Origin of the sequence: Rathayibacter sp. RFBD1, from assembly GCF_002932915.1 — a bacterium.
GTDB lineage: Bacteria > Actinomycetota > Actinomycetes > Actinomycetales > Microbacteriaceae > Rathayibacter.
Window position 1 is genome coordinate 1 of record NZ_PSWQ01000028.1, and the last position, 56,859, is coordinate 56,859.

Sequence of the window (56,859 nt, forward strand, 5' to 3'; positions counted from 1 at the left end):
GGAACAGCCAGCGGCCGAGCACTGCCGTCAGCGCGACTCCGACCGCCCCCCAGCCCCGGCCCCGCGACGTCGTCGGCATCGTCGGCCTCGTCCTCGCGATCGTCCTCGTCCTCGCGCAGATCGGGCGGACCGCGCTCACCACGGCCATCCCGGTCCTCGCGTTCCAGGGCGGCTTCGACACCACGCAGATCGGGGCGCTCTTCGCCGCCCTCGGGGTCACGATGCTCGTGCTCGCGACGGCGACCGCGATCGTCGGCGTCATCGGCGTCGCGCGGAAGGACCGCGCCCGGCTGCTCTCGGCCGTCACGCTCGGCGTCGGCGCGAGCGTCGCGATCGTCGAGCTGGGCGCGCTCGTCGTCCCTCCCCTGGTCGGCCTCTCACTCCAGTACTGACGAGGCCCGCGGAGCGGATCCCTCCATCCGCCCTCGCGAAATCCGCACGGCCCCTCGCGCTCCCCTGCGCCGCGACGGCCCTGCCGGCTCCCCGGCGATGCGCCAGGATGGGGGCATGACGACACGCGTGGACGGCCTCTTCGTCTACCCGGTGAAGGGCTTGACCCCGCAGCCGCTCCCCCGCGTCGAGCTCACCGCCGGCCGCGGCGTCCCCTTCGACCGCACGATCGCCCTCGCCCGCCCCGGCGGCGCCTACCGGCCCGGCATGCGGCACGGCATCTCCAAGCGCGAGTACTTCGTGCTCGTCGCCGAGGCGCGCCTCGCCGGCCTGACCACGCACCTCGACCCCGACAGCGGAGTGCTCACCGTCGACGTCCGCGGCCACCGGGTCCTCTCCGCCGACCTCGGCGCGGAGGACGGCCGGGCCGCACTGCGCTCCTTCGCCGCCCGCGTGCTCGACCTGCCGCCCGGCTTCGAGCCCGTGATCGCCCAGGACGCGGGGCGCCGCTACACCGATACGGCCCACAACTCCGATGTCGAGATGGAGTACGTCTCGCTGATCAACCTGGCGAGCGTCCGCGATTTCGCCGAGCGCACCGGCCGGAGCGTCGATCCGCTGCGGTTCCGCGGGAACATCCACCTCGAGGGGCTGCCCGCGTGGAGCGAGCTCGAGCTGCTCGGGCGCGAGCTCACCGCGGGCGGGCTGCGGCTGCGGATCAGGAAGGCCACCGAGCGGTGCGCCGCGACCGAGGTCGAGCCGGGCACCGGTCGGCGCGACCTGCCCGTCCCGCGCCTGCTGCACGAGACCTACGGCCACGAGCTCCTCGGCGTCTACGCGGAGGTCCTCGACGGCGGCACGCTCGGCGTGGGCGACGAGCTGGTGCTCCGTGGCTGAGCTGCGGCTCGTGGTGGCCGAGCGCGAGGCGCTCACCCCGGCCGTCACCCGCTTCGTGCTGCGGAGCGAGGACGGCGCCCCGCTGCCCGGCTACTCCGCCGGCGCGCACCTCACGCTCACGACCCCCTCCGGCGAGCGCCGCAGCTACAGCCTCGTCGAGCCGGGATCCGCGGAGCCGTCGCACTACGCGATCGCGGTGCGCCGCGAGCCCGGGGGTCGGGGCGGATCGCGGAGCCTCCACGACGACGTCCGCGTCGGCGATGTCCTCTCCTCCGCGCCGCCCGCGAACACCTTCGCCCTCCGGCCCGCCGCCCGCTACCTCCTGATCGCGGGCGGGATCGGGGTCACCCCGATCCGCGCGATGGCCGCCGAGCTCCGGGCGCAGGGATCGGCCGTGCAGGTCGTCTACCTCAGCCGCACCCCCGAGGACACCGCGTGGCTCGACGAGTTCTCCGCCGACGGCTCCCTCGTGCACCACAGTGCGATCCACGGCCGGCTCGACCTCTGGCCGCTCGTCGCCGAGCCCGACGACGACGCCCGGATCTACTGCTGCGGTCCGTCCGCGCTGATCGACGAGGTCCTCGCCCTCACGATGCACTGGCGCCCGAGCCGGATCCACGTCGAGGACTTCGCGGGCGTCGACGCCGTCGGCGACCGGGCCGTCCCCTTCGCCGCCGTCTGGGAGCCGACCGGAGCCGTCGTGGAGGTCCCGGCCGACCGCTCGCTCCTCACCGCGCTCCGCTCCTCCGGGATCGACGTCGACTCCTCCTGCGAGTCGGGCACGTGCGGCACCTGCCGCCTGCGCCTCGTCGGCGGGACGGCGGAGCACCGCGACCTGGTGCTGACCCCCGAGGAGCAGGACCGCTGGATCATGCCGTGCGTCTCGCGCTCCGCCGGCGGCGAGCTGGTCGTCGCCCCGGACTGACGGAGCGACGGGGCCGGGCCCCACGCACGCCGGCCGACATGCGTCGGCCGTCGTGTGACGCCGCGTGACGGGCGCCCGGCGCCCGGTCCCCCGCGTGCCTAGGCTCCCGGACGGGGGACCACGACCGTCACGACCGAAGGACTTCCGATGACCAGCACCTCCGTCCGCACCCAGCTCGACGAGTTCACCGTCGGCTTCGACGAGACGGTCGGCCCCGAGCTCGCCGCCGTCTTCTCCGGCGAGCGCGACGACCTCGTCGCCGCCGGCGCCCCGAGCGGAGCCGTCACCGCCGGCGACGCGCTCCCCGCCGCCTCCGTCGTGACCGTCGACGGCGACACCGTCGACCTCGCGGACGTCCTCGGCGCGGGCCCGGCCGTCCTCGTCTTCTACCGCGGAGCCTGGTGCCCGTACTGCAACATCACGCTCAAGCACTACAACGAGACCCTCGCCCCCGAGCTCGCGTCGCGCGGAGTCGCCCTCGTCGCGATCAGCCCGCAGACCCCCGACGGGTCGCGCGCGGCGGTCGCGAACGGCGACCTGGGCTTCACCGTCGTCTCCGACCCCGGCAACACGCTCGCGAGCGCTCTCGGCATCGTCACCGCCCCCAGCGGCGAGGCGCAGGAGGCGCACACCGCGCTCGGCTTCGCCGTGAAGGACAGCAACGCCGACGACACCCCGGCCGTCCCGTACCCGACCGTCCTGGTCGTCGACGTCGACCGGATCGTCCGCACGGCGGACGTGCACGTCGACTACACGACGCGCACGGAGACCGAGGAGATCCTCGCCGCCGTCGACGCGCTCTGACGCCTCCGCTCGCACCCTGAGCACGCGCGGCGGTCGAGCGCACCCCCTCGCCCGCCGCGCCGCCGCTCCCTAGGCTCGACCCGTGACAGCGGAGACGGACGTGCTCGTGGTCGGCGGCGGTCCGGTCGGACTCCTGCTCGGCGCGCTCCTGGCGCGGGCCGGAGTGGACGTGCAGGTGTGGGAGCGGCGCTCCTCGGTGCCGCGCGGCTCGCGGGCGATCGGCATCCATCCGCCGTCGCTCGACGCGTTCGCCGCGATCGGCGCCGATGCTCCCGTGCTGGCCGAGGCCACCCGGGTCCGCGAGGGCGTCGCGCGCAGCCGGGGCCGCACCCTCGGCACGCTCTCGTTCGCGCGCGCCTCCGCGACGCACCCCTACGTCGTCACCCTCGACCAGCACCGCACCGAGGCGATCCTCCGCGAGCGCCTCGAGGCGGCGGCCCCGGACGCGCTGCGCCCGGGGGTCGCGCTGACCGGCCTGCTCCGCCGCGGCTCCACCGTCGAGGCGACCGGCATCGGACCGGGCGGCGAGCCGGTCTCCGTCCGCGCCGCCTTCGTCGTGGGGGCCGACGGCGCCCGGAGCACCGTCCGCGATCTGCTCGGGATCCGCACCACCGGCCGCGACTACCCGGACCGCTACGTGATGGGCGACTTCGCCGACCCCGAGCCCGGCGGTCTCACCGGCACCGCGCTGGTCGACGTCGGCCCGGCCGGAGTGGTGGAGTCCTTCCCCCTGCCGGGCGGTCGGCGCCGGTACGTCGCCCTGAGCGGCCCCGACCGCTCCCTCGGCGCCCCCGCCTGGCGGCCCGAGGAGGCCCCCGACCAGGAGGCTGCGCGCGCCCTGGCCGCCGCTGTCCGCGACCGGACGGGCGCCGACGCCGACCCGGAGACCTGCACGATGCTCAGCGGCTTCCAGGTGCGGCGCCGCGAGGCCGAGCGGATGGGCGTCGGCCGCGTCGTGCTCATCGGCGACGCCGCGCACGAGATCAGTCCGATCGGCGGGCAGGGCATGAACCTCGGCTGGCTCGACGCCGCCGAGCTCGCCCCGCTCCTGGCCGGTGCCGTGCGCCGCGGCGAGGCCGGCCCCTGGCCCGGCTTCGCCCGGCGGCGCACCACCGCGGCCCGGCGCGCGGCGCGGCAGGCGGAGGCGAACATGGCCCTCGGACGCCCGCTCGGCTCGCTCGCGCACCGCGGCCGCGAGGCGTTCCTCCGCACCGCCCTCGCCCTGCCGACCTCGGACCTGCTCGCCCGCGTCTACGCGATGCGCTGGTCCTGAGGGCGGCCGGTCAGCCGACCAGCCGCGCGCCCGCCAGCCCGAGCTCGACCACCAGCACGAGCGAGGCCGCGATCACCAGCCGGAACAGGGTGCGCGTCGGCGGGCCGGTCAGCACCAGGCGGATGCCCGCCGCGGCGAGCACGACCACCGCGAGGGTCCCGAGCACCGCGAGCACCACGCCCGTCCCGCGCACCGGCTGGTCGCCGACGAGCTGTCCGACGAGCACGAGCAGCGCGGCGACCACCAGCGACCCGAAGGCGACGACTCCGGAGAGCCGCAGGCCGAGGCGGTGGGGGAAGCCGCGGACCCCGGTGGCCTCGTCGTCGACCAGGTCGGGGAGCACGTTCGTGCAGTGGATCGCGACGCCGAACACGGCGCCGGTCGCGATCGCCCACCAGGCGGGGAGCCGGCCGTCGCCCGCCGCGACCGCCACCACCGGCAGCAGCCCGAAGGCGACCACGAACGGAGCGACCGACCAGACCGTGCGCTTGAGCCCCGCGTCGTAGGCCCAGCCCGCGGCGACCAGCACCAGGTGCGCGACCGCGGCGACCGGTCCGAGCAGCAGCGAGAGCACCACGGCGGCCGCGGCCGTCCCCAGTGCGGCGGTGCGGACGGCGCCCACGCCGATCAGCCCCTGCGCAACCGGCTTGTCGGTGCGCCCCACCGCGCGGTCGCGGTCGGCGTCGATCCAGTCGTTCGCGAGCCCGATCGAGAGCTGCCCGAGCAGCACGGCGAGCGCCACCAGCACGACCTGCCCGAGCGGATGCCCGGACGCCGCCGCGATCACGGTCGCCAGCACGGTGACCGTCACGGTCGGCCCGGGGTGCGACGAGGCCAGCAGGAGTCGCACCCGGGACGTCATCCCGCCAGCCTACGGTCGCGGCGGCACAGCGGGGCGCCGGTCGCGCTCCCCGCCCCGGAGCGGGATCCAGCGTGGTCCGAGCGCGGCGCCCTCATCAGCCCGCGGCGGGAATGGCCCGGGATGGGGCAGGGTTGCACCACCCGGCATCCCGACTCAGGAAGAAGGCCTCGTGGACCTCGTGCACTGGCTGTTCGACGCGCAGATCGTCATCGGCGAGCAGACCGTCCTCTGGCGGGAGGTCATCGGCAACGTCTTCGGGCTCCTCAGCGCCCTCGGCGGGATGCGGCGGAAGGCCTGGGCCTGGCCCGTCGGCCTCATCGGCAACGTGCTGCTGTTCACGGTCTTCATGGGCGCCCTGTTCGGCACTCCCAACCCCGTCAACCTGCTCGGCCAGGCCGGGCGGCAGGTGATGTTCATCCTGGTCAGCGTCTACGGCTGGTACCGGTGGACCCACCGCCCCGACGACGCCGCCACCCTGATCGAGCCGCGCTGGGCGTCGTGGCGCACCCGCGGCCTGCTGGTGCTCGGGATGGTCGGCGGCACCGCGGTGCTGACCCCCGTATTCCGCGCGCTCGGCTCCTACGAGCCCGTCTGGAGCGACGCGTGGATCTTCGTCGGCTCCGTCCTCGCCACCTACGGCATGGCGAAGGGCTGGACCGAGTTCTGGCTCATCTGGGTGGCCGTCGACCTGGTCGGCGTGCCGCTGCTGTTCTCGGCCGGCTACTACGCGTCGGGGCTGATGTACGTCTTCTACGGCGCGTTCACCCTGGTCGGCTTCTTCGTCTGGATGCGGCAGGGCACCCGTCCGTCCGCCGCTCCGATCACGGTCGGCTAGCTCTAGCAGCCCGCCGCCGCCGGCGGAAGTGGCCGTGCGGGAGGCGCTGTCGGTGGTCCACTGGGAGCGGAGGCGCCCGCCTCCCCCACCCGGAACGGACGCCATGCTCTCCCTCGTCTACTCCAGCCGCACCTCCGCCGGCTTCACGGACGCCGACCTCCCCGCGCTGCTCGCCCAGTGCCGCGCGAACAACGGGCGCCTCGGCCTGACCGGCATGCTCCTGCACCGCGACGGCCGATTCCTCCAGGTGCTCGAGGGGCCGGACGCGGTCCTGCGCGAGCGGATGGCCGTCATCGCCGCCGACGAGCGCCACGCGCAGCTGCGCACCCTCCTCGAGGAGCCGATCCGGGAGCGGCTGTTCCCGGAGTGGTCGATGGCGTTCGAGTCCGCCGCCGACGCCGACGCCGCCGGGCTCCGCACCTCCTTCGACGACCTCGACGACGCCGAGGCCGAGAGCGCGACGCTCCCGGCCCTGCGCGAGCTCATCCGCTTCTTCCGCGAGCGGAGCTAGGCGGAGCTAGGCGGAGCTGGGCGGAGCGATACGGGACGCCGGGATCGCGGCCGGTCCGCCGCCGGAACCCGACGCCCGTCAGTCCTCCGCCGAGGGAGGAGCGAGCCGGTCGAGCCGCGCCAAGAGCGGGGCGAAGCCGTCGCCGAGCAGGGCGCTCAGCGGCTCGCCGAACCAGAACCGCCAGACGGCGTCGAGCTCCTCGCCGGTGATCCGTCCTCGGCGCAGGAGGATGCTCGCGATCGGGGCCGCCTCAGACGCGTACTCGTCGCGGGGAGCGCCGTCCTCGCGACCCGGCTCGAGTCCGTACGGATCGACCCCGTCGAGCTCCCGCAGGACGGCCGCCACCATCGCGTCACGGCGTTCCGCGGTCGCGCCGTCCTGATTCGTCGGTGCTCGGCGCTCCCTCGCGAGAAGGTACCGAGCCCACTCCTCGTCGTCCATTCGTCGTCTCCGATCTCTCCGGATGCCGCGCCTTCTCGAGGCCTTTCTCTTCATTCGGCGCCGGCTTGTCGAGGCACGGGGGAACCGCCTCTCCGACGGCTTGTCATCCCCCCGCGAGAAAGGCGCGGACGCCTTCCCGCGTCAGCCCCGAGGCGACGGCGAGCCGGTGCTCTCCGGCCCCGAGTCGGGCGGCTCCGCGGAGGGCCGCGGCCCTTTCTCCGCCCTCGCCGGAAGTCCCGCTCCGGAATGCCGCGAATTCCGCGGACACCTTATCGAGAGCGTCGACGACATCGCCGGACACGCTCTCCGGCGGCTCGCCGAGATCGATGCGCCAGCCTCTCCCGAACTTCTCGTCGCTGTCGTTCACACGCAGGAAAGTACCCCGGACCGCAGAGCGGCGCCTGTGATCGCCCTGCGGTCGTCTCGCCCCGAAGGACGCGCTTCCCGCACACTAGGTATTGCCAGGCCTTGCAACGCAAGGCATAGTGGTCCGCATGGCGACGGACGCGGAGAAGATCCTCACGAACCTCCGGAAGGGGGTCGTCGAGTTCTGCGTCCTGGCCGCGATCTCGGGCGAGGCGAAGTACGGACGCGACCTCGCGCTCACCCTGAGCGAGAAGGGCCTGCTCGCCGGCGAGGGCACCCTCTACCCCCTGCTCTCACGCCTGCGCGACAGCGGACTCGTCTCGACGGAGCTCACCGATCCGAGCCTCGGACGACAGCGGCGCTACTACACCCTCGCTCCCGCAGGCCGCGCGCGGCTCGAGGAGTTCCGGGCGGCCTGGGCGCCGTTCCGATCCACCGTCGACGACCTCCTGGAGACGCACTGATGACGACGCACACCACGGACACGACCGGCCGCGGCTACACCGCCCGGCTGCGCCGCGAACTGGCGGTCCTCCCGCGGCGGTCGCGACGCGAGCTGCTCGAGGACGCCTCGGAGCACGCCGTGGGCGACGAGTCGGAGCTCGCGCGCTCCTTCGGCGATCCCGTCGAGATCGCCCGCGCCGCACTCGATCAGCACGACGCCCGCACAGGCCGTCCGATGCGCCCCAGCCTTCTGCTGCCCTCGAAGCTCCTGCAGCTGGGCGCGGCGGTCCTCACCGGCCCGTTCGCCGCGATCGCGCTCCTCGACCTCCTCCTGAACGGCACCGCCCTCGGCCTGCCGAGGCTCGCGCTCTGGGCACTCATCGCGCTGCCGCCGCTCCTCGCCCGCTGGACGACGTGGTGGCGCGTCTCCCTCGCCTGCGCGGCCCTCCACGCCTGCTACCTCGCGGTCGCGGCCGTGGTCACCCTCGGCGGAGGGAACGTGCCCGCCCCGGCCGTGGCCCTCCTCCTCTCGGCGCCCGTCGCTCTGGCTCAGCTCCTGGCCCTCGGCCTCTCGGCGGTCGCCCTCCTCCGGGCCCCGCGGGTCCTCCGCGCCCGCTGACGAGGAGCGTCGGGCAGGATGAGCCGGGTGTCGATCAGCAGAACGTGGAGAGCAGCGGCGGTGATGGCGTCGATCACGTCGCTCTCGGCGTGCGCGACGGAGTACCACGGCCACGACAGCGGGATCGACGGCAGGCTGTGGCGGCAGATGGCCGCGGTCGAGGATCCTCTCAGCACGAGTGTCCACCGGTCGCTCGACGAGACGATCGGCATACTCCACGGCCTGAATCCGGAGGCTTATCCACCGCCTCTCGAGGACCCGTCCGCCTATCTCTCGGGAATCGACGTCCCCCGCTGGAACGGAGAGGCCGAGTCGGTCGATCCCTCGGTGCTCGAGGACGGCGGAGTGGTGCTCTACGACGAGGACGTCACGGACGGCGAGGCCCGCTTCTCGCTCTTCCTCGCGTCCGGTCCGATCCCCGGAGAGGAGGATGAGGGCGGCTGGTTCAGCGGTCCCAGCGAGGTCTACACCTGCTACGGACTCGTCGTCGACTTCCGAGCGCACACGCCTCCCGGTCCGGAGAGGACGGCCTTCGAGGACTGTCCCGCGGACCTCGTCGCCGTGCTCCGCTCCGATGCGGCCTTCGCCTCGGCCGAGGTCTTCGACGGCTGACCCGACCGCGGCGACCACCCGCTGCGACGACCGCGGGGCGGAGGCGCGGATCGCGTCGTTCCGGCGCGCCCGCACCAGCGGTGCCGGAACGTCCGGCCGATCCGGGAGCGGCACCCGCCCGAGCCGTCGAGGTTCCGTCGGTGTGCAGGCCCCCGCGCCGAGGGACGTAAAGTGTGCTCACACGCGCCCGCGGACGGGCGAGCCGCCCGTGAGGGCGCCCCGGTCCTGCGTCGGAGGCGCCGATCACAGAGAGCCGCGGTGCCCGATGCCGGAAGACAAGCCCGCGTCGCGGGCGCCGAGCATCTACGACGTCGCCCGCGCGGCCGGCGTCTCGCACCAGACCGTCTCCCGCGTCCTGAACGACCACCCGAGCCTCCGCGCCGAGACGAAGAAGCGCGTGCTCGAGGTCATGGCCGAGCTCGACTACCGCCCCAACCTCGCCGCACGGGCACTGGTCACCAGCCGCACCCGCACCGTCGGCGTGCTGTCCTCGCAGAGCCTGCAGTACGGTCCGGCCTCCAGCATCCAGGCCATCGAGGTGGCGGCGCGCGACGCGGGCTACCTCGTGGTCACGGCCAACGTCGACGGCACCGACGGCGCGTCGATACAGGCCGGGATCCGGCATCTGCTCAACCAGGCGGTCGAGGGCCTCGTGGTCGTCGCGCCGCAGATCCGCGTCTTCGACATCCTCTCCGGAGTCGCGCTGCGCATCCCGCACGTGACGCTGCAGACGAGCGAGGACGACCGCGACGACGCGCTCTACGTCGACCAGATGGCCGGCGCCCGCATCGCCACCGGGCACCTGATCGACCTCGGGCACACCGAGATCGTGCACCTCGCCGGCCCGCAGGACTGGATCGAGGCCGAGGCGCGGATGCGCGGCTACCTCACCGAGCTCGACCACCGCTCGATCCCGCTGCGCCCGCCGCTGCTCGGCGACTGGAGCGCCGAGCGCGGCCACCGCGTGGGCCTCGAGCTCTCGCGCTTCCTCGACTTCACCGCGGTGTTCGCGGGGAACGACCAGATGGCACTCGGACTGATGAGCGCGTTCCACGAGCGCGGGGTCCGCGTGCCGGAGGACGTCAGCGTCATCGGCTTCGACGACATCCCCGAGGCGGCGTTCTACTGGCCGCCGCTGACCAGCGTCCGCCAGGACTTCGTGGAGCTCGGACGCCGGTGCGTGGCCGCGCTGCTCAGCCTGATCGAGGGCGACCGGCCGGAGAAGGCGGCGCCGATCGCTCCGCAGCTGGTCGTCCGCGGATCCACGGCCGTCCCCCGGAGCGCGAGCGTCACCGCCTCGCGCTGACCGGCGGCCGCGACGCCCTCGCGCCGCGACCGCCCGGGATCACTCGCCGTGAGCGGCGATCGACACGTCGTTCCAGCGCTTCCAGGTCTCGAGGCGCGACTCGTAGTCCGCCGTCGCGATGCCCAGCGGCGCACGTCCGAAGAAGATCCGCAGCGGCGGCTCGTCCGCGTCCACGACCGCGAGGATCCCGAGGCGCGAGGCCCGCGGGTCGCCCTGCTGAGCGGCGGAGGGGCGTCGGCTCGCGGCCTCGCGGACCTCGTCGTACGCGGCGATCGGCTCGCTGCGCGACGCGGAGGGACCGGACCAGTCGGTCGAGTATCCGCCGGGCTCGACGAGGGTCACGTGGATCCCGAAGCCGGCGACCTCGGCGGCCAGCGACTGGGTGAAGCCCTCGAGCGCCCACTTCGACGCGTGGTACGCGCCGATCGAGGGGAACGCGCTGATGCCGCCGATGCTCGACACCTGGACGATGTGGCCCGAGCCCTGCTCGCGGAGGATCGGCAGCGCGGCCTGGGTGACCCAGAGGGCGCCGAAGACGTTGGTCTCGAGCTGCGCGCGGACCTCCTCCTCGGTGAGCTCCTCGATCATGCCGAAGTGCCCGTAGCCGGCGTTGTTGATCACGACGTCCAGCCGGCCGAACCGCTCGGCCGCGGCCTGCACGGCGGCGAAGCCGGCCGCGCGGTCGGTCACGTCGAGGGTCAGCGGGAGGAACGTGTCGGGGTACTCCTCGACGAGGGCGTCGAGGGTCTCGATCCGGCGGGCGGTGCCGGCGACCGAGTCGCCGCGCTCGAGCGCCGCCTCGGCCCACTCGCGGCCGAAGCCCTTCGAGGCGCCGGTGATGAACCAGGTCTTCGTCATGGTGTGCGTCCTTTCGACAGTGCTGGACGCAACGCCGACGGCTCCAGCTCCCTTCCGGGGCCGGGGACCCTTGACAGCACCGCTCCGAGAGCGGACGACGCGCCGCGGGTGTCCCGTTACCGAGTCGAGACGTGCGCGTTGACACGAACGGCGCCGTCGGGTCTAGCATGACGCAATGTGATCGCTCACATGGCATCACATCTCCGCCCCGATCCCGAGGGCGGCCCTGCATCCACTGCATTCAATGACGAAGGAATCACAGTGACCACAATGAAGCGCGCTCTCATCGCCGGCATCGCCGGCGGAGCGATGATCCTCTCCCTCGCCGCCTGCTCCTCCGGAACCGGTGGCGGCTCGGGCTCGGGATCCGGCGACGGCGGCCTCGTCGGCGTCGCGATGCCGACCAAGTCGTCCGAGCGCTGGATCGCTGACGGCAACAACGTCAAGTCGCAGCTCGAGGAGGCCGGCTACCAGGTCGACCTTCAGTACGCCGAGGACGACATCCCCACCCAGGTCTCGCAGCTCGAGAACATGATCACCAAGGGCGCCAAGGCCCTGATCGTCGCCTCGATCGACGGCACCACCCTCACGAGCGTGCTCGAGGAGGCCAAGGCCAACGACATCCCCGTCATCGCCTACGACCGCCTCATCCGCGACTCCGAGAACGTGGACTACTACGCCACGTTCGACAACTACAAGGTGGGCGTCCAGCAGGCCACCTCGCTCCTCGCGGGCCTCGGTCTCACCGACCTCACCGGCGCGAAGGCCGCCGACGCCCCCGCCGGCCCGTTCAACGTCGAGCTGTTCGCCGGCAGCCCCGACGACAACAACGCCACGTTCTTCTTCAACGGCGCGATGGACACCCTCCAGCCGTACATCGACGACAAGACGCTCGTCGTGAAGTCCGGCGAGACCGACTTCAACACCGTCGCCACGCTCCGCTGGGACGGCGAGGTCGCCCAGAGCCGCATGGAGGACATCCTCACCAAGACGTACTCCGACGGCTCCAAGGTCCAGGGCGTCCTCTCGCCCTACGACGGCCTCAGCCGCGGCATCATCTCGGCTCTGACCGACGCCGGCTACACCGTCGGCTCCGACTTCCCGATCATCACCGGTCAGGACGCCGAGCTCGACTCCGTCAAGGCGATCATCGCCGGCGAGCAGTACGCGACCATCTACAAGGACACCCGCGAGCTCGCCAAGGAGGCCGTGAAGATGGCCCAGGCCGTGCTCGAGGGCACCGAGCCCGAGGTCAACGACACCGACACCTACGACAACGGCAAGAAGGTCGTCCCGTCCTTCCTGCTCGAGCCGGTCATCGTCACCAAGGACCAGATCCAGTCCGTCCTCGTCGACGGCGGCTACTACACCGACGCGGAAGTGAACGGCTAGTCCTCTCTCCTCACCCGAGAAGGAACACCCCGGGAGGGCGCCCACTGGGCGCCCTCCCCCACTACGAAGGAAGGGAGGCGGCGTGACCTCGAACATCCTCGAGATGCGCGGCATCACCAAGACGTTCCCGGGCGTGAAGGCGCTCCAGGACGTCACGCTCAACGCACAGCGCGGCGAAGTCCACGCGATCTGCGGGGAGAACGGCGCCGGCAAGTCGACGCTGATGAAGGTCCTGTCGGGCGTCTACCCGCACGGCACCTACGAGGGCGACATCGTCTTCGAGGACGAGGTGATGCAGTTCTCCAGCATCCGCGACTCGGAGGCGAAGGGCATCGTCATCATCCACCAGGAGCTGGCCCTCAGCCCCTACCTCTCCATCGCGGAGAACATCTTCCTCGGCAACGAGGTGCGCGGCTTCGGCGGCCTGATCGACTGGAACAAGACCAACCAGGAGGCCGCGGCGCTGCTGGCCCGCGTGGGTCTGCGCGAGAACCCGACCACCAAGATCATGGAGATCGGAGTCGGCAAGCAGCAGCTCGTCGAGATCGCGAAGGCGCTCTCGAAGCGGGTCAAGCTGCTCATCCTCGACGAGCCCACCGCGGCCCTGAACGACGAGGACTCGGACCACCTGCTCGACCTGATCCTGCACCTCAAGGAGCAGGGCATCACGTCGATCATCATCAGCCACAAGCTGAACGAGATCAAGAAGATCGCGGACACCGTCACGGTCATCCGCGACGGCAAGACCATCGAGACGATCGCTCACGACGACGTCACCGAGGACCGCATCATCAAGGACATGGTCGGCCGCGACCTCGACCACCGCTACCCGGACCACACGCCGCACATCGGCGAGGAGATCCTGCGCGTGGTCGACTGGACGGCCCACCACCCCCAGGACCCGACCCGCGTCATGGTGGACAAGGTCAACCTGTCGGTCCACCGCGGCGAGATCGTCGGCATCGCCGGGCTCATGGGCGCCGGGCGCACCGAGTTCGCGATGAGCCTCTTCGGCCGCTCCTACGGCAGCCGCATCTCCGGCCAGGTCTTCAAGGCCGGCAAGGAGATCAAGATCCGCAACGTCTCGGAGGCGATCGCCCACGGGCTCGCCTACGCGACCGAGGACCGCAAGCACTACGGCCTCAACCTCATCGACGACATCAAGCGGAACATCTCGCTCGCGTCGCTCGACAAGGTCGCCCGCGGCGGACTCGTCGACGACAACCGCGAGTTCGAGGTCGCCAACGAGTACCGCGGCAGCATGAACATCAAGTCGCCGACCGTGCTCGCCAAGACCGGGAAGCTCTCCGGCGGCAACCAGCAGAAGGTCGTCCTGTCGAAGTGGATCTACTCCGACCCGGACGTCCTCATCCTCGACGAGCCCACCCGCGGCATCGACGTGGGTGCGAAGTACGAGATCTACACCATCATCAACCGGCTCGCGGCGCAGGGTAAGGGGATCATCGTCATCTCCTCCGAGCTGCCGGAGCTGCTCGGCATCTGCGACCGCGTCTACGCGCTGTCGGAGGGCCGGATCACGGGCGAGCTGCCCATCGCCGAGGCGACGCCCGAGGCGGTCCTCACCCTCATGACCCAGGAGAAGCAACGATGACCGATCTGCAGAACGAACCGTCCACCGCGGCCGGTGCGCAGGTGAAGCCCACCGAGAACGCCTTCACGAAGCGCCTCAGCCACGTGCTGGGCGACCTCGGCAAGAACGGCATCTTCATCGCCCTCATCGTGGTGGTGCTGCTGTTCGAGGTGATGACCGGCGGAATCCTCCTCCGCCCCCAGAACATCTCGAACCTGATCGTCCAGAACGGCTACATCCTGATCCTCGCCATCGGCATGGTGATGGTCATCGTGGCCGGGCACATCGACCTCTCGGTCGGCTCGGTCGCGGCGTTCGTCGGAGCGATCTCGGGCGTCTTCGCGGTCAACATGGGTCTCCCGTGGTGGCTGTCGATCATCCTCTCCCTCCTCATCGGCGCCCTGGTCGGAGCGTGGCAGGGCTTCTGGATCGCGTACGTCGGGATCCCGGCGTTCATCGTGACCCTGGCGGGCATGCTGATCTTCCGCGGCCTGGCGCTCGTCGTCCTCGGCAACGCGAACATCGGCTCCTTCCCGACCGAGTACCGCGCGCTGGGCAACGGCTTCCTCACCGACCTGTTCGGCGAGACCGACCTCGACCCGCTGTCGCTCGTCATCGGCGCGCTCGCGATCGTCGCCTTCGCCGTGCAGTCCGTGCGCACCCGCCGCGGCCGCCAGAAGTACGCGCAGAGCGTCGAGCCGGGCGCCTGGTTCGTCACCAAGCTCGTCCTCGTCTCCGTCGTGATCGCGGCCTTCTCCTTCGCGCTGGCCACCTTCAAGGGCATCCCGGTCACCCTGATCGTGCTCGCCGTGCTCGTCCTGATCTACGGCGTGGTCATGAACCGCTCCGTCTTCGGCCGCCACGTCTACGCGATCGGCGGCAACCTGCACGCCGCGGAGCTGTCCGGCATCAAGACCCGCAACGTCACCTTCTGGCTGTTCGTCAACATGGGCGTCCTCGCGGCGCTGGCCGGCCTCGTCTTCACCGCGCGACTCAACCTCGCCGGCCCGAAGGCGGGCGACGGCTTCGAGCTCGAGGCCATCTCGGCCGCCTTCATCGGCGGCGCGGCGGTCCAGGGCGGCGTCGGCACCATCGGCGGCGCGATCATCGGTGGCCTCATCATCGGCGTCCTGAACAACGGCATGTCGATCATGGGCATCGGCATCGAGTGGCAGCAGGCGGTCAAGGGCCTCGTGCTCCTGCTCGCGGTCGCCTTCGACGTCTACAACAAGCGCCGCTCGGGCGGACGCTAGGCCCTGCGGTCGTGCCCGACTGGTCGCGGTTCCTGCCGCTGAGCACCGGGCCCTCGGTCGACGAGACGGGCGTCAGCAATGACTGGCGCCCCCTCGTCGCCGAGAGGCTCGACCGCCTCGCCGTCCTGGCCGCCTCCCCCTCCACCACGGAGGGCGAGGCGGCCAGTGCCGTCTCCCGGGACGCCCTGCTCGGAGAGCTCGTCGTGCGGCTCTCGAGCAGCACCGGCCAGCGCCTCGCGACGCGGATGGGCGCCCGCGAGGCCTCCTCCCCTCCCCCTGCCGCCGAGATCGCCCCGGCCCTGGCCGCTCTCGCCTCCGCTCGCCGCGCCGGCGCCGGTCCCCGCTCGGTCGCCGAGCTGGTCGAGGTCGTCCGCGTCGAGCTCGCCCTCTCCCCCGAGCCGCTCGCCCTCTCCTCCCGCATCACCGGCGGGGTGGCCCTGGACCGCCTGCAGCGCGCGCCGCTCGCGATCCGCGCCGCCGTCCGCGGTCGCACCCTCGCTCCGACCGACGCGGAGTGGGAGCTCGGCTCCGGCCCCGCCCTGCGCGTGCCGGCCGACGCGATCCTCCGCTTCCTGCTCGGCCTCGGGCCCTTCCCCGCCGAGCCGACCGCCTAGGCGGCGCCGCCACCTGCCCCCGGGGGGAGGCGGCGCCGCGCCGGTCGTAGCATCGGAGGATGACGCGCTCACTGCCGAGAAGCACCCCGTCCGCCCGCTCCGTCGACGCCGAGGGAGTGCTGGCCTTCGTCGAAGGGGTCGAGGCCGCTCCCGGCGTCGAGCTGCACGGCCTGATGGTCGTGCAGGGCGGCGACGTCGTCGCCGAGGGCTGGTGGGCGCCGTACTCGGCCGAGCGGCCGCACCTCTTCTACTCGCTGAGCAAGAGCTTCACCGCGACCGCCGTCGGCCTCGCGGTCGCCGAGGGCCTGGTCGACCTGGACGCCACCGTCCTCTCGTACTTCCCCGAGCTCGACGACGAGATCACCGACCCGCGCTCGCGTGCGATCCGCGTCCGCCACGTCCTCGCGATGGCGAGCGGCCACTCCGCCGAGACGATCGACCGCGCAGAGGAGACGGATCCGGTCGACCTGGTGCGCGGCTTCCTCCTCCTCCCGCCGGAGCAAGAGCCGGGCAGCGTCTTCGCCTACAACCAGCCCTGCACCTTCGCCGCCGCCGCGATCGTGCAGCGCGTGAGCGGGCAGTCGCTGACCGACTACCTGCGCCCGCGCCTGCTCGATCCGCTCGGCATCGGCGAGGTCGCCTGGCATCGCGACGACTCGGGGCGCGAGCTCGGCTACAGCGGGCTGCACGCCACCACCGAGGCGGCAGCTGCGCTCGGACTGCTGTACCTGCAGGAGGGGCGCTGGGGCGACCGGCGGATCCTCTCGCCGGAATGGGTCGCCGAGGCGTCCCGCGCGCACGTCCCGACCCACGAGGACGGCGGACCGGACTGGCAGCAGGGCTACGGCTTCCAGTTCTGGCGGTCGCTGCACGGCTACCGCGCGGACGGCGCGTACGGGCAGTTCAGCCTGATCGTGCCCGAGCACGAGCTCGTGATCGCGCTGACCGGCCAGACCTCGGACACGCAGACGCTGCTCGCGCTCGCCTGGGAGCACCTGCTCCCCGCCGTCGGCCGAGGGTCCACGGCGGAGGCCGACGCCCGACTGGCCGACCGGCTGTCGGAGCTCGCCCTGCCCCCGCTCGAGGGCGCCTCCCCCGCGACCGGGAGCTACACGCCGGTCGGATCGTGGCCCGACGCCGTCGAGGTGACGGCCGACGAGGGCGGCTGGACGCTCGCGCTGACCGAGGGCGACGAGCGCTTCACGGTGACGCCCGGCGCAGGAGCCTGGACCGTCGACGGGCCGTTCGCGGCGAGCGCCGGACCCTCGGGCGACGGCGTCCTGGTCGACGTCGTGTTCCTCGAGACCCCGCACCGCCTGCACGTCGAGCTCGGTCCCGACCGCACCGCCCGCGTCCGCTGGGAGACGGAGCCGCTGCACGACGGCCCGCTCGCCGGGCTGCGCGCCCCGCGCTGACGGCAGGACCCGCTCCGCTCATCCGTCGCGAACGGCCCGTCCACCCCTCGACGACGGGGCATTCGCGACGGATCGAGAGGGGTCGCGCTCGGCCGTGCGGACCGCGCGCATCGGGCGGTGCTCACCGGGGGTCGACCGCAGCCGCTACTTCCCGTCGATCCGGCCGAGGGCGGCCCCGTGGTGTCGGAAGGCGTCCCGCGCGGCGCCCCAGCTCCGCGGATCGACGCCGAGCGCGGTGCGGAGATAGGCGGTGCTCAGCCGCTGCAGCGCGGCGACGCGCCCGGGGTCCGCGTCGGTCGTCTCCGCCACCGAGTCCCCGACGATCCCGCCGAGCGAGTGCTCCGCACCGTGGAGGGTCAGCAGGTCGGAGGCGCCGGGGCTGTGCGTGAAGGCGTCGGTGAACCAGTCCGGGCCGCGCCGCGACATCCGCGACTGGTCGCGGTCGCCCGCGACGACCAGGGTCGGTGTGGTCAGCTCGGCGAACGAGGGCCGCAGGAAGGGGAAGCGCTCGCGGGCGAACGGCGCGAGGTCGTCCCCGGCGAGCCCGGTCGCCGCGAGCAGGATCCCGGCGCGGACCCGCTCGTCCGAGAGGTCGGCTCCGGCGGTGCCGTCGTCGTCGAGGACGCGGGCGCCGAGGAGTGCCTGCGCGGTCTGCCCGCCCCAGGAGTGGCCGGCCACGGCGATCCGGGCGCGGTCGATCCGTCCGGCGAGGCCGGGGACGGCCGCCTCGAGGGTGTCGAGTCGGTCGAGGGAGCGGGTCAGATCGGCGATCCGCTCCGTCCAGATGCTCGGGAAGACCGGGTGGTCGAAGCCGAAGCCGTTGCGGCGGGAGTCGAGATGGGTGGGCTGGATCACGACGAAGCCGCGGGACGCCCAGAAGGCGGTCAGCGGGGCGTAGCCGTCGAGGTTCCAGCCGTTGCCGTGCGAGAACAGCACGACGGGCAGATCCGACCCCGTCGTCGGGGCCGAGACGCGGACCTCGAGCGGGACCGGGCGGCCGGGGGCGTCGAGCGCGACCGGAGCGAGGGAGACGACGGGGGCGCCGGGTCCGACGACGCGGTCGAGGGAGTCGAGGAGCGGAGTGGGCACGAGGGTCCTTCCTGGGGGCGGCGCTCTGGCACAATCGTCGGAGCACTGCTCCGGAACATTGCGGAGCGCTGCTCCGGAACGTGGTGGAGCTGCGCTCGGAGACATTACGGAGCGCCGCTCCGAAAAGCAAGGAGAACCGATGAGCGACAGTGTGCCCCGCACGCCCGGCCGACCGCGGACGAGTCGCGACGCACTGCTCGCCGCCGCGGCGACGGTGTTCGTGGCCTCCGGCGTGGACGCGCCGGTCCGCGAGATCGCGGCGGAGGCCGGCGTCGGCATGGGGACGATCTACCGGCACTTCCCGACCCGCTCGGAGCTCGTGGTCGCCGTCTACCGCCACCAGGTCGAGGCCTGCGCGGAGGCGGGCCCACGGCTGCTCGCCGACAGCGCGACCCCGGAGGCAGCCCTCAGGGCCTGGGTCGCCCACTTCGTCGACCTCCTGGTGACCAAGCACGGCCTCGCCGGTGCGCTCCAGGGCGACAGCGCCGGATCCGACGCCCTGCACGCCTACTTCGTGGAGCGGCTCGTCCCCGTCTGCGGCGACCTGCTCGAGGCGGCACGACCCGCCCGGATCCCGGCGTCGAGTCTCAGCGGCTACATGCTCCTCAAGGGCATCGGCAACCTCTGCATCGGCGCCGCCCACGATCCGGACTACGACGCCGACACCCTCGTGCAGGCCCTCGTCACCGGAGCGCTGCAGGCGGATCAGCCCTGATCGCCTCCACGGTCCGCTCGACCGCGTCCTCGACCGCCGCCCTGCGGCTCGCGTCGTCCTCGCGCTCGGACTCGTGGACGAAGACGGCCCCGCCGCGCCGGGCCCCGCAGTAGTCGATGATCCCGTGCTGGATCTGCGTCAGCAGCGCCTGCTCGTAGCCGTGCCGCTCGTACGTCCCGGCGGAGTCCCCCGCGACGAGGACGAGGTGGACGTTCAGAGCGCCGAGCCTGCGCTGCGTGCCGTGGACGGGGTCGATGTCGAAGGCCCAGCCGGCGAGGAAGACGCGGTCGATCCAGCCCTTCAGCAGCGCGGGCATCGACCACCAGTAGACGGGGAAGACGAGCACGAGGTGGTCGACGCCGTCGACCCGGCGCTGCTCACGGAGGACGTCGTCGGGAACCGGGCCGACACCGCGGTAGCGGTCCCGGTCGGCCGCGCCGAACCGCGGGTCGAAGCCCTCGGCGTCGAGGTCGGCCGTCTCCACTCCGTCGGGGCCGAGCTCCTCCCGCAGCCGCCGGGCGAGGGCGGCGGTGAGGGAGTCGCGGTCGGGGTGCGCGGTGACGAGGAGGGTGCTCACCGCTCCAGTGAACCGCACCCGCCCTGCGGCACCCCTGGCAGGATGACCCGGTGACTCCGCACCGCTCCCCCCGCCGCCCCGACGTCGTCTCCGTCGAGCTCGTCGGTGGACCGGAGCCGCTCGAGCTCGCCCTGCACGAGCACGACCCCGAGTGGTCCGCCCTGTTCGAGGAGCACCGGCGGCGCATCCTCGAGGCCGTCCCGGGCGTGCGGGTCGAGCACATCGGCTCGACCTCCGTCCCGGGCCTGCCCGCGAAGCCGATCGTCGACGTGCTGGTCGTCGTGCCCGACGTCACGGCGGAGGAGGACCACGTCGCGCCGCTGCTCGCGGCCGGCTACGTCCTGCGCACCCGCGAGCCCGGGCACCGGCTCGTCCGCACGCCCGGACGGGACGCCCACGTCCACATCTACGAGGAGGGTCATCCCGCGATCGACGCGTACCTCCTCCTGCGCGACCGGCTGCGCACCGACCCGGCCGACCGCGAGCTCTACCGCAGCACGAAGGCGTCTCTCCTCCTCCGGCGCTGGGAGGACGGGAACGACTACGCCGAGGCGAAGTCCGCCGTGATCGCGGCCATCCTCGAGCGCGCGAGATCCTCGCAGCCCTGAGATCGATATCCGGAAGAACTGCAGAGCGCTTGCACGCTTCGGAGAGCACGGGTTAGCGTCGGGAAGAGATCGATCTCCGGCCGCGGACCGCCGCGGCGACTCCCCGATGAAGAGGACTCCCGTGAGAAGAAGAATCCTGACCGCCGTCTCCGCCGCGGCCGCCGTCGCCCTCGCCCTGACCGGCTGCTCCTCCGGAGGCGGCGGTGGCGCCTCCGACGATCCGAACGCCGAGGTGCAGTTCTGGTCGTTCACCGGCATCCAGGCCAAGGACAACGTGAGCGAGTACCTCGCGAAGAAGCCCGACGCGAAGGTCAAGCTCACCGAGGTCGGATCCTCCCAGGAGACGGCCACCGCCCTCACCGCGGCCCTCGCCGGAGGGAAGGTGCCCGACCTCGTCATGATCCAGGGCGACGACCTCCCGCGCTTCGTCCAGAACAGCGCCAACTTCCTCGACCTGCGCACGCTGGGCGGCGACGACGTCGGAGCGGACTACCTGCCCTGGGCGGCGGACGCGGCGACCGCGGCGGACGGCTCCGTCGTGGGCGTGCCGACCGACGTGGGCGGCCTCAGCTTCGCCTACCGCGCGGACCTGTTCGAGCAGGCAGGCCTCCCCACCGATCCGGACGAGGTCGCCGCGCTCTGGAGCGACTGGGACGGCTTCCTCGCGACCGGCGAGAAGTACACGGCCGCGACCGGTCAGCCCTTCGTCGACAACGTGGAGACCAGCGTCTTCTACTCGACGATCAACCAGGTCACCGAGAAGTACTACTCCCCCGACGGCGAGCTCGTCTACGACACGAACCCGCAGGTGGAGGACGCCTTCGACATCGCCGTGAAGGCCCACGACGCGGGGATCAGCGCCGGCATCGCCGCCTTCTCCTCCGGCTGGGCACCCGGCCGGGCGAACGGCTCGTTCGCCGTGACCGTCGCTCCGTCCTGGATCCTCCAGGGCATCAAGACCGACGCCCCCGACACCGCGGGGAACTGGCGCGTCACCTCGGTCCCCGGAGTCGGCGGCAACTGGGGAGGCAGCGTCATCGCCATCCCGGAGCGGGCCGAGCACCCGCAGGCCGCGTGGCAGTACATCCAGACGATGATGTCGGCGGAGGGCCAGGAGGACCACTTCGCCACCTCCGGCACGTTCCCCGCCGCCACCGCCGCCCTGCAGAGCGACAGCGTCCGCGCCTACACCGATCCGTTCTTCGGCGACTCGAGGATCGGCGAGGTGATCGCGAGCTCGGTCGAGGACTTCCCCTCGTTCGTGAACGGCCCCGACACCGGAGCGATCGGCGCCGCTCTCTCGGGGGCGCTGGTCGAGCTGGAGTCGGGCAACGTCTCCTCCGCCGACGCCTTCTCGAGCGGGCTCGACAGCGCTCGCCAGGCGGTCGGCGGCTAGGCCGCACCGCACGTCCGATCGCCCTCGAGCCCTCCGGCCCGGGGGCGGTCGCGGTTCGGGCGGCATCGGATGATCGACGGTCCGCGGAGCGCGCCCTCCAACCGGGCGGAGCGTTCGCGCCGGAAGGTCGAGCAGCGAGGAACGGCCCGCGCAGCCGTCGGTATCCGGCGACCGAATGGATTCGGATGTTGACGTCATCAGAGCCTCGTGGAAGCCTGATGTTTGCGTGAACATGCGCGAAGTCCCCGGTGCAAAGGAGCACAGCATGACGTCTCGACCACGAACGGCCGCCGCGGCGGTGGCCGCGCTGCTCGTCGCAGCACTCCTGGGAACAGGAGCGCAGTCGGCCTCGGCCGCCGTGGCCACGGATCCGGACGACGGAGTGCCGCGCACCTCGACGCCCGTGACCTACACCGACTACCCGGCGGTCCAGGACCCGGGCAGCACCGCGGCCGGCTACTTCCAGCCCTACTGGTACGACACCGACGGCCGCCACATCCAGGCGCACGGCGGCCAGATCGTCACCGTCGAGGAGGGCGGTCAGCAGGTCCAGTACTGGTACGGCGAGGACCGCACGAAGGGCTACTGGAACAGCCCCGGAGTCGCGGTCTACCGCTCCACCGACGGCCACAACTGGGAGAACAAGGGCACCGCGCTGCGCAGCGTCTCGGCTCCGGCCGACCTCGAGGCCCCCTACTTCGACGCGCTCTACGACACCGTCGACGACTCCGGAGCCCCTCGCGCCGACCGCATCGCGGAGCTCGACTACCACCTCGACACGACGCAGGCCTCGCCGAACACCGCCATCTTCGAGCGCCCCAAGGTCCTCTTCAACGAGAAGACCGGCAAGTGGGTCATGTGGTGGCACTCCGACGGCCGGACCACGCCGGGCGGCAGCACCTACGCGCGCTCGATGGCGGGAGTCGCCGTCTCGGACAGCCCGACCGGGCCCTTCACGCTCCAGGGCGTCTACCGCCTCTACAACCGCACGGACTACAAGGCCTGCACCACCTCCGCCGTTCCCGGGCAGGCGCGGGACATGACCGTCTTCCAGGACGAGGACGGCACCGCGTACATCTCCTACTCCTCCGAGGAGAACTACTCGCTCTACGTGGCGAAGCTGGACGCCGACTACACCAACGTCGAGCGGACCACCACGACCGACACCCTCGACGCGAACCAGTACTCGGCCGACGGGACGTACCCCTACGTCTTCGCCGACGGTGCGGCCGGAGCACCGGTGCGCGGCACCGACTTCCAGATCGTGAAGGAGTGCGGACACCTCGAGGCGCCCGCGATCTTCGCCAACGGCGGCAAGTACTACACGATCGCCTCCGGGGCGACCGGCTGGGCGCCGAACCCGCAGACCTACTACACCGCCGACTCGATCCTCGGCGCGTGGACCCGCGGAGTCGAGAAGGGCGACGCCGACGAGAACGTCGCCTACAACGCGATCCCGGAGGGCAGCGACGGCCTGCTCTCGATCGGCGACTCCCGCAAGACCACCTTCGGCTCGCAGTCGACGAACGTCCTCACCCTCGCTCCCGGGAAGTACGTCTACATGGGCGACCGCTGGAACGAGGGCAAGTCGGACTCGACCTACGTCTGGCTCCCGATGACGGTCGGCGAGAACGGCCGCCTCGAGATGCGGAATCCGGCTCAGGAGGACCCGGCGCGCTGGGGATCCGGCTGGAACCTCTCCTACTGGGACGACAAGGGGGTCGGCGAGGGCGTCTGGTCGGTCGTGGACGCCCGTCTGCCGAAGCAGGTCCGCCGCGGCGCCGACATCGCCGCCGCGCTCCCCTCGACGGTCTCGGTCGCGAGCAACGGCTCGACCCGCGACGTCGCCGTGACCTGGGCCGCCCCCGGCCCCGCCGAGCTCGGCACGGTGCAGGTGACGGGCACGCTCGCCGCCGACGCCGGATTCTCCTCCGGCCGCCGCTTCACCCGCACGATCGAGGTGGCGGAGCCGGGCATCGCGAACCTCGCTCCCGGAGCGTCCGTCGCGGTCTCGAGCCGCACGGACCTCGCCGGCAAGCTCATCGACGGCGACGTCAAGGGCAAGGGCTGGGACGACTGGTCCTCGACCGGCTACCCGCGCGACAGCCGCCTCTCCTTCTCCTGGGGCGCGGCGCAGAACCTCGACTCGGTGACGGTCAGCACCTACAAGGACGGTGCGACCGCCACCTGGCCCTCGAGGATCGAGGTCGAGTACCAGGTGAACGGCGCATGGACGACCTCCTCGGTCGCCACCACCCTCAGCCAGGCCGCGACCGGATCCGCCCCGACGGCGATCCTCGACCTGTCCTCCCTGCCCGACACCACGGGCCTCCGCCTGCACCTCACCAGCGCGGCGAACACGTGGCAGTCGGTCTCGGAGGTGCAGATCTGGGGCACCGCGCCGCCGACGAACGTCTGCCGCGTCCCCGGAGCCGCGGTCTCGGCGTCGTTCAGCCAGACGAAGTACGCGACCCTCCCCGCGAAGAACGCCTGCGACGGCAACGTGAGCACCCCCTGGTCGACCTGGACCGACGGCACCTTCGCCGGCAGCGCCGAGTTCACGCTGACGAACACCGAGGCGCACCGCGTCGCCGGGCTCACCTTCACCAACACCGAGGGCACCCTGGCGTCGGTGAGCGTGGCCTACCGCGCCGAGGACGGCACCTGGAAGCCGACCACCGCGCAGAACGTCGCTCCGGCGGCGAACGGCACGCTGACCACGATCCCGTTCGCGGCGGTCTCGGCCACCGGCCTGAAGCTGACCTTCTCCACGCCGAGCTCGTTCCTCAAGATCGGCGAGATCGTCGTCCCCGAGGCGGCCGCCCCGGCGCTGACGGTGCCGGTGACCGTGACGTCGCGCTGCGTCGCCGGGAAGGCGGTGCTGACTGTCCTCGCCAAGAACGGCGGCACCGCTCCGATCGACGTCGCGATGGCCTCGGCCTACGGCTCGAAGACGGTCACCGCGGTGGCCGCGGGTGCGAGCGGATCGGCCGCGTTCACCACCCGCCTCGCGAGCATGCCGGGCAGCCAGGTGACGGTGACCGCCACGGCGGGCTCCGAGACCCTCGCGCAGACGGTGGCCTACCCGGCCCGCGTCTGCTGAGCGCACGGCGGCCGGTCGACCGGTCGTGACGGAGGAGGGAGTGCCCGCGGGCGCTCCCTCCTCTGCGTGTGCGGCGCATCACTCGACGCGCAGGGCGAGTGCGGGCTCGACGCGCGCGGCTCAGGGCTCCAGATGCCGAAGGACGTGCCGGGCCTGGGCGGGAGCGCCGTCACGTCGATCTCCGCGGGCGGGAAGGAACGGCCGCTCCCCCGCAGGCGCTCCCCGAGAAGGAGATCGGTCGCCTGATCGATCCGGCTCAGCGCCGCCTCGTCGAAGAGGTGGGCGCACGAGCATGGCCGAGCTCCGCTGGCGCGCTGCGCGGTACTCCACCCGGAAGCGGGGGTGCAGAGCACTTCGCGCTCCTGGTAGTAATCACAGGCGGGCGCATCGCAGAGCCCGCAGAACTGGACCGTCCGTGACCCGCACCACCCGCGCTCTCGCCGCGTTCGTCCCGACGACGACCCTCGTGCTCTCCGTGGTGTTCGCCTCCGCCGCCCTCGCGCCCGAGGCGATGACCGCCCCGGAAGCGGTGTCGACGCCGACCGCCGCCTCGCCCGCGGAGGATGCGGCGCCGACTGCGGACCCCTCCACTCCCGGTGCGGTATCCGGCGCCTCCGACCGCCGCTCCTCGAGCCCCTCCTCCGCGGATCCCGTCGAGTCCGCGCAGCCGACGACCGGCTCCTCCCCCGCAGACCGGCCCGCCACAGACCCGCCCGCCGCGGACCGGCCCGCCGACTCCCCCCCCGCCACCCCACCCGACACCGCCGATCCCCTCACCGGCGAGGACCCGGTCCGCACGCCGCCCCTGTTCCACGACCTCGACGGAGTGGACGTCGACGTCGACATCACCCCTCCCGCGCAGCCCGGCTCCCTGTCGCTCTCCGTCGCTGCCGACGCCGTCGACCTCGCCGAGTCGGGCTCCACCGTCCTCCAGCGCCGGTTCACGGGCGGGCTGCCCACGGTCACCGTCACCGACTCGCGCGTCGGCGCGCAGAACGACTGGTACGTCCTCGCCTCGGCGAGCGCCCTCACCGGCCCGAGCGCCTCGATCGGAGCCGACCACCTCGGCTGGACCCCGCGCCTGATCACCGGCACCGGCGCCGTCGCGGGCGATCCGGTCGCCTCCTCCCTCGAGGGCGGCGCGGGCCTGCAGGACGCGCTGCTGCTCGGAGCCGCCGGCGGGGCCGGCACCTGGAGCGCCGACGCCGAGCTGCGGCTGCTGGCCGAGCCGGACGTCGAGGCCGGCTCCTACCGCTCGACGATCACGCTGTCGCTGTTCGCCTAGGCGCGGACCAGCGCAACGGCCGGGGACCGCGCCCCGCGGTCACTCCTGAGCGACCGCGACCGCCACGACGAGCGCGGAGTGGACCGTCGGCTCAGAGACGGCGAAGTAGCGGCTCGAGCCCTCGATCCAGGCCTCGGTCGCGCCCTCCCTGGTGCGGAAGCGGACGGGCTCGTCGCTCGACGTCCCGCGCCCGTCGGCCTTCGCGACCGCCTGCGAGCGCAGATCGGCGAGCACCTGCTCCGCCGTCGTCGCCCCGGACGCCACGCGGTCGCGGACGCTGCGGGCGCGCACCGCGTCGATCCCGATGTCGCGTCCGGTCGCCAGCGCCGCGACCACCGCGCCGTCGCAGTGCGCGATGCTGATCCGCATCCGCTCCAGCGCCGGGTGCTCGCCGCGGAGCACCGGGCGGCCGTGCGGTCCGGAGCAGCGCTGGCAGCGCGCGTCCACGGCGACCTCGAGGGGATCGATCCCGAGCGTCTCGGCGGCCAGCTCGCGCACGAGGACCCGGCCGAGGAGGAAGCCGTCCCGGACCTCGCGCCGACTCGTCGCCTCGTAGCGCAGGCGCTCGGCGAGGGTGAGCAGGCGCAGCATCCGGTGGCGGGCGGAGTCGAGGACCTCGGGCCGCGCCCAGCGCAGCTGCACGTCGTCGGTGGCGAGGAGGGGGAGTCCGGTCATGCCCCGGACGCTACGCACGCCAGGCGACATCGGCGTGACGGGAGGGTGGCCGGAGGGAGACGGGCCGCTGTTGACTGGGAGGCGTGCAGACCTTCCTCCCCTACCCCGACTTCCACCGCAGCGTCCGCGCCCTCGACGGCAAGCGGCTCGGCAAGCAGCGCGTCGAGACGCTGCAGGTCATGCGGGCGCTGACCGTCCCGGGGTACGGCTGGCAGAACCACCCCGTCACGCGGATGTGGCGGGGCTACCGGCCGGCGCTGATGACCTACCAGCGCGAGACCTGCGCGGAGTGGACGGAGCGCGGCTTCGCCGACACGTGCCTCGTGAAGACCGAGGAGGCCCTCGCCGCCGCCCCGGAGGATCTCGCCGCCTACCTGACCGGCGACTACCCGCTCCCGCCGTGGTTCGGCGACGAGCGGCTGCACCTCTCGCACCGCTCGAAGCTCGTGGCCAAGGACGAGGACCACTACGGCCCGCTGTTCCCCGGCACGCCGCCGGGGCTCGACTACCTCTGGCCCGTCGGCGCCTGAGCTCAGGCCGCGGGCGGGCGGAGGAACGGGATCGCGATGCGCGGACGGAACACCTCGCGCTGGTTCGCCTTCACCAGTCCGCAGATGATCAGCACGAAGTGCACCAGCCAGAGCACGGCGAACAGCGTGATCGGGATGCCGATCGGGTAGAAGCCCTTCGCGAGCGGGGTGTCGGAGGCGGCGAAGAGCAGCACGACGTGCGCGCCGAGCGTCACGACCCCGATCAGGATCACTGTCAGGCCCCAGTTCGCCGCGTTCCGCGCGTTCTCGGCGGCGAGGCCGCCCTTCCTCCGGGCGGACGGGTACACGGACGCCATGACGATGCCGCCCACGATGAGGCTGAGGAACGGGATCCCGATGAACGCGAGGAAGCCGAGAGCGTACGAGAGGGCGCCCGTGGGCGGTGCGGGGACGGCCTGCGGAGGCGCGACCGGAGCGGCCTCCGGGGTCGTCGCGTCGGCCGGTCGGGGGTCGGAGGAGGGGCTCGCCATGCCGACAGCCTAGGGAACGCCGTCCCCCGGGTGGCGGTCAGGGTCTTTTCAGGCCTCTGGCCGGGCCTTCGTCTTCGGGGGCTCTCGGGTTAGTCTGTCGAGGTTGACCTGCCGCACGGAGCGTGCAGGGCGTCGGCCGCGGTCGTCGCAGCATCCGGGGGGATTCGCGAAGGAGAAGGTTTGGCGTCCGACAGAAGGACCACCGGTGGTGTGGTCAAGGCGATCGTGGGCTTCCTGGGCATGAGCGTCGTGGCCGGAGTCCTCGTGACCGCCACCGTCACCCCGGCGGTGGCGCTCGCCGGAGTCGCCGCGAACCAGTCGATCGGCGTCTTCGACGGCCTGCCCGACTACCTCGAGGTCGACAAGCTCTCCGAGAAGAGCAACATCTACGCGACCGGCTCCGACGGCCCGCAGCTGCTCGCCTCCTTCTACGTCGAGAACCGCGTCGAGGTGCCGCTCGACCGCATCGCCCAGGCCGCCAAGGACGCCGCCGTCTCGGGTGAGGACCCCCGTTTCTACGACCACGGCGGAGTCGACCTCCCCGGCACCCTCCGCGCCGTCGCGCAGACCTACGTGCTCGGCAACGACGTGCAGGGAGGATCCTCGATCACCCAGCAGTACGTGAAGAACGTCCTCGTCGAGAAGGCCGTCCGCAACATCTCGGACGACGCCGAGCGCGCGGCCGCGATCGACGAGGCCACCCGCACCTCCCCCGAGCGCAAGCTCCGCGAGATGAAGCTCGCCATCGGGCTCGAGAAGCAGTACACGAAGGACCAGATCCTCCAGGGCTACCTCAACATCGCGTTCTTCGGAGGCACCACCTACGGCCTCGAGACCGCCGCGAACTACTACTACGCGACCTCGGCCGCGGATCTCTCGATCGCCCAGGCCGCGAGCCTCATCGCGATCGTCAACAACCCGGCCGTCCTGCGGATCGACCAGCCCGACAATCCGGACAACGGCGCCGCGAACGGCTACGCCCGCAACAAGGACCGCCGCGACTACATCATCGGCAAGATGCTCGAGGAGGGGAAGATCTCGCAGGAGGACCACGACGCCGCCGTCGCCACTCCGATCGAGCCCCGCATCACCCAGCCCAGCACCGGCTGCTCGACCGCGGGCAACGCGGGCTTCTTCTGCGACTACGTCACCAACGTCCTGAAGAACAACGAGATCTTCGGCGCCGACGAGGACACCCGCTGGACCAACTTCCGCCGCGGCGGCCTCGACGTCTACACGACGCTCGACGTCGGCCTGCAGGACGCGGCCGTCGCCGCCGTCGACGCGCAGGTCCCGCAGACCTGGAACTTCGACGTCGGAGCCGTCTCGGTCAGCGTCGAGGTCGGATCCGGGCGCGTGCTCGCGATGACGCAGAACAAGAAGTACTCGCAGGATCCGGACGTCCTCACGACCGACCCGTCCTACAGCGCCGTGAACTACAGCACCGATCGGGCCAACGGCGGATCCTCCGGGATCCAGCCGGGCTCGACCTACAAGCTCTTCACCCTGGTGGAGTGGCTGAAGGAGGGCCACAGCATCAACGAGTCGGTCGACGGGACGCGCAAGTCCACCTGGGGCACCTTCACGGACTCCTGCGTCTCGGGCGGCACCGACACGAGCAACGAGACGAGCGCGAAGAACGACGAGGGCGGAACCGGCGAGGTCGGCACCCCGGTGTCCTTCACGAAGACCTCCCTCAACACCGGCTTCGTCGGCATGGCCCGTGAGCTCGACCTGTGCGGCATCCGCGACACCGCGGTCGACATGGGGGTGAAGCAGGGCAGCGGCGAGGAGCTCGAGCACAACCCGTCGTCGGTGCTCGGCACGAACTACGTCTCGCCCCTCTCGATGGCCGGCGCCTTCGCCACCATCGCCTCCGGCGGCACGACCTGCGACCCCGTCGCGATCGACCGCATCACCGACTCCGCCGGAGCCGACCAGCCGGTGCCCCCGGCGAACTGCCGCCAGTCGATCGACCGCAACGTCGCCGCCACCGCGGCCGTCGCGCTGCAGGCGACCTTCACCGGCGGAGGGACGGCCGTGGCCTCCCGCACCGGCGACGGCGTTCCGCTGATCGGCAAGACCGGCACCACCGACGACGCGAAGGCCACCTGGATGACCGGAGCGAGCACCCGCGTCGCGACCGCCGTCGGCGTGTTCAACGTGAAGGGCGACGCGAACCTGCGCCTCGGCCGCTACTCCTTCGACTCCGGATCCGCCGCCACCGCGCGCCACCGCATCTGGCCGGTCGTCATGCGCGCCGCCGACGCGACGTACGGCGGGACGGACTTCCCGGAGGCCGACGGCTCGCTGCAGGTCGTCCCGAAGGTGGACATCCCGGATGTCGTCGGGCTCTCCTCCGCCGACGCCGAGGCCAAGCTCGAGGCGGCCGGCTTCGGCGTCGTGCAGGGCGGCACGGAGGCGAGCGACGCCGCGGTCGGGACGGTCACCCGCGCCGACCCGTCGGGCTCGGCCCCGCGCGGCACCGCGATCACCGTGTTCACCAGCTCCGGCAACCAGAAGACCGTGCCGAACGTGACGGGCCAGGATCTGGAGGCCGCGAAGAACGCCTTCGGGGCCGCCGGCTTCACGAAGATCACGCTCGCCTGCGCCGAGGACCCGAAGGCGCCCGACGCCGGCCAGGTCACCGGGCAGGAGCCGGCCGGCGGCTCCCCCGTCGCTCCGGACGCCACGCTGAAGGTGACGATCACCGCGAAGAAGTGCCCCTGACCGGCGCCCGACGGCTCGCGAGAACGCGTCCGGCCCGCGAGGATCCTGGGATCCCGCGGGCCGGACGCGTTCCTGTCGGACGGCGTCCGAGCCGGGGCTACTGCCCGCGCCCCCGGATCGCGCCGACGATCGCGACGGTCGCGAAGTAGACGATGAGGGCCAGCACGCCGAACGAGGCGAGCGCCCCGCTGGCCTCGGCCCAGGGCCGTCGCTCGTCCGTCATGGTGCCGGGCATGACGATGTCGAGGGCGAACATGCCCACCGCCAGGGCGAAGCAGACGAGGCTCAGCACGAGCAGCGCCCGGACCGCCTTGCCCACGGGGTCGTAGTAGCGCGGGTTCGACATCGTGCCTCCGGTTCTCGTGCTCTCGTGTCTATCCCGCCCGGACCGCTGTGGCAAGCCGTGGGGACGCGAAGACCCCCGCCCCTCCCCCTCCGCGGGCGCCGCTCGCGACGACGGGCGGTGCCGTCGTCACGAGCGGTGTCTCGCGGAAGGAGGAGGGACGGGGGTCGGAGCGGGACCGGCTACGCGGCCAGCGGGAGGGCGGCGGCCGAGGTCACCAGCAGCTCGCCGGCGACGGCGTCGACGCGGACCGCGCCTCCGTCGGAGACCTCGCCGCTGACGAACAGGTCGGCGATCCGGTCGTCGATGGAGCGCTGGACGAGCCGGCGCAGGGGCCGGGCGCCGTACTGCGGCTCGTAGCCGTTCTCGGCGAGCCAGTCGACGGCCGCCTCCGTCACCTCGAGCGTCACCTCGCGGGGAGCGAGGCGGGAGCGCGTGGTGTCGAGGACGATGCCGACGATCTCCCGCAGCTGCTCGCGGCCGAGGCGGCGGAACAGGACGATCTCGTCGATCCGGTTGAGGAACTCGGGGCGCATCGCCTCGCGGAGACGGCCCATGACGCGATCGCGCAGGTCCTTCTCCGAGGCGAAGCCCTCGGCCGACGCGTCGCTCTGAGCGACGAAGCCGAGCGCACCCGACCGCGAGGCCAGGAACTCCGAGCCGAGGTTCGAGGTCATGATGATCACCGTGTTGCGGAAGTCGACCGTCCGCCCCTGGCCGTCGGTCAGACGCCCGTCGTCGAGCACCTGCAGCAGCAGGTTGAACACGTCGGGGTGCGCCTTCTCGATCTCGTCGAAGAGGACCACCGAGTACGGGTTCCGGCGCACGCGCTCGGTCAGCTGACCGGCCTCGTCGTAGCCGACGTACCCGGGAGGGGCGCCGACCAGCCGCGAGACCGTGTGACGCTCGCCGAACTCGCTCATGTCGAAGCGGATGACCGACTGCTCATCGGCGAAGAGGGAGCCCGCGAGGGTGCGCGCCAGCTCCGTCTTGCCGACACCGGTCGGGCCGAGGAAGAGGAACGAGCCGACCGGGCGCGAGGAGTCGCCGAGGCCTGTGCGGCTGCGGCGGACGGCCCGGGCGACCGCGGTGACCGCGTCGTCCTGGCCGACGACCCGCTGGTGCAGCTCCGTCTCGAGGTGCGCGAGGCGCTCGCGCTCCCCCTCCGTGAGCCGCGACACCGGGATGCCGGTGGCGCGGGCGATGACGGCCGCGATCTCGGTCTCGCCGACGACCGCCTCCGCGGGGGCGCTGCCGGTGGCCGCGTCGAGCTCCGCCTGCACGGCGCTGATCTCGTCGCGGACGCGGGACGCCTCCTCGTAGTGCTCGGCCGAGACGGCCGCGTTCTTGTCGGCCTCCAGGGTCGCCAGACGCTCGAGCAGAGCTCCGGTGTCGACGCCGGCTCCGAGGCGGAGACGGAGGCGCGCGCCGGCCTGGTCGATCAGGTCGATCGCCTTGTCGGGCAGCACGCGGTCGGTGAGGTACCGGGCCGAGAGCTCGACGGAGGCGCGCAGGGCCTCGTCCGTGAAGCGCACGCGGTGGTGCTCCTCGTAGGCGGGGCGCAGGCCGTGCAGGATGGCGACCGCGTCCTCGATGCCGGGCTCGCCGACGCGGACCGGCTGGAAGCGCCGCTCCAGTGCCGGGTCCTTCTCGATGGTGCGGTACTCCTTGAGCGTGGTGGCGCCGACGAGGTGCAGCTCGCCTCGGGCCAGACGCGGCTTGAGGATGTTGCCCGCGTCCATGCCGCCCTCGCCGCCGCCGCCCGCACCGACGACGGTGTGGACCTCGTCGATGAAGACGATCAGCTCGCCGGAGTGCGCCGCGATCTCGTCCATGGTGCCGGTGAGGCGCTCCTCGAAGTCGCCGCGGTAGCGGGTGCCGGCCAGCATGCCGGGGAGGTCGAGCGAGATCACGCGCTTGCCGCGCAGCTGCTCGGGGACCTCCTCCGCCACGATCGCGCGGGCCAGGCCCTCGACGATGGCGGTCTTGCCGACGCCGGCCTCGCCGACGAGCACCGGGTTGTTCTTGGTGCGGCGGCTGAGGATCTCGACGGTCTGCTCGATCTCGTCGGCGCGCCCGATGACCGGGTCGAGCCGGCCCTCGCGGGCGAGAGCGGTGAGGTCGGTGCCGAACTTGTCGAGCAGCGGAGTGTCGGAGGCGGGCTGTCCCGCCTCCTGCTGCTGCGGGGCCTCGGTCTCGCGCATGCCCTGGGTGAGGGCCTCGGCGGTGACGCCGGCGCGGGCGAGGACCTGCCCGGCGGGGGCGTCCTGGCCGAGCACGAGCGCGAAGAAGAGGTGCTCGGGCTCGATGTAGGTCGAACCGCTGGAGCGGGCGACCTGGTAGGCGTGGAACAGCGCGCGCTGCGCGCTGGGGGTGATGGTGGCCGCGTTCTGCGAGGCGTGGGCCTCGTCGGCCTGCGGGAGGCGCGCCTCCGCGGCGGTGGCGATGGCGGCGGGGTCGACGCCGATGCGGCGCACGGCCTGCGAGACGGTCTCGTCGTCGATGAGCACGCGGAGCACGTGCAGGGCGTCGAGCTCGGTCTGGCCGCGCTCGAGGGCGAAGCGTCCTGCGGACTGCAGGATGTCGCGGGTACGGGCGGTGAGAAATCGGCTGAGGTCGATCGACCGCGCCGCGCGGGCGCGCTCACCGTCGAGGTAGCGGGCGAGGAAGTCGTCGAACGAGCTCGCTCCGGCCTCGCTGTAGTTGTCGGGCACCTGTCCTCCTGAGGAAGTTGAGTCGGTTACGCTCAAGTTCAACGCAGGGGTGCCGTTCCTATTCCCGCCCCTCCCCCGCGAGATGCCGCTTCGGTCCGCGACGGGCGTACGACCGGCGTCTCGCGGGGACGGGAGAAGGCACGGACTCCGGGGAGTCCGTGCCTCTCTGCGCCGACGCGCATTTCCTCCGGGGTGGGAGCTCTAGGGGACGAGGTAGCCCGCCGCGCGGAACAGCTCGTACCACTCCGGCCGCGTGAGCGGCAGGTCGGAGCCGAGGGCCGCATCGCGCACGCGCTGCTCATTGGTCGTGCCGAGCACGACCTGCATGCCCGCCGGGTGGCGGGTGATCCAGGCGGTGGCCACGGCGATCGCCGGGACCCCGTACGTCGCTGCGAGCCGGTCGATGACGGCGTTCAGCTCGGGGTAGGCCGGGTTGTCGAGGAAGACGCCGGTGAAGAACCCCGCCTGGAAGGGCGACCAGGCCTGCACGGTGATGTCGTTCAGGCGGCAGTAGTCGAGGATGCCGGCGTCGCGCATGACGGACTGGTCCTCGCCGACCATGTTGGAGGCGACACCCTGCGCGATCAGCGGCGCATGGGTGATCGAGAGCTGCAGCTGGTTCGCCACGATCGGCTGGTTCAGCGACTTCTTCAGCAGCTCGATCTGGTACGGCGTCTGGTTCGAGACGCCGAAGTGCTTCACCTTGCCGGACGCGTGCAGCTCGTCGAACGCGCGGGCCACCTCATCGGGCTCGACGAGCGCGTCGGGCCGGTGCAGGAGCAGCACGTCGACGTAGTCGGTGCGCAGCGCCTTCAGCGAGCCCTCGACCGAGGCGATCAGGTGCTCGTACGAGAAGTCGAAGTAGGGGCCGTCCGGGACGATGCCCGCCTTGGTCTGCAGGACGACCTGCTCGCGCTCCGACGGGGTGAGCGCCATCGCCTCGGCGAAGCGCTCCTCGCAGCGGTGCAGCTCGCCGCCGTACACGTCGGCGTGGTCGAAGAAGTCGATGCCGGAGTCGCGGGCGGCGCCGACGAGGCCGCGGATCGCCTCGTCGCTCATCTCGGGGATGCGCATGAGGCCGAGGACGACGTTCGGGGAGTCGACACCGGAGGTGCCGAGGGGGACGTGCTTCACAGGGAGTGCTCCTTCGTTGGATACCTCGTCCACGGTAGGCGCCCCGCCTGGGCGCCGTCCAACAGGAGGTGCTGGTGCGATTCATCCGGTGGAGTGGTGAATCGGCGGAGGGCGTCGAGGATGCCGGACGAACGTGGTGCCGCGACCCCGATTCCGCGGCAGGGAGGGAGTCCTTCGTCGTTCGTCCTGAGATCTGAACGGCTTGTCCGCGTATCCCGACGGTGGAAGGCTGCCGCCATGACGATCGAGGTGCGCGCGGCCACCGTCTTCGACGACCTGGCGACGATGGTCGGCCCGAAGCGCCCCGACGCGAGCGTGTGCTGGTGCCTGAGCTACCGGCTCCGCTCCTCCGTCGAGAACCGGGCTCTCGCCGGTCCCGCTCGCGGCGCCCGGGTGCGGGAGCTCGTCGCGGAGGATCCTCCGCCCGGCGTCCTCGCGTACGACGGCGACCAGGTGGTCGGCTGGGCGGCGGTGCACCCCCGGGCCGACACGAGCTACGCGACGAACCGGCGCATCCCGCACGTGGACGCCCTCGACGCGTGGAGCGTGTGGTGCCTGCGCGTGCGGCCCGGCTTCCGCGGACGCGGGATCTCGCATCCGCTGCTCGAGGGCGCCGTCGAGTTCGCCCGAGCCCACGGGGCACCGGCGATCGAGGGCTACCCGGTCGACAACGCCGGCACGGAGGTCGACCGGACGATGGCGTACGTCGGCACGCGCTCGCTGTTCGAGCGCGCCGGCTTCGAGAAGGCGGCGGACACGACCTCGGTGCTCGACGGCTTCCCCCGGGTGCTGATGCGCCTGGCCCTCTGACGGCGCCCGCGACAGCCGCTCCGGCCCAGTTCCGCCGAGACGCCGCCGAACCGCCCGAGGCGCCGCCGGGAGGACGGCGCCTCGGCGACAGTGCGGTGCCTCGGCGGGCGCGGCGACCGGGCGCTCGCCCGCCGCCCGGAGACGAGGAACGGCCCCTCACCCGCGAGGGGAGGGGCCGTTCGCCGTGGAGGCCGGGACGTGGTGTCGACGCCTAGAAGTCCCAGTCCTCGTCCTCGGTGTTCACGGCCTTGCCGATCACGTAGGAGGAGCCGGAGCCCGAGAAGAAGTCGTGGTTCTCGTCCGCGTTGGGCGAGAGGGCCGACAGGATCGCGGGGTTCACGTCGGTGACCTGCTTGGGGAACATCGGCTCGTAGCCGAGGTTCATCAGCGCCTTGTTGGCGTTGTAGTGCAGGAACTTCTTGACGTCCTCGGTCAGGCCGAGCTGGTCGTAGAGGTCCTGCGTGTACTGCGCCTCGTTGTCGTAGAGCTCGTAGAGCAGCGAGAACGTGTAGTCCTTGATCTCGTCGCGCTTGGCCTGGTCGACCCGCTCGAGTCCCTTCTGGAACTTGTAGCCGATGTAGTAGCCGTGCACGGCCTCGTCGCGGATGATCAGGCGCACGAGGTCGGCCGTGTTGGTGAGCTTGGCGCGCGAGGACCAGTACATCGGCAGGTAGAAGCCCGAGTAGAAGAGGAACGACTCCAGCAGCGTGGAGGCGACCTTCCGCTTCAGCGGGTCGTCGCCGCGGTAGTAGTCCATCACGATGGACGCCTTCTTCTGCAGGTTCGGGTTCTCCATCGACCAGCGGAAGGCCTCGTCGATGTCCTGGGTGTTCGACAGGGTCGAGAACACCGAGGAGTACGACTTGGCGTGGACCGACTCCATGAACGCGATGTTCGTGTAGACGGCCTCCTCGTGAGGCGTGATCGCATCCGGGATGAGCGAGACGGCGCCGACGGTGCCCTGCACGGTGTCGAGCAGGGTGAGCCCGGTGAACACGCGCATGGTGAGCTGCTGCTCCTGGTGCGTGAGCGTGTTCCACGACTGGATGTCGTTCGACAGCGGGACCTTCTCGGGCAGCCAGAAGTTGCTCGTGAGGCGGTTCCACACCTCGACGTCCTTGTCGTCCTGGATCCGGTTCCAGTTGATCGCCTGGACGGAGTCGACGAGCTTGAGCTTCTCGGGGGGAGTCATGATTCCTTCTCGCTGCTGCGGATGGGTCGTGCGGAGGGGGGTGGGGCTGCGTGCTCTAGAGCATGCACGAGACGCACTGGTCGAGCTCGGTGCCCTCGAGTGCCAGCTGACGGATGCGGATGTAGTAGATCGTCTTGATGCCCTTGCGCCAGGCGTAGATCTGGGCGCGGTTGACGTCGCGGGTGGTCGCCGTGTCCTTGAAGAAGAGCGTGAGCGAGAGGCCCTGGTCGACGTGCTGCGTGGCCGCGGCGTAGGTGTCGATGATCTTCTCGTAGCCGATCTCGTACGCGTCCTGGTAGTACTCCAGGTTGTCGTTCGTCATGAACGGCGCCGGGTAGTAGACGCGGCCGAGCTTGCCCTCCTTGCGGATCTCGATCTTCGACGCGATCGGGTGGATCGAGGACGTCGAGTTGTTGATGTACGAGATCGAGCCGGTCGGCGGGACGGCCTGCAGGTTCTGGTTGTAGATGCCGTGCTCCATGACCGAGGCCTTGAGCGCACGCCAGTCGTCCCGGGTGGGGACCGCGATGCCCGAGTCGGCGAAGAGGCGGGAGACGCGCTCGGTGGCCGGCGCCCACTCCTTCTCCGTGTAGGTGTCGAAGAACTCGCCCGAGGCGTACTTCGAGTCGGCGAAGCCCTCGAAGGTGGTGCCGCGCTCGATGGAGAGGTTGTTGGAGGCGCGCAGGGCGTGGAACAGCACCGAGTAGAAGTAGATGTTGGTGAAGTCGATGCCCTCCTCGGATCCGTAGTGGATCCGCTCGCGGGCGAGGTAGCCGTGCAGGTTCATCTGGCCGAGGCCGATGGCGTGCGACTTGTCGTTGCCGTCCTCGATCGAGCGGACCGAGGTGATGTGCGACTGGTCGGACACCGAGGTGAGGCCGCGGATCGCGGTCTCGATGGTGCGGCCGAAGTCGGGCGAGTCCATCGTCAGCGCGATGTTCAGCGAGCCGAGGTTGCAGGAGATGTCCTTGCCGATCTGCGCGTAGGAGAGGTCCTCGTTGTAGGTCGTCGGAGTGTTGACCTGGAGGATCTCGGAGCAGAGGTTGGACATGTTGATGCGGCCCTTGATCGGGTTCGCCTGGTTCACCGTGTCCTCGAACACGATGTAGGGGTAGCCCGACTCGAACTGGATCTCGGCGATGGTCTGGAAGAACTCGCGCGCCGAGATCTTGGTCTTCTTGATGCGCGGGTCGTCGACCATCTCGCGGTACTTCTCCGAGAGGGAGATGTCGCCGAAGGGGATGCCGTAGACGCGCTCGACGTCGTAGGGCGAGAAGAGGTACATGTCCTCGTTGTTCTTCGCGAGCTCGAACGTGATGTCGGGCACGACGACGCCGAGGGAGAGCGTCTTGATGCGGATCTTCTCGTCGGCGTTCTCGCGCTTGGTGTCGAGGAAGCGGAGGATGTCGGGGTGGTGCGCCGAGAGGTACACCGCTCCCGCGCCCTGGCGCGCGCCGAGCTGGTTGGCGTAGCTGAAGCTGTCCTCGAGGAGCTTCATCACGGGGATGATGCCCGAGGACTGGTTCTCGATCTGCTTGATCGGGGCGCCGGCCTCGCGGATGTTCGAGAGCGAGAGGGCGACGCCGCCGCCGCGCTTGGAGAGCTGGAGCGCGGAGTTGATGCCGCGGGCGATCGACTCCATGTTGTCCTCGATGCGCAGCAGGAAGCAGGAGACGAGCTCGCCGCGCTGTGCCTTGCCGGTGTTGAGGAAGGTCGGGGTCGCCGGCTGGAAGCGGCCGGCGACGATCTCCTCGACGAGGGCGGTCGCGAGCGTCTCGTCGCCCTGGGCGAGGCCGAGGGCGGTCATCACGACGCGGTCCTCGAAGCGCTCGAGGTAGCGCTTCCCGTCGAACGTCTTGAGCGTGTACGAGGTGTAGTACTTGAACGCGCCGAGGAAGGTCGCGAAGCGGAACTTCTTCGAGTACGCCAGGTCGTTGAGCTGCTGGATGAACTCGAACGAGTACTGGTCGAGCACGGCCTGCTCGTAGTACTCCTTCTCGACCAGGTAGTCGAGGCGCTCCTTGAGCGTGTGGAAGAACACCGTGTTCTGGTTGACGTGCTGCAGGAAGAACTCGCGAGCGGCCTCGCGGTCCTTGTCGAACTGGATCTCTCCGTTCGGGCCGTAGAGGTTCAGCATCGCGTTGAGCGAGTGGTAGTCCATCTGTGCGGCGTCGCGGGGAGCGTCGATCACTGCTGCGTCCAAAACGTGTCCAATCCTTCGTCGACGGCGCGGACGTCGTCGGGTGTTCCGAATACTTCGAATCGATAGAGGTGCGGCACCTCGCACTTGCGGGCGATGATGTCGCCGGCGAGGCAGTACGCCTCGCCGAAGTTCGTGTTGCCGGCGCCGATGACGCCGCGGATCAGGGAGCGGTTGCACGGATCGTTGAGGAACCGGATGACCTGCTTGGGGACCGCTCCCCCGCCGTTGCCGCCGCCGTAGGTGGGGAGGACGAGCACGTACGGCTCGTGGACGTGGAGCGTGTCGAGGGCGGCTCCGTCGCGGCGGGCGTGGAGCGGGATGCGCTGCGCCGGCCGTCCGAGCTTCTCGATGAACCGGTGCGTGTTCCCCGAGCTGCTGGAGAAGTACACGAGCCCGCTCATCCTTCGGCCCCTCTCCCCGTCAGCTGCTGTTCTCGGTCCCGCCTCTGAGGCGGCTGCGCGGTGAGCCGCAAGGCGGAGGAGGAAGCCGCAGCGGCGCTACGGCGCCCGCCGACGACGTCGCAGATCGCCGTCCGTGCGCCTCAGAGGGTCGCGATCTTGTCGGGGCGGAAGCCGGACCAGTGGTCGTCGTCCGTGATGACGACCGGCGCCTGGAGGTAGCCGAGGGCCTTGACAGCCTCGAGGGCCTTCTCGTCCACGGAGAGGTCGAACACCTCGTAGTCGATGCCCTTGCTGTCGAGGGCGCGGTACGTCGCGGTGCACTGGACGCAGGAGGGCTTGGTGTAGACCGTCACAGCCATGGGTGTCGCCTTTCGGAGGGGGTGTCCCGGTGCCGCTCCCCGACCGGCGGCTCGCGATGCGGGCGGGGTCGGAGGGTGGTCCGGGTGAGTTCTGGGTGCCGGTGGGGCTCTCGCTCCGACCTGCTCAGCAATACTACATATAGGGGGCGGGCCGGTGTCAGCCCACTAGACGTAGTAGTTACAGCCGTGTAGTTATCCACCGGTTCCTCCCCCGTTCATCCACAGGCCGGAGCCCGTGGAACCGCGGAAGGACGCGGATCCGCAAGAACCATCCACAGGTGTGGACAGAAGGATCCCGTTCACTGTGTACAACGCGCCACGGCGTGTCGGCATGCCCGACCGGTGGGGTCCGCGCGGCGGCTCGACCACAAGATGTGGTGGTCGGGTCGCATCGCGGGTCATGCCCGGACGGTACGCCCGACCACCGACACCGCGAACGGTCAGAGGAGCTGCGCGGCCCACTCCCGGGCGACGGCGCGCAGGTGCGGGAACGGGTCCGCGAGGGCCGCGGACGAGGAGCCCGCCGCCTCCGTCAGCGACACCGCCGCGGTGAAGCCGGGAGTCGGCGCCGCGATCGCCCCGGCGACGAGGAGCGTCCGCGCCCCGGCCGCCTCGGCGAGCGCGAGGACGTGCACCGGGACCTTGCCGGCGGCGGACTGCGCGTCGAAGCGCCCCTCCCCCGTGATGACGACGTCCGCGCCCGCGAGGAGCGCCGGGAGCCCGATCGCCCGTCCGACGGCGTCGGCGCCGGAGGTCGGGTACGCGCCCCAGGCGAGCAGACCGAAGCCCGTCCCGCCCGCCGCCCCGGAGCCCGGCGCATCGGGATCCGCGTCCAGGTGCGCGGCGAGACGGCGGAGGCCGCTCTCGAGGAGGAGGACGTCCTCGGGGCCGGCCCCCTTCTGCGGTCCGAAGACGCGGGCCGCCCCGGAGTCGCCGAGCAGCGGGGTCGCGACGTCGCTGAGCACGACAGCGCCTCCGGGCGGCAGAGGACGCAGCCCGCGGAGGTCGGCGGCGGCGAGCGCGGGCAGCGCACCGCCTCCCTCGCCGAGGTCGCGGCCGGAGGCGGTGGAGAAGCGCGCGCCGAGCTCGCGGAGCGCTCCGACTCCGCCGTCGGTCGAGGCGCTGCCGCCGATCGCCAGCAGCAGGGCGTCCGCCCCCGCGTCGAGGGCGGCGGCGATCGCGCGGCCGAAGCCGCGCGTGTGCGCGGTGAGCGGGCGGAGCGGGTCGAGCAGCGTGATGCCGCTCGTGGAGGCGAGCTCGACGACGGCTGTCCCGTCGGGGAGCAGCAGCCACCAGGCGCGGACCGGCCGGTCGTCCGGGCCGGGCACGACGACCGGCCGCCGAAGCGACCCCGGGACCGCGAGCGCGAAGGCCTCGACCGTGCCCTCTCCCCCGTCGGCCATCGGCGCGAGGACGATCTCGTCCCCCGCGCGCGCAGCGCTCCAGCCCTCGGCGATCGCCCGTGCGACCTCGACCGCGCTCGCCGACCCCTTGAAGGAGTCGGGCGCGACGACGACCCTCAGCCTGCCCACGCGCTCAGTGTGGCACCGCGCCGCCGCTCAGAGCGGGGTCGCGAGCCGGTAGCCGCGCTTGATCACCGTCGCCACGAGCCGCGGTTCGGGGAGGGCCTGACGGAGGCGGCTGACAGCGACGTCGACCGCGTGGTCGTCGAGAACCTCCGGCGCGGAGGCCGCGAGGACGTGACGCGCGACGGTCGCGCCCTCGGCGGCGACGAGAGTCCGGAACAGCGCGAGCGCGACCGGGGTCAGCGCCACCCGGGTCCCGGCCAGGACGGCGTGCCGGCCTCGGAGCTCGAGAGTGCCGAAGGCCGTCTCGATGCGGGGCGACGCCTGCTCGAGGTGCTCGCAGGTCAGGCGGATGAGCGCGCCCATCCGGAACCGGTCCGGCACGACCGGGAGGATCCCTGCCTCGACCAGGGGTGCTGCGGTCACGGGGCCGACGGCGGCGGCGACCACCGTCTCGCGGAAGGCCGCCTGGAGGTCGTCGAGGCGGCCCGCGGCCTCCGCGACCGTGAAGAGCGCCTCCACCGCCGGCGCGCTGGTGAAGGTGACGGCGTCGATGCCCCCTCCGCAGACCGCGTCGATCAGCCGCAGCACCCGGGCGGAGTCCTCGTGCACGCTCCAGCGGTAGGGCGCGGCCGTGAGCACCCGGGCGCCGGCGTCGCGGAGACGCTGCAGCTGAGCCGGGTCGGTGAATCCGTGCAGCTGCACCGCGATCGTGCGGCCGGCGACGCCCTCGCGCAGAGCCAGGTCGACCAGGGAGGTGGTCGTCTCGCGCTCGCTCATCCCGTGGTCGTCGAGACCCGCCGCACGGATCGCTCCGCGCGCCTTGGGTCCTCGGACGAGGATCCGCGCGGAGGACAGCGCGTCGGCCAGCTCGATCCCCGCGGCGTCCGCGGCCTCGAGCCAGCGCCGCAGGCCGTAGGAGGTGGTGGCGAGGAGCACGTCGGGACGGGCGGCGACGATGGCGCGGGTCTCCTCCTCGAGCGCGCCCTCGGTGTCGACGCCGCGCATGCGGATGGTGGGGGCATGCGTGACGGCGGCACCGCGGCGCTCGAACGCGGCGATCAGGTCCTCGGAGCGGCGGTCGGAGGTGACCCCGATGCGGAAGCCGTCCAGCTGGTCGGGTCGGAACCCCACGGCGGCGTCGGGATCGGTGCCGGTCATGCTCGGCCCCCTCGGGGTCTCACGCGGTCAGTGCATCGACCGCTCGGGCGATGCTCTCGGGGTCCCCCGCATCATGGCACGCGGCCTGCCGGACCACCTCGCCGATGACGATCACGGCGGGCGAGCGCGGTGCCAGCTCGGCGAGCAGGCCGAGCACTCCGCCGACCGACGAGACCGTCGTGCGCTGGTCGCGCGACCAGCCCCGCTCGACGATCGCGAGGGGTGTGTCGGCGCGCATCCCCGCGCGCTGCAGCCCGGCGACGAGGTGCGGGAGGGTGTTCACGCCCATCAGCACCACGATCGTCCCGCCCAGCCCGGCCAGATGGCCGAGCTCCTGCTCGCTGAACGGCGCATGGCCCGAGACCACGGTGAAGGCCCTGCTGACCTCGCGATGGGTGACCGGGATCCCGGCGGCGGCGGGCACCGAGATCGCGCTGGTCACTCCGGGGACGACCGTGGAGCCGACGCCGGCCAGCCGGCACGCGCGCACCTCCTCCGACCCGCGGCCGAACACGAACGGATCGCCGCCCTTCAGGCGCACGACGTCCAGACCCGCGAGGGCCCGCTCGATCATCAGCCGCTCGATCTCGCGCTGCGGCACCGCGTGATGACCCGGCGTCTTGCCGACGTCGATCAGCTCGGCGCCGGGCGCCCACTCGGCCAGGCCCTCGTGCGGACCGAGCCGGTCGTAGAGCACCACGTCCGCGTCGAGGAGGGCCCGGCGGGCGGCGAGGGTCATCAGATCCGGATCGCCGGGGCCGCCGCCGACGATGCTGACGTGCCCGACCGGCCGGGTCGGCGCGGGGGCCTCGTCGACGATCCAGGGGCAGAGCTCGGCCGCCACCGCTCGGAGCGGTGCCGGCCCCTCCACCCACACGATCAGGGCCGTTGGCGCCGGGGTGAGCGCGTCCTCCGCCTCGCGCCGCTCGACGAGTGCGCCGGCGGCTCGGTAGCGGGCGAGCACGCGGCGGGTCCCGGAGGCGGTGCCGATCACGAGCACGCGGCGTCCGGCGAGGTCGAGGGAGAGCTGCATCACGAGTCCGATCCGATCCCGGCCGGACCGACGGGGATCCTCGGCCCCGCGACCAGCACGGGTCCGTCCGGTCTCTCGTCCCGGCCGGCGGGCCGGACCTGCCCGCGCTCGCGCACGGTCGCGACGCGCGGATCCGCGGTGTCCGGGGCGTTCACGAAGGAGCGGAAGCGGCGGAGCCGGTCGGGATCGGCGAGGGTCGCCGCCCACTCGTCGACGTAGGTGTCGACGTGCGTGGCCATGGCGGCCTCCAGCTCGGCGGCGATGCCGAGCGAGTCCTCGCAGACCACCTCGCGCACGTGCTCGAGTCCGCCGGGGAGCTCCTCCTGCCAGCGGGCGGTGCGCTGGAGCCGCTCGGCCGTGCGCACGTAGTACATGACGTAGCGGTCGATGTAGCGCACCAGGGTCTCGTCGTCGAGGTCCTGCGCGAGCAGCTGGGCGTGCGCCGGCTGGTAGCCGCCGTTGCCGCCGACATAGAGGTTCCAGCCGAGGTCGCTCGCGATGACGCCGATGTCCTTCCCCCGCGCCTCGGCGCACTCGCGGGCGCAGCCGCTGACCCCGAGCTTGAACTTGTGCGGCGAGCGGAGACCCCGGTACCGCTCCTCGAGGAAGACCGCCATCCCGACCGCGTCCTGGACTCCGAAGCGGCACCAGGTCGATCCGACGCACGACTTGACCGTGCGCAGCGACTTGCCGTACGCCTGACCCGACTCGAAGCCGGCGTCGACGAGGAGGCGCCAGATCTCGGGCAGCTGCTCGAGGCGGGCGCCGAACATGTCGATCCGCTGCCCGCCGGTGATCTTCGTGTAGAGGCCGTACTGCTCGGCGACCTCGGCGATCACCTTGAGCTTCGCCGGCGTGATCTCGCCCCCGGGGATCCGCGGGACGACGGAGTAGGTGCCGTCCTTCTGCATGTTGGCCAGGGCGCGGTCGTTGGTGTCCTGCAGCGGCGCCTGGCCGCCGTCGAGGATGTAGGCGTTCGTCTGGGTGGCGAGGACGGAGGCGATCACCGGCTTGCACACGTCGCAGCCCAGCCCGGAGCCGAAGCGCTCCATCACCTGCTCGGCCGAGTGCAGCCCGAGGATGCGGACCGACTCGAACAGCTCGCTGCGGCTGAGCGCCACGTGCTCGCAGAGGGCGCGGGAGACCTCGACGCCCGCACGGATCAGCTCCGTGTCGAGCAGCTTCTTCACCAGGGGCACGCACGATCCGCACTGGGTGCCCGCGCGGGTGCAGGCCTTGAGCGGCCCCAGCTCGGTGCACCCCTCGCCGATCGCGTGACGGACCTCGCCGACCGAGACGTTGTTGCACGAGCAGACCTGGGCGTCGTCCGGAAGGTCGCCCGAGGGCGCCTCCGCCCCCGCCGCCGCGAGGTAGGCGCCGGGCTCGGCCGGCAGCTCGCGCCCCAGCAGCGGGCGGAGGGAGGAGTAGGGGCCCGCGTCGCCGACGAACATCCCGCCGAGCAGCGTGCGCGCATCGTCCGAGACGACGACCTTCTGGTAGAGACCGCGGGCCGGATCGGCGTAGACGACCTCGAGCGCTCCCTCCGTGGTGCCGAGGGCGTCGCCGAAGCTGGCGACCTCCACGCCCGAGAGCTTGAGCTTGGTGGCGTCGTCGACCCCCGGGAAGGTCGCGTCGCCGCCGAGGATCCGGTCGGCGACAACCTCCGCCATCGCGTTGGCGGGTGCGACGAGCCCGACGGTGCGGCCGTCGATCGCGGCGACCTCGCCGATGGCCCAGACTCCCGCCCGGCTGGTGCGGCAGGCCTCGTCGACGACCACACCTCCGCGCGGTGCGACCTCGATCCCGGCCGCTCGGGCGAGCTCGTCGCGCGCCGTGATCCCGATGGAGAAGACCACGAGATCGGCGCTGATGCTGCTGCCGTCGGTCAGCGCGACGCCGAGCACCGTCCCGGTCGGCGAGGTGAGGATCGCGGTGGGCCGGTTGCCGAGGTGCAGCGCGATCCCCTGCGCCGAGATGATGCGGCCGAGGGCCTGCCCGGCGCCCTCGTCGAGCTGCGCGCTCATCAGCCAGCGGCCGGAGTGGACGAGGGCGGTACGCGCACCGAGCCGGTGCGCGCCTCCCGCCGCCTCGAGGCCGAGCAGACCGCCGCCGACCACGACCACGATCGCGGGGCGGCCGCGCCGGGCGCGGAACGCGGCGAGCTCGGCGACGAGCCCGTCCACGTCCTCGAGCGTGCGGTAGACGCGGCCGTGCTCGGCGCCCTCGATCAGCGGGACCGTGGCGGAGGATCCCGTCGCCAGGACGATCTCGTCGCCCTCGAGGGAGCGGCCGTCCGCGAGCTCGACGCGCAGGCGGTCGGGATCGATCGCGACGACACGGGAGGAGGTGATCAGCCGCGCCGACTCCCACAGAGCGCCGTCGCCCAGAGTCAGGTCGTGCTCGCCGTCGAGGCGCTTCGAGAGTGCGACGCGGTCGTAGGGACGGTGCACCTCCTCGCCGAGGACGGTGATCTCCAGCGCCTGGTCGCCGGCCCGGGCGACGAGCGCGTCGACCAGGCGGTGCGCGGCGGGTCCCGCTCCGACGACGAGCACACGTCGGGGCCGGGCGGCGGGGTTCGCTCCAGGAGTCATGACGTCCACCGTAGGGACGGCCCGTTTCCCCGCCGTTGCCCCGGTGTAACAGCGTGTGACGCGCGCCTCTCGGCGAGCGCCGCAGGCCGTGAGGGCTTCGTTACGCCCCTGACACCGGAGGCGTGCTCGCACGAAACGCGCGATCCCTACCGTTGCCTCATCGCGTCCGACCGGATGCGGTGGCCCACCCGCAGGAAGAAGGCGCAGCGATGACCCTCCTCGATCGGCTCGCCCCCGCGACCGCCACCACCTGGGTGCCGGTCTGCGCCGTCGGCGACCTCGAGCCGCTCTGGGGCGAGGCCGCCCTGGTCGGCGGTGTGCAGCTCGCCCTGTTCCTCCTGCCCGACGGGCGGGTGCGGGCCGTCTCGAACCTCGACCCCGCGACCGGCGCGGCCGTGCTCTCGCGCGGCATCGTCGGCTCGCGTCTGGTCGACGGGGTGCAGCGGCCCACGATCGCCTCGCCCCTGCACAAGGACGTCTTCGACCTCGAGACCGGCGCCTGCTTCACACGAGCGGAGCTGCACCTCGCCACCTGGCAGGTGCGCGAGAGCGACGGCACGATCGAGGTCGCCCAGCGGACCGCTCTGGTCGCCGCGTCCCACGGGACCTCCGACGACGACGGGAGGCGTGCCGTCGCCGCGCTGGTCGAGGCGGTCCGCCGGGCCAACCCGGCGCTGGACGTGCTCGACTCCTTCGTCGACGTGCAGCAGCCCGACGTCCCCGCGACCCTGGGCTCTCTCGAGCCGGGCCGGCCGGCGGTGGTCGTGCCGCTGCTGCTCTCGGCCGGCTACCACGTGCACGTCGACCTCGCCGAGGCCGCGGCGGAGGCGGAGCGGCCGGTGCGGGTCTCGGGCGCGCTCGGACCCGATCCCCGCCTGGCGCGCGTGCTCGCCCGCCGGCTCCACGAGGCAGGGCTCGACGACGGCGACCGCGTCGTGCTCGCCGCCGCCGGCTCGAGCGACGCCGGTGCCGTCGCGGACTGCTGGACCACCGGCCGCCTCCTCGCCGCCGAGCTCGGCCGCGAGGTGAGCACCTCGTTCATCTCGGCCGCCGAGCCGCGGGTCGCGGAGGCGGTCGCCGCCGAGCGCGCCGCCCACCCCGGCGCGCGCGTCGTGGTCGCCACCTACCTGCTCGCGCCCGGCTACTTCGCCGGCCTGGCCGCCTCCGCGGGGGCCGACCTCGCCTCCGCTCCCCTCCTCACCGCCGTCGATCCGCCCGCCCGCGAGCTGGTCGACATCGTCTCGGAGCTGTTCGGGCGCAACGCCTGACGCCTCCTCCCCGCACCACCACCGCTCCACCTCCCCGTCCCGAGCGCGCCCTCGCGCGCGCCGCCCACCCTCCGGAGGACCACGATGACTGCTGCACCCCCGACCACCGTCCCCACGACCGCCGCCACATCCACCGGCATCATCCGACGGCCGGGCCGCTGGATCGACGGCTGGAACCCCGAGGACCCCGCCCAGTGGGAGGCGGAGGGACGCTCCGTCGCCGCTCGCAATCTGAGGTGGTCGATCTTCGCCGAGTTCCTCGGCTTCGTCGTCTGGCAGCTCTGGTCGGTCGTGGTCGTCTCGCTGCCGGCGGCCGGGTTCGCCTTCGACACCGGGCAGATCTTCTGGCTCATCTCGATGCCGAGCCTCGTCGGCGCCACCCTGCGGATCCCGTACACGTTCATGGTCCCCCGCTTCGGCGGCCGCAACTGGACGATCGTGTCGGCGGGCCTCCTGCTGATCCCGACCGTCGGACTCGGCATCGCGGTCTCGAATCCGGAGACCCCGTTCGGCGTCATGCTCCTGGTGGCCGCGCTCGCCGGCTTCGGCGGCGGCAACTTCGCCAGCTCGATGGCGAACATCACCTTCTTCTACCCGCACGCGCAGAAGGGCTGGGCTCTGGGGCTCAACGCCGCGGGCGGCAACCTGGGCGCCTCCGTCGCGCAGCTCGTCGTGCCGATCGCGATCACCGTCGGCGCCGCGGCCACGCTGAATCTGCCGGTCGCCGGCTTCCTCTGGGTCCCCCTGATCGTCGTGGCGATGATCGGCGCCGCCAAGCGCATGGACAACCTCTCGACCGCGAAGTCCGACGTCGCCGCCTCCCTCGCCGCGCTCCGCGAGCCGCACCTCTGGCTGCTGGCCGTGCTCTACATCGGGACCTTCGGGTCCTTCATCGGATTCGCCGGCGTGTTCCCTAAGCTCATCGCCGACACCTTCCCCGAGTTCTCCGGCTTCGCCGTCGGCTCGGCGACGGTCGGCCTCGCGTTCCTCGGCTCCCTGGTGGGCTCGCTGTCCCGCCCCTCCGGCGGCCGTCTGGCCGACCGCTTCGGCGGAGCGCCTGTCACGGTCCTCGCCTTCGTCGCCATGGGCGCCGGGATCCTCGGCGTGATCGCGACACTGCCGCTCGGCAGCTTCTGGCTCTTCCTCGCCTGCTTCCTCGTGCTCTTCTCGGCGGCCGGCATCGGCAACGGCGCGACCTACCGCATGATCCCCACGGTGTTCGCCCTCCGCGCCCGCCAGCGCGGCGACGACGGCATCGGCGCCCAGCGCACGTCCGCCGCGGCGCTCGGCCTGATCTCGGCGATCGGCGCCTACGGCGGCTTCGTGATCCCCCAGCTGCTCGGCTTCTCCAAGACCGAGTTCGGCGACTACACCACGGCGCTGGGCTGGTTCGTCGGCGCCTATGCGGTGATGCTCGCGATCACGGCCGGCGTCTACCTCCGCCTCGCCGCGAAGACGGGGACCCGGATCTGACGATGAGCGCCCCCGCCCCGACCGACTCCCACTGCCCGTACTGCGCCCTGCAGTGCGCGATGACGCTGACACCCGCGGCGGGCCCCGTACCCGTGGCGGTCGAGGGGAGGGAGTTCCCGACGAACCGGGGCGGGCTCTGCGCCAAGGGCTGGACCTCCGCCGAGCTGCTGGCGAGCGGACAGCGCCTGGTCTCCCCGCTGTTGCGCGGCGCCGACGGCGTCCTCGCGGAGGCGTCGTGGGAGGAGGCGCTCGACGCGGTCGCCGGGGCGGTGCGCGGCGTCCGGGAGCGGCACGGCGCCGACGCGGTGGCCGTCTTCGGCGGCGGGGGCCTCACCAACGAGAAGGCCTACCAGCTCGGGAAGTTCGCTCGGATCGCTCTCGGCACCTCCCGGATCGACTACAACGGCCGCTTCTGCATGTCCTCGGCCGCGGCGGCCGGCAACCGCGCCTTCGGCGTCGATCGCGGACTGCCGTTCCCGGTGTCCGACCTCGACGACGCCGACACGATCCTGCTCCTGGGCTCGAACGTCGCCGCGACGATGCCGCCGCTTCTCGCCCACTTCGCCGGTGCCCGCTCGCGGGGCGGCCTGGTGGTCGTCGACCCACGCCGCTCGGCCACCGCGCGGCTGACGGAGGACGGCGCCGGCACGCATCTGCAGCCCGCCCCGGGGACGGATCTGCCGCTCCTGCTCGGGCTGACCCACCTGGTCTTCGCCGAGGGCCTCGCCGACACCGCCTACCTCGCCGCGCGCACGACCGGCGCCGAGGCGGTGCGCCGCAGCGTCTCGGCGTGGTGGCCGGAGCGCACGTCCGCGGTCACGGGCGTGCCGACCACGCTCCTCCGCTCCCTCGCGCGCCGGCTCGCCGCGGGGCGGTCGTTCGTGCTGACCGGCCGCGGGGTCGAGCAGCACGTCGACGGCACCGACACCGCGACCGCCGCGATCAACCTCGCTCTCGTGCTCGGCCTGGTGGGCCGCGAGGGGTCGGGGTACGGCACGCTCACCGGTCAGGGCAACGGCCAGGGCGGACGCGAGCACGGCCAGAAGGCCGATCAGCTCCCGGGGTACCGCTCCATCCGCGATCCGGAGGCGCGGCGCCACGTCGCCGCCGTCTGGGACGTGACGCCCGAATCGATCCCCGGCCCGGGCCTGCCCGCCACCGCCCTGCTCGCCGAGCTCGGACGCTCCGTGCACTGCCTGCTGGTGCACGGCTCCAACGTGGTCGTCTCGGCTCCGGACGCCGACGCCGTCCGCGCCGGGCTCGAGGCCCTGGACACGCTGGTCGTCTGCGACTTCTTCCTCTCCGAGACCGCCGCGCTGGCCGATGTGGTGCTCCCGGTGCCGCAGTGGGCGGAGGAGGAGGGCACGATGACCTCGCTCGAGGGCCGGGTGCTCCGCCGCCGCCGGGCGATCGACCCGCCGGCAGGAGTGCGCAGCGAGCTCTGGATCATGAGCGAGCTGGCGCGCCGTCTCGACGCCCCCTCGAGCTGGTCGGCGGTCCCCTCAGAGGTGTTCGACGAGCTGGCCCGCGCGTCCGCGGGAGGCGTGGCCGACTACTCCGGCCTCTCGCACGCCCTGCTCGACACCGGGATCGCCGCCCACTGGCCCTACCCCGCGGGCGGCACGGGGACGCCGCGCCTCTTCGCTGAGCGCTTCGGGCACCCCGACGGCCGGGCGCGCCTGGTCGCCGTCATCCCCGCCGTCCCCGGCGTCGTGGACCGCGGCGAGGAGCTGACCCTCGTGACCGGCCGCTACCTCCAGCAGTACCAGTCGGGCACCCAGACCCGGCGGGTCGCGGAGCTCGATGCGGCCCGCCCCGAGGCTCGGCTCGAGATCCACCCGGCGACCGCCTCCCGGCTCGGCGTCCGCGACGGAGCACCTGTGGCGATCGGGAACGCGCGCGGCGTGGTCCGCGCCCGCGCGAGCGTCACCGCGGACATCCGCCACGACACGGTGTTCCTGCCCTTCCACTACGCGGGTGAGCAGTGCGCGAACCTCCTCACCGAGGCCGTCGTGGACCCGGTGTCGTCGATGCCCGAGTTCAAGCGCACGCGGGTCTGGGTCCGCGCGGAAGGGACGGCACATGCCTGAGACACCTCCCGAGCGGATCGTCCTGATCGGCTATGGCCCCGTCGGCTCGCGCTTCGTCGAGGAGCTGCTGCCGGCCGTGCGGGCCGGTCTGGTCGCGCTGACGGTCGTCGGCGCCGAGAGCGACGACCCGTACAACCGTGTCCTGCTCGCGGAGTACGCCGTCGGCCGGGCGACCCGCGAGCGCCTCGACCTCGGCGACCGGACGGCGGCGGAGGCGGCGGGCGTCGTCCTGCGCCTGGGAGCGGCCGTCGTGGGGATCGACCGCGCGCGGAACGTCGTGCGGCTGCACGACGGCGAGCGGCTCCCCTACGACCGCCTCGTCCTGGCGACCGGCGCCCGGGCGAACGTGCCGACCCTCGCCGGGATGGAGCGGTCCCGACGCGAGCGGACGGTGCGCGCCGCCGATCCGGAGTCGCTCGACGCGGGCTCCCGGCCCCTCCCGGAGCGGGTGGTGGCGCTGCGCGACCTGGCCGACGCCCGGGTGGTCCGCGAGTCCGTGCGCTCCGGCGCGCGCCTCGTCGTGCTCGGGGCGGGAGTGCTCGGGATCGAGTTCGCCCTCGCCGCCGCCGAGCAGGGCGCGCAGGTGGTGGTCGTCTTCCACGGCGACATCCCGATGGCCCGCAATCTCGACACGGGCGGGGGGCGGATGCTGGCCGCGGCCGCCCGCGCGGCCGGCGTCGAGATGGTGGCGCACGCCCGGTCCGAGAGCGTCCTGCTCGCGCACGACGACCGCGGCCGTGCGCACTTCCAGGCGCTCGTCTGCGCTGACGGCAAGCAGATCGAGGGGGATCTGCTGGTGCTCTCGTGCGGTGTCGGTGCGCGGGTCGAGCTGGCCGCGGGCGCGGAGCTCGCCGTCTCGACCGGGATCCTGGTCGATGAGCAGCTGCGCAGCTGGAGCGACCCGGACGTCTTCGCGATCGGCGACTGCGCGCACGTCGCCCCCCGCGGCTCGGCCCTGCCCGACGGCCGCGTGCCCGGCGGACCGAGCGGACTGATCGGTCCGGGATGGGAGCAGGCGGACCGGCTCGCAGCGCGGATCCGGGCGGAGGCGGAGGGCCGCTGCGGCGAGGAGCGCGTCCCCGACGCCCGACCGGCGGTCGTGATGCTGAAGGCCGAGGGCGTCGACCTCGTGGCAGGAGGCGACGTGGCCCCGGAGCCGTGGGACCCGCACCGCCCGGGCGAGGAGCACCTCGAGGTGACGCTGTGGGCTGACCCCGCCCGCGGCGGCTACGCCAAGCTCGTGACCGCAGGAGGAGTGCTGCGCGGGTTCGTCTCGGTGGGTCTGCCCCGGGTCGGCGCCGAGCTCAGCCTCCTCTTCGAGCGGGGCTCGGAGCTGCCGGCGGACCGGTCGAGCCTCCTGCGTCTGGACGCCCCGGATGCGGGCGCCGCGGCGACCGGCGATCCGTTCGCCCCCGATGCCACGGTCTGCTGGTGCAACGGCGTGACGGCGGCGGTGATCACCGATGCGGCTGCGGCGGGACACGGGACGGTCGCCTGCGTCGGGCGGGCGACCCGCGCCGGCACGGGCTGCGGCGGCTGCACCGGTCGTATCGCCGAGCTGCTCGCGCGGACGGCGGTCCCCGCCTGATCGCCGCGAGGACCGGGCCTCGCCGCCTCAGCGGTCGAGCGCCTCCGCGAGGCGCCGGGTGACCGCCCGCAGTTCGAGCTCGGCCCCGCGGACGCGCTCGTCGAGAGCCGCCGCGGTGTCGGCGGCCTGCTCGGCGGCCGCCGCACCCGCCGCCTCGGACGAGGCTCGGTCGGCCGCGACCGACGCGCTGAGCTCGTCCAGCGCCTCCCGGAGGCCCGCCGACTCGTCGCGCAGCACGGAGACGTCGCCCTGCACCGCGCTCAGCTCGCCGCGGAGCCCGGCCACCTCGTCGCGCAGGGCCGCCGTCTCGGCGCGCAGCTCCTCCGTGCGCAGCCGCGCCTGCTCGAACCAGGGGGCGACCAGCCGGTGCACCGCGTCGCGGAGCACGACGCCGCCGCGGCCGAGCCGGGTGGGCGCGGAGCCGGGGTCCTGGAGGAAGTCGTGGTCAGTGGTCATCGTCGTGGTCCCGTCCGGAGAAGCGGCGGTGGAGCACGTCCATCGCCCGCAGATCCTTGTCCATGATGTCGGCCTCGAGGGTGGTGTCGGCGAGGCGGTCGGCGAGGCCCGGCCGGGAGCGGCGCTCGAGCGAGGCCTCGATCAGCTCGACGGAGCGCTCGAACGAGAGCGGTCCGCGCGCCGCGGCCCGGCCCCGCCGACCGAGCGCCTCGAGGTCCACCGCCCCGCTCGCCACGTCCCGCATCGCCTTGAGGAGCGCCGGGGCGGAGCGGGTGATCTTGATGCAGTCGACGCCGTCGATGAGGAACTCCGCTACTCCGCTGGCCGCCGTCACGATCGGCACGGCGCCCGCCGCGGCCGCCTCGACCGGCGCGACGCCGAACGCCTCTCCGGCCCAGGTCGGGAAGAGGAACGCGTCGGCGCGGCCGTGCGCGGCGAGCACCTCGGCGTGGGGCGTCGGTCCGTGGAACTCGACCAGGCCGTCCAGGCCCGCCTCGTCCGCCCGGGCGCGCCAGCCGTCCACGTCTCCGTCGCCGTAGAGGTCCACACGGAAGTCGCGGGTCTCCTCCGCGAGAGACGCCGCCGCCTCCAGCACCAGCCCGACGCCCTTGTGCTCGCCCAGCGACGCGGCGAACGTGAACCGGGTGGTCCCGCCCTCGCGGTAGCGCCGCGGCTCCGCGGTGTCGGGGGGAACGGACACTCCCCGCCCGATCACCTCGACCTCGCCCAGGCTCAGCCCGCCGGCCTCGATCGCGTCGACGAGGGAGCGGCTGACCGCGACGATCTCGCCGCGGTCGAAGTGGTCGGGGGCGTGAGCGCCGTAGACGCGGAGCACGCGCTCGGGCAGCCCGTCGACCAGGGCGTTCGGGATGCGGTCGCCGAGGTTCCACATCCACGGGGCCTCCACCGTCCGCAGCAGGTCGATCAGCGCGAGGCCGCCGATCCCGAGCAGGTTGAAGGCCACCACGTGGGTCGGCGCGAAGTCGCGCAGCTCCTCGAGCAGGATGCGGGTGTTCTCGAACCGCGAGACGGCGCTCTCGTGGTGCAGCAGCTGAGCGATCTCGCCGCCCGTCTGCGGCAGCGGGAAGTAGGTGCGCAGGCTCAGCGTGCGGTGCACCTCGACGCCCGAGGGCTCCGGCGGCAGGTAGGTCGGCGTGGTCAGCACGCGCACGGTGTGGCCGCGGGCCGCCATCGCCTCCGCGACGCGCGCACAGGTCATCTCGTATCCGCCGAGCACCTGGGGCGGATAGAGGTTGCTCACGAACAGCAGGCGCATCAGCGCACCTCCCCTCTCGCGGAGGCGTCCGCCGCGATCCGCGCCGTCACCTCGGGCGTGTAGGCCGCGCGGGCCTGGCGGTCGTTGCCGCCGTCCCAGTAGTTGACGAGGTAGAGCCCGGACTGCTGCGTGCGCGGCACGAACGGGAACAGCTGGGCCCGGGGCTCGATCTGCGCGATCCGGTAACCGGCGTCGACCGCGCGCACGTGCAGCCAGATGTCGTCGGCGTCCGGGGCGATCTCGCGGAACGCCTCCCCGTGCGCGGCGATCTCGCCGAGGAGCGGGGCGGGCAGCAGCTGCCCGGAGACGGAGGTGCCGAAGACATCGGTCGACGCGCGCGTGTCGGCGACCGGCGTCCAGCTCGTGTACGGAGCCACGGCGCCGTCGACGATCCCCACCCGGTGGGCGCGGTAGCAGAGCACGGTCTCGCGGGGGTAGCGCGAGCGGGCGTCGAGCAGGCCCCTCAGCCAGGTGCGCGGGTACACGATGTCGTCGTCAGAGGTGACGAGGTCGCGCTCCCCCGCCCGGCCCGAGAGCAGGTGCGGGTAGTACTTCGTGTGCACGCGGTAGCCGTCGACCAGGCGGATCTCGACGCCGCGGCGGCGGAGGCGGCGCAGCGGCGCGGGCAGGTCGGCGTGCAGGGCCGGGTCGTCGAGCCAGAGCACCAGGCGCGCGGGCCGGGCGTCGCCGCGGGCGATCGACTCGAGCGCCACGTGGACCCGCTGCAGCCGCTCGCCGTGCGTGGTCATCGTCACCACGACCTCGCCCGCCGGATCGACTGCCGAGCGGCGGGAGAAGCGGTTGGCCAGGTCGAGCAGCAGCAGCTCGCGCCGGAGCGCGGGCGAGGGGTGGTCGATCGGCCGGGCGGCGATCACGGCGGCGCGGCGCTCCGAGAGGCGCTGAGGGGCGGAGCGGACGAGCCGGGCCGCGGAGCGCAGCCGCGTGCGGGGGCGGACACGACGGCCCAGCGCCGCGAGGCGCGTGCGGGGCCGGACGCGCCGGCCGACGGCGGCGAGAGCGGGATGCATCGGTCCAGGTTAGCCGGAGGCGCCCGGGCGCCCTGCGCCGGTCAGGGCTCGTCGACCACCGCGAAAGCCCGCACCGGGAAGGTCCCGAAGCCCCGCACCTTCGGCGGCACGGCGGTGAAGCGCGCCCCTGTCGCCGGCAGCCCGCCGAGGCCGGTGAGGTGCTCGACGACGTGCACTCCCGCGGCGAGGAGGGTCGAGTGCGCGGGCCGCGATCCGCCCGACTCCGTGTCGTCGATGTTCACCGAGTCGATGCCGACCAGCACCGCACCGGCGGCGACGAGCGCCTCCGCCGCCTCGCCGCTGAGGAAGGGGGCGCCCCTGCCGTACCCGGGCGTGGCGAAGTGCGCGTCCCAGCCGGTGCGGAGGAGGACGGCGGCGCCGCGGACGTCGAGTCCCGCGACCGCGTCCGCACTGATGCCCCGTCCGGTGGCTCCGGTCGCGTCGACCACGACGGCAGGCAGATCGACCAGCGTCTCGAGCGGGAGAGCGGCGAGATCGGCTCCGCCCTCGTAGCGGTGGAACGGGCTGTCGAGGTAGGTGCCCGTGTTCCCGATCATCTCGATGACGTCCATCGCGAACTCGGTGCCGGGCGCGTAGGAGGCGCGGGACGCCTCACGGGTGAGGTGCGGCCGGATGCGCGGAGCGGGCAGGCCGGGGTAGGTCACCAGCCCGTCCGCGACGGTGTGGCTGAGGTCGACGAAGCGGCGCGAGGAGGTCATGCGCCCGATCCTGGCAGGGGCCGGACCGGGCGCACCATCGAGATGCCGCCCCGCGGGACGGCGTTCCCGCCTCTACTTCTTCGGCAGCGCCGCCGACAGGTCCGCGATCAGGTCGGACGAGTCCTCGAGGCCCACCGAGAGGCGCACCAGCGATTCCGAGACCTCCAGCGGCGTGCCCTTCACCGACGCGTGCGTCATCTCGCTCGGGTAGCCGATCAGCGACTCGACGCCGCCCAGCGACTCCGCGAGCTGGAACAGCTCGGTCGACTCGGCGAACTTCCGGGCGGCGCGCGGCGTCGCGAGCTCGAGCGAGAGCATCCCGCCGAACCGCGACATCTGGCGCTTCGCCAGCTCGTGGCCGGGGTGCGAGGGCAGGCCCGGGTAGTGCACGGCCGTCACCGCCGGGTGCTCGACGAGGAACTCGGCGACCGCCTGCGCGTTGACGGAGTGGCGCTCCATCCGCACCCCGAGGGTCTTGATGCCGCGGACCGTGAGCCATGCGTCCATCGGGCCCGAGATCGCTCCGACCGCGAACTGCAGGAACGCGATCTTCTCGGCCAGCGGCCCCGAGCGCAGGGCGAGCGCGCCGCCGACGACGTCCGAGTGGCCGCCGAGGTACTTCGTGGTCGAGTGCACGACCACGTCGGCACCGAGTGCCAGCGGCTGCTGCAGGGCGGAGGAGGCGAAGGTGTTGTCGACGACGACGATCAGGTCGTGCGCGTGGGCCAGGTCGGCGAGCTCGGCGATGTCGCTGATGGTCATCAGCGGGTTCGACGGGGTCTCGACCCAGAGCATCTTCGTCTCGCCGGGGACGATCGCCCGCTGCACCTCGCGGAGGTTCGACATGTCGACGGCCGTGTTGCGCACGCCCCAGGCGCTGTGCACCC

Annotated in this window: 52 protein-coding genes (1 of these 52 only partly in view); 28 read left to right on the forward strand and 24 right to left on the reverse strand. The window is 72.5% G+C overall.

What is annotated here, in order from left to right:
• The 5 genes from C5D50_RS16640 to C5D50_RS15755 all read left to right on the forward strand — a co-directional run.
• The coding region (locus C5D50_RS16640; RefSeq protein ID WP_181137366.1) for a hypothetical protein at positions 1–392 on the forward strand (392 nt) is incomplete at its 5' end.
• 115 nt (positions 393–507) lie between these two features.
• Positions 508–1,287 (forward strand): MOSC domain-containing protein, encoded by a 780-nt coding sequence (locus C5D50_RS15740; RefSeq protein ID WP_181137367.1) that lies wholly within the window; start codon positions 508–510, stop codon positions 1,285–1,287.
• The gene (locus tag C5D50_RS15745) at positions 1,280–2,212 is read left to right on the forward strand and encodes a PDR/VanB family oxidoreductase (RefSeq protein WP_104283935.1); all 933 of its coding nucleotides are present in this window, start codon (positions 1,280–1,282) and stop codon (positions 2,210–2,212) included. Before C5D50_RS15740 ends, C5D50_RS15745 begins: the two co-directional genes overlap by 8 nt.
• Before the next feature lie 147 nt (positions 2,213–2,359).
• Entirely contained in the window at positions 2,360–3,016 is a 657-nt protein-coding gene (locus C5D50_RS15750) for a peroxiredoxin-like family protein (RefSeq protein ID WP_104283936.1), read from the forward strand.
• Between the two features lie 82 nt (positions 3,017–3,098).
• Positions 3,099–4,289: an NAD(P)/FAD-dependent oxidoreductase gene (locus C5D50_RS15755; protein WP_104283937.1), complete on the forward strand. Its 1,191-nt coding sequence runs from the start codon at positions 3,099–3,101 to the stop codon at positions 4,287–4,289.
• A 10-nt stretch (positions 4,290–4,299) separates the two neighbouring features.
• Here the strand turns inward: C5D50_RS15755 and C5D50_RS15760 are convergent, their stop codons facing one another.
• On the reverse strand, positions 4,300–5,151 hold the full coding sequence (locus C5D50_RS15760; RefSeq protein WP_104283938.1) for a UbiA family prenyltransferase: 852 nt from the start codon (positions 5,149–5,151) through the stop codon (positions 4,300–4,302).
• A 169-nt stretch (positions 5,152–5,320) separates the two neighbouring features.
• Between C5D50_RS15760 and pnuC the strand changes: the two genes are divergently transcribed.
• Positions 5,321–5,986 carry a nicotinamide riboside transporter PnuC gene (gene pnuC, locus C5D50_RS15765; RefSeq protein ID WP_104283939.1) on the forward strand — a complete coding sequence of 222 codons (666 nt, stop codon included), beginning with the start codon at positions 5,321–5,323 and terminating at the stop codon, positions 5,984–5,986.
• Positions 5,987–6,089: 103 nt separating this feature from the next.
• Positions 6,090–6,497: a BLUF domain-containing protein gene (locus tag C5D50_RS15770; RefSeq protein WP_104283940.1), complete on the forward strand. Its 408-nt coding sequence runs from the start codon at positions 6,090–6,092 to the stop codon at positions 6,495–6,497.
• 78 nt (positions 6,498–6,575) lie between these two features.
• Here C5D50_RS15770 and C5D50_RS15775 read toward each other — a convergent pair whose 3' ends face one another.
• Positions 6,576–6,845: a hypothetical protein gene (locus C5D50_RS15775; protein ID WP_146086944.1), complete on the reverse strand. Its 270-nt coding sequence runs from the start codon at positions 6,843–6,845 to the stop codon at positions 6,576–6,578.
• Between the two features lie 196 nt (positions 6,846–7,041).
• Positions 7,042–7,305 (reverse strand): hypothetical protein, encoded by a 264-nt coding sequence (locus C5D50_RS15780; protein ID WP_104283942.1) that lies wholly within the window; start codon positions 7,303–7,305, stop codon positions 7,042–7,044.
• 127 nt (positions 7,306–7,432) lie between these two features.
• Between C5D50_RS15780 and C5D50_RS15785 the strand changes: the two genes are divergently transcribed.
• From C5D50_RS15785 to C5D50_RS15800, 4 genes are all read left to right on the forward strand, one after another.
• Entirely contained in the window at positions 7,433–7,768 is a 336-nt protein-coding gene (locus C5D50_RS15785) for a PadR family transcriptional regulator (RefSeq protein WP_104283943.1), read from the forward strand.
• Positions 7,768–8,367: a hypothetical protein gene (locus tag C5D50_RS15790; protein WP_104283944.1), complete on the forward strand. Its 600-nt coding sequence runs from the start codon at positions 7,768–7,770 to the stop codon at positions 8,365–8,367. Before C5D50_RS15785 ends, C5D50_RS15790 begins: the two co-directional genes overlap by 1 nt.
• Before the next feature lie 27 nt (positions 8,368–8,394).
• Positions 8,395–8,979, forward strand: coding sequence for a hypothetical protein (locus C5D50_RS15795; RefSeq protein ID WP_146086945.1), 585 nt, complete (start codon positions 8,395–8,397; stop codon positions 8,977–8,979).
• Positions 8,980–9,244: 265 nt separating this feature from the next.
• On the forward strand, positions 9,245–10,285 hold the full coding sequence (locus tag C5D50_RS15800; RefSeq protein WP_104224986.1) for a LacI family DNA-binding transcriptional regulator: 1,041 nt from the start codon (positions 9,245–9,247) through the stop codon (positions 10,283–10,285).
• A gap of 39 nt (positions 10,286–10,324) precedes the next feature.
• Here C5D50_RS15800 and C5D50_RS15805 read toward each other — a convergent pair whose 3' ends face one another.
• Complete coding sequence (locus C5D50_RS15805; RefSeq protein ID WP_104256397.1) at positions 10,325–11,143, reverse strand: SDR family oxidoreductase; 819 nt, start codon at positions 11,141–11,143, stop codon at positions 10,325–10,327.
• Positions 11,144–11,413: 270 nt separating this feature from the next.
• Between C5D50_RS15805 and chvE the strand changes: the two genes are divergently transcribed.
• The 5 genes from chvE to C5D50_RS15830 all read left to right on the forward strand — a co-directional run bounded on the left by chvE (position 11,414) and on the right by C5D50_RS15830 (position 17,408).
• The gene (gene chvE / locus C5D50_RS15810) at positions 11,414–12,535 is read left to right on the forward strand and encodes a multiple monosaccharide ABC transporter substrate-binding protein (RefSeq protein WP_104224984.1); all 1,122 of its coding nucleotides are present in this window, start codon (positions 11,414–11,416) and stop codon (positions 12,533–12,535) included.
• 82 nt (positions 12,536–12,617) lie between these two features.
• Positions 12,618–14,147 carry a multiple monosaccharide ABC transporter ATP-binding protein gene (mmsA, locus tag C5D50_RS15815; RefSeq protein WP_104256398.1) on the forward strand — a complete coding sequence of 510 codons (1,530 nt, stop codon included), beginning with the start codon at positions 12,618–12,620 and terminating at the stop codon, positions 14,145–14,147.
• Positions 14,144–15,379, forward strand: coding sequence for a multiple monosaccharide ABC transporter permease (gene mmsB, locus C5D50_RS15820; RefSeq protein ID WP_104227395.1), 1,236 nt, complete (start codon positions 14,144–14,146; stop codon positions 15,377–15,379). The genes mmsA and mmsB overlap by 4 nt, the downstream gene beginning before the upstream one ends.
• A gap of 11 nt (positions 15,380–15,390) precedes the next feature.
• Positions 15,391–15,993 (forward strand): hypothetical protein, encoded by a 603-nt coding sequence (locus C5D50_RS15825; protein ID WP_104234507.1) that lies wholly within the window; start codon positions 15,391–15,393, stop codon positions 15,991–15,993.
• 59 nt (positions 15,994–16,052) lie between these two features.
• Complete coding sequence (locus tag C5D50_RS15830; RefSeq protein WP_104250919.1) at positions 16,053–17,408, forward strand: serine hydrolase; 1,356 nt, start codon at positions 16,053–16,055, stop codon at positions 17,406–17,408.
• 144 nt (positions 17,409–17,552) lie between these two features.
• Here C5D50_RS15830 and C5D50_RS15835 read toward each other — a convergent pair whose 3' ends face one another.
• Positions 17,553–18,497: a chlorophyllase gene (locus C5D50_RS15835; protein ID WP_258069653.1), complete on the reverse strand. Its 945-nt coding sequence runs from the start codon at positions 18,495–18,497 to the stop codon at positions 17,553–17,555.
• 139 nt (positions 18,498–18,636) lie between these two features.
• Here C5D50_RS15835 and C5D50_RS15840 point away from each other — a divergent pair, with 139 nt between their 5' ends.
• Positions 18,637–19,212, forward strand: coding sequence for a TetR/AcrR family transcriptional regulator (locus C5D50_RS15840; RefSeq protein ID WP_104283947.1), 576 nt, complete (start codon positions 18,637–18,639; stop codon positions 19,210–19,212).
• Here C5D50_RS15840 and C5D50_RS15845 read toward each other — a convergent pair.
• Positions 19,181–19,789, reverse strand: coding sequence for an NAD(P)H-dependent oxidoreductase (locus C5D50_RS15845; RefSeq protein WP_104283948.1), 609 nt, complete (start codon positions 19,787–19,789; stop codon positions 19,181–19,183). The genes C5D50_RS15840 and C5D50_RS15845 overlap by 32 nt on opposite strands.
• A gap of 50 nt (positions 19,790–19,839) precedes the next feature.
• Between C5D50_RS15845 and C5D50_RS15850 the strand changes: the two genes are divergently transcribed.
• The 4 genes from C5D50_RS15850 (at position 19,840) to C5D50_RS15870 (ending at position 26,181) form a co-directional block, all read left to right on the forward strand.
• Positions 19,840–20,397 carry a GrpB family protein gene (locus tag C5D50_RS15850; RefSeq protein ID WP_104283949.1) on the forward strand — a complete coding sequence of 186 codons (558 nt, stop codon included), beginning with the start codon at positions 19,840–19,842 and terminating at the stop codon, positions 20,395–20,397.
• A gap of 121 nt (positions 20,398–20,518) precedes the next feature.
• Complete coding sequence (locus C5D50_RS15855) at positions 20,519–21,793, forward strand: extracellular solute-binding protein (RefSeq protein ID WP_181137368.1); 1,275 nt, start codon at positions 20,519–20,521, stop codon at positions 21,791–21,793.
• A gap of 265 nt (positions 21,794–22,058) precedes the next feature.
• Entirely contained in the window at positions 22,059–24,896 is a 2,838-nt protein-coding gene (locus C5D50_RS15860; protein ID WP_104283951.1) for a discoidin domain-containing protein, read from the forward strand.
• Positions 24,897–25,311: 415 nt separating this feature from the next.
• Positions 25,312–26,181, forward strand: coding sequence for a hypothetical protein (locus C5D50_RS15870; RefSeq protein WP_104289033.1), 870 nt, complete (start codon positions 25,312–25,314; stop codon positions 26,179–26,181).
• Between the two features lie 39 nt (positions 26,182–26,220).
• On the opposite strand, the gene C5D50_RS15875 is transcribed toward C5D50_RS15870, so the two are convergent.
• Complete coding sequence (locus C5D50_RS15875; RefSeq protein ID WP_104283954.1) at positions 26,221–26,856, reverse strand: 4'-phosphopantetheinyl transferase superfamily protein; 636 nt, start codon at positions 26,854–26,856, stop codon at positions 26,221–26,223.
• 83 nt (positions 26,857–26,939) lie between these two features.
• On the opposite strand from C5D50_RS15875, the gene C5D50_RS15880 reads away from it, so the two are divergent.
• The gene (locus C5D50_RS15880) at positions 26,940–27,386 is read left to right on the forward strand and encodes an MSMEG_6728 family protein (protein ID WP_104224363.1); all 447 of its coding nucleotides are present in this window, start codon (positions 26,940–26,942) and stop codon (positions 27,384–27,386) included.
• Between the two features lie 2 nt (positions 27,387–27,388).
• On the opposite strand, the gene C5D50_RS15885 is transcribed toward C5D50_RS15880, so the two are convergent.
• A complete protein-coding gene (locus C5D50_RS15885; protein ID WP_104250929.1) occupies positions 27,389–27,877 on the reverse strand; it encodes a DUF4870 domain-containing protein in 489 nt (162 codons plus the stop codon).
• Positions 27,878–28,057: 180 nt separating this feature from the next.
• Here C5D50_RS15885 and C5D50_RS15890 point away from each other — a divergent pair, with 180 nt between their 5' ends.
• A complete protein-coding gene (locus tag C5D50_RS15890; RefSeq protein ID WP_258061408.1) occupies positions 28,058–30,607 on the forward strand; it encodes a transglycosylase domain-containing protein in 2,550 nt (849 codons plus the stop codon).
• A gap of 97 nt (positions 30,608–30,704) precedes the next feature.
• On the opposite strand, the gene C5D50_RS15895 is transcribed toward C5D50_RS15890, so the two are convergent.
• From C5D50_RS15895 to C5D50_RS15905, 3 genes are all read right to left on the reverse strand, one after another.
• On the reverse strand, positions 30,705–30,953 hold the full coding sequence (locus C5D50_RS15895; protein WP_104224361.1) for a hypothetical protein: 249 nt from the start codon (positions 30,951–30,953) through the stop codon (positions 30,705–30,707).
• Positions 30,954–31,132: 179 nt separating this feature from the next.
• Positions 31,133–33,664 (reverse strand): ATP-dependent Clp protease ATP-binding subunit, encoded by a 2,532-nt coding sequence (locus C5D50_RS15900; RefSeq protein ID WP_104283955.1) that lies wholly within the window; start codon positions 33,662–33,664, stop codon positions 31,133–31,135.
• A 201-nt stretch (positions 33,665–33,865) separates the two neighbouring features.
• Positions 33,866–34,798, reverse strand: coding sequence for an aldo/keto reductase family oxidoreductase (locus C5D50_RS15905; RefSeq protein ID WP_258059515.1), 933 nt, complete (start codon positions 34,796–34,798; stop codon positions 33,866–33,868).
• A gap of 237 nt (positions 34,799–35,035) precedes the next feature.
• On the opposite strand from C5D50_RS15905, the gene C5D50_RS15910 reads away from it, so the two are divergent.
• Complete coding sequence (locus C5D50_RS15910; RefSeq protein WP_104250931.1) at positions 35,036–35,608, forward strand: GNAT family N-acetyltransferase; 573 nt, start codon at positions 35,036–35,038, stop codon at positions 35,606–35,608.
• Between the two features lie 211 nt (positions 35,609–35,819).
• On the opposite strand, the gene nrdF is transcribed toward C5D50_RS15910, so the two are convergent.
• The 8 genes from nrdF to nirB all read right to left on the reverse strand — a co-directional run bounded on the left by nrdF (position 35,820) and on the right by nirB (position 46,074).
• Complete coding sequence (nrdF, locus tag C5D50_RS15915; protein ID WP_104224358.1) at positions 35,820–36,800, reverse strand: class 1b ribonucleoside-diphosphate reductase subunit beta; 981 nt, start codon at positions 36,798–36,800, stop codon at positions 35,820–35,822.
• Between the two features lie 55 nt (positions 36,801–36,855).
• On the reverse strand, positions 36,856–38,961 hold the full coding sequence (gene nrdE / locus C5D50_RS15920) for a class 1b ribonucleoside-diphosphate reductase subunit alpha (protein ID WP_104250945.1): 2,106 nt from the start codon (positions 38,959–38,961) through the stop codon (positions 36,856–36,858).
• Positions 38,962–38,987: 26 nt separating this feature from the next.
• On the reverse strand, positions 38,988–39,404 hold the full coding sequence (nrdI, locus tag C5D50_RS15925; RefSeq protein ID WP_104224357.1) for a class Ib ribonucleoside-diphosphate reductase assembly flavoprotein NrdI: 417 nt from the start codon (positions 39,402–39,404) through the stop codon (positions 38,988–38,990).
• Between the two features lie 140 nt (positions 39,405–39,544).
• Complete coding sequence (nrdH, locus tag C5D50_RS15930) at positions 39,545–39,763, reverse strand: glutaredoxin-like protein NrdH (protein WP_068255139.1); 219 nt, start codon at positions 39,761–39,763, stop codon at positions 39,545–39,547.
• Positions 39,764–40,203: 440 nt separating this feature from the next.
• Positions 40,204–41,286 carry a glycerate kinase gene (locus C5D50_RS15935; RefSeq protein ID WP_104283956.1) on the reverse strand — a complete coding sequence of 361 codons (1,083 nt, stop codon included), beginning with the start codon at positions 41,284–41,286 and terminating at the stop codon, positions 40,204–40,206.
• Between the two features lie 36 nt (positions 41,287–41,322).
• On the reverse strand, positions 41,323–42,450 hold the full coding sequence (locus tag C5D50_RS15940) for a uroporphyrinogen-III synthase (protein WP_104224355.1): 1,128 nt from the start codon (positions 42,448–42,450) through the stop codon (positions 41,323–41,325).
• A gap of 19 nt (positions 42,451–42,469) precedes the next feature.
• A complete protein-coding gene (gene cobA / locus C5D50_RS15945) occupies positions 42,470–43,483 on the reverse strand; it encodes a uroporphyrinogen-III C-methyltransferase (RefSeq protein ID WP_104283957.1) in 1,014 nt (337 codons plus the stop codon).
• The gene (nirB, locus tag C5D50_RS15950) at positions 43,483–46,074 is read right to left on the reverse strand and encodes a nitrite reductase large subunit NirB (RefSeq protein WP_104283958.1); all 2,592 of its coding nucleotides are present in this window, start codon (positions 46,072–46,074) and stop codon (positions 43,483–43,485) included. The genes cobA and nirB overlap by 1 nt, the downstream gene beginning before the upstream one ends.
• Before the next feature lie 209 nt (positions 46,075–46,283).
• Between nirB and nirD the strand changes: the two genes are divergently transcribed.
• The 4 genes from nirD (at position 46,284) to C5D50_RS15970 (ending at position 52,493) form a co-directional block, all read left to right on the forward strand.
• On the forward strand, positions 46,284–47,342 hold the full coding sequence (nirD, locus tag C5D50_RS16970) for a nitrite reductase small subunit NirD (protein ID WP_104250934.1): 1,059 nt from the start codon (positions 46,284–46,286) through the stop codon (positions 47,340–47,342).
• Between the two features lie 84 nt (positions 47,343–47,426).
• Positions 47,427–48,815: an MFS transporter gene (locus C5D50_RS15960; RefSeq protein ID WP_104284004.1), complete on the forward strand. Its 1,389-nt coding sequence runs from the start codon at positions 47,427–47,429 to the stop codon at positions 48,813–48,815.
• 2 nt (positions 48,816–48,817) lie between these two features.
• Positions 48,818–50,905 carry a molybdopterin oxidoreductase family protein gene (locus C5D50_RS15965; RefSeq protein ID WP_104284005.1) on the forward strand — a complete coding sequence of 696 codons (2,088 nt, stop codon included), beginning with the start codon at positions 48,818–48,820 and terminating at the stop codon, positions 50,903–50,905.
• On the forward strand, positions 50,898–52,493 hold the full coding sequence (locus tag C5D50_RS15970; protein WP_104227174.1) for an NAD(P)/FAD-dependent oxidoreductase: 1,596 nt from the start codon (positions 50,898–50,900) through the stop codon (positions 52,491–52,493). The genes C5D50_RS15965 and C5D50_RS15970 overlap by 8 nt, the downstream gene beginning before the upstream one ends.
• A gap of 27 nt (positions 52,494–52,520) precedes the next feature.
• Here C5D50_RS15970 and C5D50_RS15975 read toward each other — a convergent pair whose 3' ends face one another.
• The 5 genes from C5D50_RS15975 to C5D50_RS15995 form a co-directional block, all read right to left on the reverse strand.
• The gene (locus tag C5D50_RS15975) at positions 52,521–52,949 is read right to left on the reverse strand and encodes a hypothetical protein (protein WP_104247711.1); all 429 of its coding nucleotides are present in this window, start codon (positions 52,947–52,949) and stop codon (positions 52,521–52,523) included.
• Positions 52,939–54,225, reverse strand: a complete 1,287-nt coding sequence (locus tag C5D50_RS15980; RefSeq protein ID WP_104284006.1) for a glycosyltransferase — start codon at positions 54,223–54,225, stop codon at positions 52,939–52,941. The genes C5D50_RS15975 and C5D50_RS15980 overlap by 11 nt, the downstream gene beginning before the upstream one ends.
• The gene (locus tag C5D50_RS15985; RefSeq protein WP_104284007.1) at positions 54,225–55,253 is read right to left on the reverse strand and encodes a glycosyltransferase; all 1,029 of its coding nucleotides are present in this window, start codon (positions 55,251–55,253) and stop codon (positions 54,225–54,227) included. The genes C5D50_RS15980 and C5D50_RS15985 overlap by 1 nt, the downstream gene beginning before the upstream one ends.
• A 41-nt stretch (positions 55,254–55,294) precedes the next feature.
• Positions 55,295–55,972, reverse strand: a complete 678-nt coding sequence (locus C5D50_RS15990; RefSeq protein ID WP_104284008.1) for a cyclase family protein — start codon at positions 55,970–55,972, stop codon at positions 55,295–55,297.
• A 72-nt stretch (positions 55,973–56,044) separates the two neighbouring features.
• Positions 56,045–56,859, reverse strand: the 3' portion of a protein-coding gene (locus C5D50_RS15995; RefSeq protein ID WP_104224345.1) for a cystathionine gamma-synthase. Its footprint extends 337 nt past the window's final position; 815 of the gene's 1,152 nt are visible here — the last part of the coding sequence; its start codon lies off the right edge, out of view — the gene reads right to left on this strand; it ends in the stop codon at positions 56,045–56,047.

Coding starts and splice junctions, on each gene's coding strand:
- C5D50_RS15740 (WP_181137367.1), top strand. CDS start 508: ATGACGACACGCGTGGACGGCCTCTTCGTCTACCCGGTGAAGGGCTTG.
- C5D50_RS15750 (WP_104283936.1), top strand. CDS start 2,360: ATGACCAGCACCTCCGTCCGCACCCAGCTCGACGAGTTCACCGTCGGC.
- C5D50_RS15760 (WP_104283938.1), bottom strand. CDS start 5,151: ATGACGTCCCGGGTGCGACTCCTGCTGGCCTCGTCGCACCCCGGGCCG.
- C5D50_RS15770 (WP_104283940.1), top strand. CDS start 6,090: ATGCTCTCCCTCGTCTACTCCAGCCGCACCTCCGCCGGCTTCACGGAC.
- C5D50_RS15775 (WP_146086944.1), bottom strand. CDS start 6,845: ATGGTGGCGGCCGTCCTGCGGGAGCTCGACGGGGTCGATCCGTACGGA.
- C5D50_RS15785 (WP_104283943.1), top strand. CDS start 7,433: ATGGCGACGGACGCGGAGAAGATCCTCACGAACCTCCGGAAGGGGGTC.
- C5D50_RS15790 (WP_104283944.1), top strand. CDS start 7,768: ATGACGACGCACACCACGGACACGACCGGCCGCGGCTACACCGCCCGG.
- C5D50_RS15800 (WP_104224986.1), top strand. CDS start 9,245: ATGCCGGAAGACAAGCCCGCGTCGCGGGCGCCGAGCATCTACGACGTC.
- C5D50_RS15805 (WP_104256397.1), bottom strand. CDS start 11,143: ATGACGAAGACCTGGTTCATCACCGGCGCCTCGAAGGGCTTCGGCCGC.
- chvE (WP_104224984.1), top strand. CDS start 11,414: ATGAAGCGCGCTCTCATCGCCGGCATCGCCGGCGGAGCGATGATCCTC.
- mmsB (WP_104227395.1), top strand. CDS start 14,144: ATGACCGATCTGCAGAACGAACCGTCCACCGCGGCCGGTGCGCAGGTG.
- C5D50_RS15830 (WP_104250919.1), top strand. CDS start 16,053: ATGACGCGCTCACTGCCGAGAAGCACCCCGTCCGCCCGCTCCGTCGAC.
- C5D50_RS15840 (WP_104283947.1), top strand. CDS start 18,637: ATGAGCGACAGTGTGCCCCGCACGCCCGGCCGACCGCGGACGAGTCGC.
- C5D50_RS15860 (WP_104283951.1), top strand. CDS start 22,059: ATGACGTCTCGACCACGAACGGCCGCCGCGGCGGTGGCCGCGCTGCTC.
- C5D50_RS15875 (WP_104283954.1), bottom strand. CDS start 26,856: ATGACCGGACTCCCCCTCCTCGCCACCGACGACGTGCAGCTGCGCTGG.
- C5D50_RS15885 (WP_104250929.1), bottom strand. CDS start 27,877: ATGGCGAGCCCCTCCTCCGACCCCCGACCGGCCGACGCGACGACCCCG.
- C5D50_RS15895 (WP_104224361.1), bottom strand. CDS start 30,953: ATGTCGAACCCGCGCTACTACGACCCCGTGGGCAAGGCGGTCCGGGCG.
- C5D50_RS15910 (WP_104250931.1), top strand. CDS start 35,036: ATGACGATCGAGGTGCGCGCGGCCACCGTCTTCGACGACCTGGCGACG.
- nrdF (WP_104224358.1), bottom strand. CDS start 36,800: ATGACTCCCCCCGAGAAGCTCAAGCTCGTCGACTCCGTCCAGGCGATC.
- nrdE (WP_104250945.1), bottom strand. CDS start 38,961: ATGGACTACCACTCGCTCAACGCGATGCTGAACCTCTACGGCCCGAAC.
- nrdI (WP_104224357.1), bottom strand. CDS start 39,404: ATGAGCGGGCTCGTGTACTTCTCCAGCAGCTCGGGGAACACGCACCGG.
- nrdH (WP_068255139.1), bottom strand. CDS start 39,763: ATGGCTGTGACGGTCTACACCAAGCCCTCCTGCGTCCAGTGCACCGCG.
- C5D50_RS15940 (WP_104224355.1), bottom strand. CDS start 42,450: ATGACCGGCACCGATCCCGACGCCGCCGTGGGGTTCCGACCCGACCAG.
- cobA (WP_104283957.1), bottom strand. CDS start 43,483: ATGCAGCTCTCCCTCGACCTCGCCGGACGCCGCGTGCTCGTGATCGGC.
- nirB (WP_104283958.1), bottom strand. CDS start 46,074: ATGACTCCTGGAGCGAACCCCGCCGCCCGGCCCCGACGTGTGCTCGTC.
- nirD (WP_104250934.1), top strand. CDS start 46,284: ATGACCCTCCTCGATCGGCTCGCCCCCGCGACCGCCACCACCTGGGTG.
- C5D50_RS15960 (WP_104284004.1), top strand. CDS start 47,427: ATGACTGCTGCACCCCCGACCACCGTCCCCACGACCGCCGCCACATCC.
- C5D50_RS15965 (WP_104284005.1), top strand. CDS start 48,818: ATGAGCGCCCCCGCCCCGACCGACTCCCACTGCCCGTACTGCGCCCTG.
- C5D50_RS15970 (WP_104227174.1), top strand. CDS start 50,898: ATGCCTGAGACACCTCCCGAGCGGATCGTCCTGATCGGCTATGGCCCC.
- C5D50_RS15975 (WP_104247711.1), bottom strand. CDS start 52,949: ATGACCACTGACCACGACTTCCTCCAGGACCCCGGCTCCGCGCCCACC.
- C5D50_RS15980 (WP_104284006.1), bottom strand. CDS start 54,225: ATGCGCCTGCTGTTCGTGAGCAACCTCTATCCGCCCCAGGTGCTCGGC.
- C5D50_RS15985 (WP_104284007.1), bottom strand. CDS start 55,253: ATGCATCCCGCTCTCGCCGCCGTCGGCCGGCGCGTCCGGCCCCGCACG.
- C5D50_RS15990 (WP_104284008.1), bottom strand. CDS start 55,972: ATGACCTCCTCGCGCCGCTTCGTCGACCTCAGCCACACCGTCGCGGAC.